The organism is Nitrosomonas sp. ANs5 (genome assembly GCF_050584665.1).
Taxonomy (GTDB): domain Bacteria; phylum Pseudomonadota; class Gammaproteobacteria; order Burkholderiales; family Nitrosomonadaceae; genus Nitrosomonas.
On record NZ_JBEUDO010000013.1, the window covers coordinates 1 to 57,339 of the forward strand.

49 protein-coding genes and 1 pseudogene are annotated in these 57,339 nt (G+C 51.7%); 38 read left to right on the forward strand and 12 right to left on the reverse strand.

The annotated features are described in order from the left end of the window. Nucleotides 1-243 precede the first annotated feature (243 nt). From miaB to ABTW62_RS04960, 18 genes are all read left to right on the forward strand, one after another. Nucleotides 244-1,572: a tRNA (N6-isopentenyl adenosine(37)-C2)-methylthiotransferase MiaB gene (gene miaB, locus ABTW62_RS04875; protein WP_430903463.1), complete on the forward strand. Its 1,329-nt coding sequence runs from the start codon at nt 244-246 to the stop codon at nt 1,570-1,572. Nucleotides 1,573-1,797: 225 nt separating this feature from the next. Further along, nucleotides 1,798-2,787, forward strand: coding sequence for a PhoH family protein (locus tag ABTW62_RS04880; RefSeq protein WP_430903464.1), 990 nt, complete (start codon nt 1,798-1,800; stop codon nt 2,785-2,787). Then, nucleotides 2,762-3,238 carry an rRNA maturation RNase YbeY gene (gene ybeY / locus ABTW62_RS04885; protein WP_430903465.1) on the forward strand — a complete coding sequence of 159 codons (477 nt, stop codon included), beginning with the start codon at nt 2,762-2,764 and terminating at the stop codon, nt 3,236-3,238. The genes ABTW62_RS04880 and ybeY overlap by 26 nt, the downstream gene beginning before the upstream one ends. A 116-nt stretch (nt 3,239-3,354) precedes the next feature. Next, nucleotides 3,355-4,212 (forward strand): HlyC/CorC family transporter, encoded by an 858-nt coding sequence (locus ABTW62_RS04890; protein WP_430903466.1) that lies wholly within the window; start codon nt 3,355-3,357, stop codon nt 4,210-4,212. Between the two features lie 741 nt (nt 4,213-4,953). After that, nucleotides 4,954-5,556: an RNA polymerase sigma factor RpoE gene (rpoE, locus tag ABTW62_RS04895; protein ID WP_090412178.1), complete on the forward strand. Its 603-nt coding sequence runs from the start codon at nt 4,954-4,956 to the stop codon at nt 5,554-5,556. Between the two features lie 14 nt (nt 5,557-5,570). Next, the gene (locus ABTW62_RS04900; protein WP_430903467.1) at nt 5,571-6,140 is read left to right on the forward strand and encodes a sigma-E factor negative regulatory protein; all 570 of its coding nucleotides are present in this window, start codon (nt 5,571-5,573) and stop codon (nt 6,138-6,140) included. 373 nt (nt 6,141-6,513) lie between these two features. Then, on the forward strand, nt 6,514-8,001 hold the full coding sequence (locus ABTW62_RS04905; protein WP_430903468.1) for a DegQ family serine endoprotease: 1,488 nt from the start codon (nt 6,514-6,516) through the stop codon (nt 7,999-8,001). A gap of 21 nt (nt 8,002-8,022) precedes the next feature. Beyond that, nucleotides 8,023-8,286, forward strand: coding sequence for a glutaredoxin family protein (locus ABTW62_RS04910; protein ID WP_430903469.1), 264 nt, complete (start codon nt 8,023-8,025; stop codon nt 8,284-8,286). Between the two features lie 232 nt (nt 8,287-8,518). Then, a complete protein-coding gene (gene lepA / locus ABTW62_RS04915) occupies nt 8,519-10,315 on the forward strand; it encodes a translation elongation factor 4 (protein ID WP_430903470.1) in 1,797 nt (598 codons plus the stop codon). A gap of 72 nt (nt 10,316-10,387) precedes the next feature. Further along, nucleotides 10,388-11,191 (forward strand): signal peptidase I, encoded by an 804-nt coding sequence (gene lepB, locus ABTW62_RS04920; RefSeq protein ID WP_430903471.1) that lies wholly within the window; start codon nt 10,388-10,390, stop codon nt 11,189-11,191. Continuing rightward, nucleotides 11,191-11,331 (forward strand): hypothetical protein, encoded by a 141-nt coding sequence (locus ABTW62_RS04925; RefSeq protein ID WP_430903472.1) that lies wholly within the window; start codon nt 11,191-11,193, stop codon nt 11,329-11,331. Before lepB ends, ABTW62_RS04925 begins: the two co-directional genes overlap by 1 nt. A 78-nt stretch (nt 11,332-11,409) precedes the next feature. Beyond that, nucleotides 11,410-12,132, forward strand: a complete 723-nt coding sequence (gene rnc / locus ABTW62_RS04930; RefSeq protein WP_430903473.1) for a ribonuclease III — start codon at nt 11,410-11,412, stop codon at nt 12,130-12,132. Nucleotides 12,133-12,221: 89 nt separating this feature from the next. Then, nucleotides 12,222-13,112, forward strand: a complete 891-nt coding sequence (gene era, locus ABTW62_RS04935) for a GTPase Era (protein ID WP_430903474.1) — start codon at nt 12,222-12,224, stop codon at nt 13,110-13,112. A 152-nt stretch (nt 13,113-13,264) separates the two neighbouring features. Beyond that, nucleotides 13,265-13,990 carry a pyridoxine 5'-phosphate synthase gene (gene pdxJ, locus ABTW62_RS04940; protein WP_430903475.1) on the forward strand — a complete coding sequence of 242 codons (726 nt, stop codon included), beginning with the start codon at nt 13,265-13,267 and terminating at the stop codon, nt 13,988-13,990. Further along, a complete protein-coding gene (gene acpS / locus ABTW62_RS04945; RefSeq protein WP_430903476.1) occupies nt 13,987-14,364 on the forward strand; it encodes a holo-ACP synthase in 378 nt (125 codons plus the stop codon). Before pdxJ ends, acpS begins: the two co-directional genes overlap by 4 nt. A gap of 2 nt (nt 14,365-14,366) precedes the next feature. Then, the gene (gene nagZ, locus ABTW62_RS04950) at nt 14,367-15,392 is read left to right on the forward strand and encodes a beta-N-acetylhexosaminidase (RefSeq protein ID WP_430903477.1); all 1,026 of its coding nucleotides are present in this window, start codon (nt 14,367-14,369) and stop codon (nt 15,390-15,392) included. 347 nt (nt 15,393-15,739) lie between these two features. Then, nucleotides 15,740-17,200: a dihydrolipoyl dehydrogenase gene (lpdA, locus tag ABTW62_RS04955; protein WP_430903478.1), complete on the forward strand. Its 1,461-nt coding sequence runs from the start codon at nt 15,740-15,742 to the stop codon at nt 17,198-17,200. Between the two features lie 54 nt (nt 17,201-17,254). Then, nucleotides 17,255-17,665 (forward strand): hypothetical protein, encoded by a 411-nt coding sequence (locus ABTW62_RS04960; protein WP_430903479.1) that lies wholly within the window; start codon nt 17,255-17,257, stop codon nt 17,663-17,665. A gap of 36 nt (nt 17,666-17,701) precedes the next feature. Here ABTW62_RS04960 and ampD read toward each other — a convergent pair whose 3' ends face one another. Then, nucleotides 17,702-18,313, reverse strand: a complete 612-nt coding sequence (gene ampD, locus ABTW62_RS04965; protein WP_430903480.1) for a 1,6-anhydro-N-acetylmuramyl-L-alanine amidase AmpD — start codon at nt 18,311-18,313, stop codon at nt 17,702-17,704. A 91-nt stretch (nt 18,314-18,404) separates the two neighbouring features. Here ampD and tmk point away from each other — a divergent pair, with 91 nt between their 5' ends. Next, nucleotides 18,405-19,046 (forward strand): dTMP kinase, encoded by a 642-nt coding sequence (gene tmk, locus ABTW62_RS04970; RefSeq protein WP_430903481.1) that lies wholly within the window; start codon nt 18,405-18,407, stop codon nt 19,044-19,046. Continuing rightward, nucleotides 19,043-20,101, forward strand: coding sequence for a DNA polymerase III subunit delta' C-terminal domain-containing protein (locus ABTW62_RS04975; protein WP_430903482.1), 1,059 nt, complete (start codon nt 19,043-19,045; stop codon nt 20,099-20,101). Before tmk ends, ABTW62_RS04975 begins: the two co-directional genes overlap by 4 nt. Before the next feature lie 8 nt (nt 20,102-20,109). Here ABTW62_RS04975 and ABTW62_RS04980 read toward each other — a convergent pair whose 3' ends face one another. Beyond that, nucleotides 20,110-20,589: a hypothetical protein gene (locus ABTW62_RS04980; protein WP_430903483.1), complete on the reverse strand. Its 480-nt coding sequence runs from the start codon at nt 20,587-20,589 to the stop codon at nt 20,110-20,112. Nucleotides 20,590-20,695: 106 nt separating this feature from the next. Here ABTW62_RS04980 and ABTW62_RS04985 point away from each other — a divergent pair, with 106 nt between their 5' ends. Together ABTW62_RS04985 and ABTW62_RS04990 are read left to right on the forward strand one after the other, a co-directional pair. Then, entirely contained in the window at nt 20,696-23,443 is a 2,748-nt protein-coding gene (locus ABTW62_RS04985) for a PD-(D/E)XK nuclease family protein (protein WP_430903484.1), read from the forward strand. 267 nt (nt 23,444-23,710) lie between these two features. Continuing rightward, entirely contained in the window at nt 23,711-27,142 is a 3,432-nt protein-coding gene (locus ABTW62_RS04990) for a UvrD-helicase domain-containing protein (RefSeq protein WP_430903485.1), read from the forward strand. Nucleotides 27,143-27,322: 180 nt separating this feature from the next. On the opposite strand, the gene ABTW62_RS04995 is transcribed toward ABTW62_RS04990, so the two are convergent. Further along, entirely contained in the window at nt 27,323-27,505 is a 183-nt protein-coding gene (locus tag ABTW62_RS04995; protein ID WP_430903509.1) for a Trm112 family protein, read from the reverse strand. Between the two features lie 24 nt (nt 27,506-27,529). After that, a pseudogene (gene lpxK, locus ABTW62_RS05000) lies at nt 27,530-28,513 on the reverse strand (tetraacyldisaccharide 4'-kinase); the annotation flags it as partial. Nucleotides 28,514-28,893: 380 nt separating this feature from the next. Between lpxK and ABTW62_RS05005 the strand changes: the two are divergent. Genes ABTW62_RS05005 through ABTW62_RS05025 form a run of 5 tightly spaced genes read left to right on the forward strand, consistent with a single transcriptional unit; the run spans nt 28,894 to nt 32,813 of the window. Then, nucleotides 28,894-29,145, forward strand: a complete 252-nt coding sequence (locus tag ABTW62_RS05005; RefSeq protein WP_430903486.1) for an acyl carrier protein — start codon at nt 28,894-28,896, stop codon at nt 29,143-29,145. Between the two features lie 11 nt (nt 29,146-29,156). Next, entirely contained in the window at nt 29,157-29,996 is an 840-nt protein-coding gene (locus ABTW62_RS05010) for a hydrolase 2, exosortase A system-associated (RefSeq protein ID WP_430903487.1), read from the forward strand. A 17-nt stretch (nt 29,997-30,013) separates the two neighbouring features. Continuing rightward, the gene (locus ABTW62_RS05015; protein ID WP_430903488.1) at nt 30,014-30,862 is read left to right on the forward strand and encodes a hydrolase 1, exosortase A system-associated; all 849 of its coding nucleotides are present in this window, start codon (nt 30,014-30,016) and stop codon (nt 30,860-30,862) included. Beyond that, the gene (locus ABTW62_RS05020) at nt 30,856-32,112 is read left to right on the forward strand and encodes a glycosyltransferase (RefSeq protein WP_430903489.1); all 1,257 of its coding nucleotides are present in this window, start codon (nt 30,856-30,858) and stop codon (nt 32,110-32,112) included. Before ABTW62_RS05015 ends, ABTW62_RS05020 begins: the two co-directional genes overlap by 7 nt. Nucleotides 32,113-32,147: 35 nt before the next feature. After that, nucleotides 32,148-32,813: a tetratricopeptide repeat protein gene (locus ABTW62_RS05025; protein WP_430903490.1), complete on the forward strand. Its 666-nt coding sequence runs from the start codon at nt 32,148-32,150 to the stop codon at nt 32,811-32,813. Here ABTW62_RS05025 and ABTW62_RS05030 read toward each other — a convergent pair. The 4 genes from ABTW62_RS05030 to ABTW62_RS05045 are packed head-to-tail and all read right to left on the reverse strand — an operon-like array spanning nt 32,804 to nt 37,400. Continuing rightward, on the reverse strand, nt 32,804-34,309 hold the full coding sequence (locus tag ABTW62_RS05030) for a Ni/Fe hydrogenase subunit alpha (RefSeq protein WP_430903491.1): 1,506 nt from the start codon (nt 34,307-34,309) through the stop codon (nt 32,804-32,806). The two genes, ABTW62_RS05025 and ABTW62_RS05030, sit on opposite strands and share 10 nt — an antisense overlap. Beyond that, nucleotides 34,302-34,847, reverse strand: coding sequence for an NADP oxidoreductase (locus ABTW62_RS05035; RefSeq protein ID WP_430903492.1), 546 nt, complete (start codon nt 34,845-34,847; stop codon nt 34,302-34,304). Before ABTW62_RS05035 ends, ABTW62_RS05030 begins: the two co-directional genes overlap by 8 nt. Continuing rightward, a complete protein-coding gene (locus tag ABTW62_RS05040) occupies nt 34,840-35,586 on the reverse strand; it encodes a 2Fe-2S iron-sulfur cluster-binding protein (RefSeq protein ID WP_430903493.1) in 747 nt (248 codons plus the stop codon). The genes ABTW62_RS05035 and ABTW62_RS05040 overlap by 8 nt, the downstream gene beginning before the upstream one ends. 50 nt (nt 35,587-35,636) lie before the next feature. Continuing rightward, nucleotides 35,637-37,400 carry an NADH-ubiquinone oxidoreductase-F iron-sulfur binding region domain-containing protein gene (locus ABTW62_RS05045; protein ID WP_430903494.1) on the reverse strand — a complete coding sequence of 588 codons (1,764 nt, stop codon included), beginning with the start codon at nt 37,398-37,400 and terminating at the stop codon, nt 35,637-35,639. A gap of 247 nt (nt 37,401-37,647) precedes the next feature. Between ABTW62_RS05045 and ABTW62_RS05050 the strand changes: the two genes are divergently transcribed. Both ABTW62_RS05050 and lpdA (ABTW62_RS05055) read left to right on the forward strand, forming a co-directional pair. Beyond that, entirely contained in the window at nt 37,648-38,913 is a 1,266-nt protein-coding gene (locus tag ABTW62_RS05050; protein ID WP_430903495.1) for a glutamate-5-semialdehyde dehydrogenase, read from the forward strand. A gap of 4 nt (nt 38,914-38,917) precedes the next feature. After that, the gene (lpdA, locus tag ABTW62_RS05055) at nt 38,918-40,696 is read left to right on the forward strand and encodes a dihydrolipoyl dehydrogenase (protein WP_430903496.1); all 1,779 of its coding nucleotides are present in this window, start codon (nt 38,918-38,920) and stop codon (nt 40,694-40,696) included. A 126-nt stretch (nt 40,697-40,822) separates the two neighbouring features. Here the strand turns inward: lpdA (ABTW62_RS05055) and ABTW62_RS05060 are convergent, their stop codons facing one another. Next, entirely contained in the window at nt 40,823-41,242 is a 420-nt protein-coding gene (locus ABTW62_RS05060; RefSeq protein WP_090412232.1) for a surface-adhesin E family protein, read from the reverse strand. 334 nt (nt 41,243-41,576) lie between these two features. Here ABTW62_RS05060 and ABTW62_RS05065 point away from each other — a divergent pair, with 334 nt between their 5' ends. The 7 genes from ABTW62_RS05065 (at nt 41,577) to treZ (ending at nt 52,192) form a co-directional block, all read left to right on the forward strand. Next, entirely contained in the window at nt 41,577-42,416 is an 840-nt protein-coding gene (locus tag ABTW62_RS05065) for a motility protein A (RefSeq protein WP_430903497.1), read from the forward strand. After that, nucleotides 42,409-43,125 carry an OmpA/MotB family protein gene (locus ABTW62_RS05070; RefSeq protein WP_430903498.1) on the forward strand — a complete coding sequence of 239 codons (717 nt, stop codon included), beginning with the start codon at nt 42,409-42,411 and terminating at the stop codon, nt 43,123-43,125. The genes ABTW62_RS05065 and ABTW62_RS05070 overlap by 8 nt, the downstream gene beginning before the upstream one ends. A gap of 261 nt (nt 43,126-43,386) precedes the next feature. Further along, on the forward strand, nt 43,387-45,495 hold the full coding sequence (glgX, locus tag ABTW62_RS05075; RefSeq protein ID WP_430903499.1) for a glycogen debranching protein GlgX: 2,109 nt from the start codon (nt 43,387-43,389) through the stop codon (nt 45,493-45,495). Further along, on the forward strand, nt 45,485-48,154 hold the full coding sequence (treY, locus tag ABTW62_RS05080) for a malto-oligosyltrehalose synthase (protein ID WP_430903500.1): 2,670 nt from the start codon (nt 45,485-45,487) through the stop codon (nt 48,152-48,154). The genes glgX and treY overlap by 11 nt, the downstream gene beginning before the upstream one ends. Before the next feature lie 343 nt (nt 48,155-48,497). Further along, nucleotides 48,498-49,172 carry a DUF5752 family protein gene (locus tag ABTW62_RS05085; protein WP_430903501.1) on the forward strand — a complete coding sequence of 225 codons (675 nt, stop codon included), beginning with the start codon at nt 48,498-48,500 and terminating at the stop codon, nt 49,170-49,172. Continuing rightward, nucleotides 49,169-50,410, forward strand: a complete 1,242-nt coding sequence (locus ABTW62_RS05090; protein ID WP_430903502.1) for a glycosyltransferase — start codon at nt 49,169-49,171, stop codon at nt 50,408-50,410. Before ABTW62_RS05085 ends, ABTW62_RS05090 begins: the two co-directional genes overlap by 4 nt. A gap of 45 nt (nt 50,411-50,455) precedes the next feature. Beyond that, a complete protein-coding gene (treZ, locus tag ABTW62_RS05095; RefSeq protein WP_430903503.1) occupies nt 50,456-52,192 on the forward strand; it encodes a malto-oligosyltrehalose trehalohydrolase in 1,737 nt (578 codons plus the stop codon). Between the two features lie 387 nt (nt 52,193-52,579). Here treZ and ABTW62_RS05100 read toward each other — a convergent pair whose 3' ends face one another. From ABTW62_RS05100 to ABTW62_RS05110, 3 genes are all read right to left on the reverse strand, one after another. Beyond that, nucleotides 52,580-52,705 (reverse strand): hypothetical protein, encoded by a 126-nt coding sequence (locus ABTW62_RS05100; RefSeq protein ID WP_430903504.1) that lies wholly within the window; start codon nt 52,703-52,705, stop codon nt 52,580-52,582. 195 nt (nt 52,706-52,900) lie between these two features. Further along, nucleotides 52,901-54,772 (reverse strand): cytochrome P450, encoded by a 1,872-nt coding sequence (locus ABTW62_RS05105; RefSeq protein ID WP_430903505.1) that lies wholly within the window; start codon nt 54,770-54,772, stop codon nt 52,901-52,903. 343 nt (nt 54,773-55,115) lie between these two features. Next, nucleotides 55,116-55,613 carry a hypothetical protein gene (locus ABTW62_RS05110; RefSeq protein WP_430903506.1) on the reverse strand — a complete coding sequence of 166 codons (498 nt, stop codon included), beginning with the start codon at nt 55,611-55,613 and terminating at the stop codon, nt 55,116-55,118. A gap of 600 nt (nt 55,614-56,213) precedes the next feature. Between ABTW62_RS05110 and ABTW62_RS05115 the strand changes: the two genes are divergently transcribed. Further along, complete coding sequence (locus ABTW62_RS05115) at nt 56,214-56,729, forward strand: DUF3617 domain-containing protein (protein WP_430903507.1); 516 nt, start codon at nt 56,214-56,216, stop codon at nt 56,727-56,729. A gap of 62 nt (nt 56,730-56,791) precedes the next feature. Next, nucleotides 56,792-57,232 carry a universal stress protein gene (locus ABTW62_RS05120; protein WP_430903508.1) on the forward strand — a complete coding sequence of 147 codons (441 nt, stop codon included), beginning with the start codon at nt 56,792-56,794 and terminating at the stop codon, nt 57,230-57,232. The last annotated feature ends 107 nt before the right edge of the window (nt 57,233-57,339 follow it).

Sequence of the window (57,339 nt, forward strand, 5' to 3'; positions counted from 1 at the left end):
GGAAGATGAGGGCGACAGCGATGCCGCCGCAACCGAGTCCGCTAGCGACGACGAGTCTGATGATGAGGACGACGACGAGTAAATCTTAGTCGAGTCTTTTTGCCTGCAATGTGATTGCAGGAAACGGCGAGCTACACGATCAGGGCAGACCGGCTTCGGTTTGACTGACTTGTAGCTCGCCGTGTTTTGAAATGTAAAGATCTTTGTTGTTCAATGCTGGGTGTATCGTTTTAGAGAGTGATGATGAGCAGTAAACTTTATATCAGGACTTTTGGTTGTCAGATGAATGAGTATGATTCCGATAAGATGGTGTCGATATTGCTTTCTGAAAAAGGGATGGAGCTGACTGAAACACCTGAAGACGCTGACTTGATTCTGTTCAATACTTGCTCCGTCCGGGAGAAAGCGCAAGAAAAGGTTTTTCATGATCTTGGCCGCGTGCGTCATCTTAAACACACTAATCCTGGCCTGTTGATTGGGGTAGGGGGCTGTGTAGCCAGTCAGGAGGGTGCGGAAATCATTAAACGTGCGCCGTTTGTGGATTTGGTATTTGGCCCACAAACGCTGCATCGATTGCCTGATTTGATCGATGCCCGCAAACATACGGGTCATCCTCAGGTCGATATTTCGTTTCCTGAAATAGAAAAATTTGATCACTTGCCCCCTGCGCGTACCGAAGGTGTGACGGCTTTTGTTTCTATCATGGAAGGTTGCAGTAAATATTGCAGTTTCTGTGTTGTGCCTTATACGCGCGGAGAAGAGGTTTCGCGGCCGTTTGAAGATGTGTTGACTGAGATCGCCGAGTTGGCGTTGCAGGGAGTCAAAGAGGTTACATTGCTTGGGCAGAATGTAAACGCTTACCGCGGTAAGATGAGTGATGGTAACATTGCCGATTTTGCGCTGTTACTGGATTTTGTCCACGATATCCCGGGTATCGAGCGCATTCGATTTACGACCTCCCACCCCAGAGAATTTACCGCTCGTCTCATTGATGTATATCGAAGATTGCCCAAAGTGGTCAATCATGTGCACTTGCCGGTGCAGTCCGGTTCGGATAGTGTCCTGGCTGCCATGAAGCGTGGCTATACCACAATCGAGTATAAATCCATTATTCGCAAGTTGCGTGCTGTGCGACCTGATATTTCGATTTCATCTGATTTCATTATAGGGTTCCCCGGAGAGACTGAATCTGATTTTGCTGCAACCATGAAACTGATTGAAGAGGTGAATTTTGATGAGTCATTTAGTTTTATTTACAGTCCTCGCCCAGGTACACCAGCAACTGATTTGCCTGATGAAACGCCCCAACAAACAAAACTGACGAGATTGTACCGTCTTCAAGAAAGGATCCAACTTAACGCACAGGCGATCAGTCAAGCTATGCTCAACACTGATCAGCGTGTCTTGGTGGAGGGCCCGTCCAAAAAGAATTCCAGTGAATATTGCGGGAGAACCGATAACAATCGCATTGTTAATTTTGCCGGTAGCGCTGACTGGGTGGGTCATTTCGTGGACGTGAAAATCACGGCGGCACTTGCCCATACGCTACGAGGCGAAATCATCAGGCGTTAGCAAATAAATACAGGCCATCTCTAAAAATTCAGCGTTTTAAACAAGACGAGGCGAGAACAAGAAATGTTGACGCAGCATATGATGGATATGTCAGGAGACATTTTTTGTGAGCAACGACGTATTGTGACGAAATATGGATTTTTAGAGGTGCCCTACAATATATTGCTTGCATTTCTATGTGAGCGCTGCCAGAATCAATGTGTGTAATAAAGTTTTATACTAGAATTGAAGCCTAAACCTGTTGAACTGACATTTTCTCCCACAGATAATCAGCGCTTGGCAAATCTTTGCGGGGCGTTAGATGAAAATCTCAAGCAGATCGAGAATGCTCTTGATGTGGTTATCACCCGTCGAGGCGAGCGTTTTAGCCTCAGCGGCCCCGCAAGCCAAACCAAATTGGCGGCCCAGGCGCTCAGGAATTTTTATCACCAATCTCACCAGCATTTAAGTGTCGAGCAGATACAGCTGGGTCTGATTGAGATCAAGAGTATCCCCTCGACCACTGCAGTCAATTCCGATCATATCATCAATACAGACGCAGTTTCTTCGCAGCTTATTACCCGTCGCGGCAATATCCAGGGGCGCAACCTCCGGCAGACACGTTACCTTCAGCAGATGCAGGCGCATGACATTACGTTTGGCATTGGGCCGGCGGGGACAGGTAAGACCTATCTCGCAGTGGCATGCGCCGTGGATGCATTGGAGCGCGAGACTGTCGGACGGATCATCCTAGTGCGCCCGGCAGTGGAGGCGGGAGAACGGCTCGGTTTCCTGCCCGGCGACATGGTGCAGAAAGTCGATCCTTATTTGCGGCCACTTTATGATGCACTATATGATTTGATGGGGTTTGACAAGGCCAGCAAACAGTTCGAGCGTGGCATTATCGAGATCGCTCCGTTGGCTTTCATGCGTGGCCGCACCCTCAATCAATCATTTATCATTCTTGATGAAGCGCAAAATACAACGCCGGAACAGATGAAAATGTTTTTGACGCGTATTGGTTTTGGCTCCAAGGCGGTGATTACAGGTGACGTGACCCAAATCGACTTGCCCAAGCATCAGAAAAGCGGCTTGATTGAGGCAGAGCAGGTGCTCAAATCGATAAGAGGAATCGCTTTTACACGTTTTAGATCGGATGACGTGGTACGACACCCCCTTGTCCAGCGTATTGTGGATGCCTACGAGAAACATGCCACCGACCAAGAAACCCTGTGAGCCCGCGAATTACAAACAGAAATTGAGATTGGCGGTGCAATACGCCGTGAAAGATAGATCTGGCATACCGGATCGGCTGCTGTTCCGCAAGTGGGTCAATGCCGCATTGATGAAATCAGCAGAAATTGTCATTCGTATTGTGGATTTGCCAGAAGGTGAAGCGCTCAATCGCGATTTTCGTGGCAAACCATCCGCGACCAATGTATTGACGTTTGTTTATGGTGACCTGCCATGTGCGGGTGACATCGTGCTGTGTGCGTCAATCGTTTCCCGCGAGGCACAGCAGCAGCATAAGAGTTTGGTCGCGCATTATGCACATCTTACCGTGCATGGCGTTCTGCATCTGCAAGGTTATGATCATATTGACGAAGAGGACGCCGTTGTCATGGAGTCTCTCGAGACTGAAATCATCACCCGGCTTGGTTATGCAGATCCCTATAGTGTTCTATAACCCCGGGCTGGGTTATAGCGCCTCTCCCAACAAGCAGGTAGTGGCGGTTTTCGCCGAATTTTTACATAGCTCATCCTTGATCATAAATATTTATACATCCAATGCAAAAATACCTCATGAATGATAACTCTCCCAAAATCAGTTGGTTTGAGCATATCAGTGCCTTGCTTTCGCGTAAGCCGGAAGATCGCGAACAATTGCTCGCGTTGCTCCACTCCGCTTATGAGCGCGACCTGCTCGATGCGGATGCGTTGACCATGATTGAAGGTGTGATGCATGTTTCAGAAATGCAGGTGCGCGATATTATGGTGCCGCGCTCGCAGATGGATACGATTGATATCAGCGAGAAACCCGATGAATTTATACCATTTGTGATTGAGACGGCGCATTCACGTTTTCCGGTTACGGATGGTAGCAAAGACCGGATTATCGGTATTCTGCTGGCCAAGGATTTACTGCGCTATTATGCCGGCAAAGAAGATTTTAACGTGCGCGATATGCTGCGTCCGGTCGTATACATTCCAGAATCTAAACGATTGAATATTCTCCTCAAGGATTTTCGAAGCAACCGGAACCATATCGCTATCGTGGTCGATGAATATGGGGGCGTCGCCGGCCTAGTCACAATTGAAGATGTGTTGGAGCAGATTGTCGGAGAAATCGAGGATGAATACGATTTTGATGAAGATGATGCCTATATCGTTGCCGATACGGGAGGGCATTATCGGGTCAAAGCGCTTGCCGAGATTGCCAGTTTTAATGAGACGTTGGGTGCGACATTTGGTGACAAGGATTTCGATACGATAGGTGGTCTCGTCATCAACAACTTCGGGCGGCTGCCCAAGAATGGTGAGTCGATCATCATTGATGATTTCAGTTTTACCGTATTGAGAGCCGATAGCCGCCGCCTGCATTTGCTGAAAGTTGAGCGCATCAAGCCCGGATTGTGCGATACATCAGACTTGCCCCATTAGTCATGCTCTGAAAGGTTGGCCGTATGCGGTATCATGAATATCAATAATTCATGATACCGGCATTTCGAACATGTGTCTGACTGGAGCCGGAATGATCGGCCAACGGCTGTTTTACCAAGGTGGCAGCGCTTGTTTTGGTGACATCAAAGAGAATACTCCCCTGGGCGCATACCGCAGAACTGTTACCATCACCCTATCTGGCCAAGGGGCCTGATGAGGTAAACCGGGAAATGTCTGTTATTGTGGGTGTGTATATTTTGCCAAAATGTTATTAAGATTGGCTAAAGCCGCTTTTATGACGCAGTGAAGAAAGATTTTTCCAGGATAATTAAACCGGTGCTCTGTGAGCGGCCTTTCGCTGTAAAACGCCAGAAAAAATAGTTTTATCAGGAGGGTCAGAACTGTTGGTAATCTGGCGTGGCCGCGAGAGTGCTATGATTTACCTGGTGCGAGGATCTTGAACAAGATGGTAAACTTTATGCCATGCTTTTTGGAATGACTGGCCGATCTGCATGAGGTTGGAAGTATCTTTTTGCATGCAATGAACTGGATAAACTGGCGTTAGCTTGATTTCGGACCTTGTGAGTAAAGTAATACGGCGACTTTGCCTGATCAGGCAAACAATATCTGTCGGAAATTTAAATGCGGACTGAAATCAGAGAGTTGAAAAAAAAGTGTCAGAGATTAAATCATTTTCACCACAATTAATTTATATGTTTCCATCTTCCGGAAGTACATGGCATGAGTGATCGTGAAATCGATCAGCAATTAGTCGAGCGGGTGCAAAGAGGGGATAAGCACGCTTTTGATTTGTTGGTGATCAAATATCAGCGAAGACTTACCCGTCTATTGTCACAATTTGTCCGTGATTCTGCTGAGGTGGAAGATATCGCCCAGGAAACCTTTATCAAAGCATACCGAGCGCTGCCATCATTTCGTGGCGACAGTGCTTTTTATACATGGTTGTACCGTATTGGGATCAATACCGCCAAGAATTTCCTGGTATCGCAAGGGCGTAAGGCGCCAACCACTATTGAAGGATTTGACAACGAGGATGCGGAGAATTTTGAAGGTGCGGATCAACTTCGTGAAATGAATACACCAGAGAGTGAACTAATGGGAAAACAAGTTGCTCAAACCGTTAATCAATCGTTGGATGCATTACCGGAGGAATTGCGCACTGCAATTATTCTCAGGGAAATTGAAGGGCTTAGCTACGAAGAGATTGCCGGCATAATGGATTGTCCAATTGGCACGGTACGATCTCGGATATTTCGGGCGCGCGAGGCAGTCGCTGAAAAGCTGCGTCCATTGTTAGGCACAGACAAAAACAAGAGATGGTGATAAGAGGTGAAAATGTGAAAAGCAAAGTATCGGAATTAATGGATGGTGAGCTCGATGGCGCGAGCGCAGCTGAAGTGATTGACGCCATTGAGAATGGTGATAATTTACTTTCTGACTGGCATGTCTATCACATGATTGGGGATGCATTACGCCAACCGATTGTGAGTGTGGATGTCTCGGAGCAAGTGCGAAAACAACTGGCCGATGAACCGATATTATTAGTGCCGCATTTACTTAAGCCCCACAGGTCTCATAAACAAAAACTGGTGGGGCTTTCTGTTGCGGCATCGGTTATGGCACTTGCTGTGGGATGGCTGATATCTCAGTCGATTGAGCAGCAGCAAGTGCTTCAGGAAGTTTATATGGCTGAGAATACAGACGAGAAAACACCGGTTTCAGATAGGCAAACGGTTACTTTCCAACCTGGGTCAATTTATATGTTACCCCCGGCTTCTGTGCATGGTGGTGATAGCTATCCTCTGGTTTATAGAGGGTTTACCCATGGCGGTATGATGTATCACCCGCAGACGGGGATATATCAAGTTGAAGAACAGCAGGATAATTCAGTCATGCCGGGAAAGTAACTTTCCCGGTATTTTTCCAGATTGTCAGTCGTACCATTCCATCACTAGCTTAGTTAGCTTCTCTCAAATAAATTCTAGATTCATGTCGAATCGGATTTGTACTTTTCCCGCCTTGCAAGAAGTAAAGAGTTATTATTCCGGGTAGTGTGTGTTAACGGAAATACTGAAACATCGAAATTTCGTTGATAGATTGCGTGCAAGTACGCAGCGGGATAGCTATGCATTCATATCCAAGTGTTGCACAACGTGATGATTCGCTGATGTCAGTGATAAGTCGGTTTTTTCGTTATGCCTGACTCTATGTTTTGTAATCTTGTCAAATCTCACTGCCTGATTCATTCGAGGTAAACGGGACAAATAATATATGTTGATTATGGATACTCAAACTCAATTACATTCAAGATCGCGATCAGATTCGGTTGCGGCTGCGGCTGTTGCATTCGAACGCACGCGTTGGTGCGGTACACTTTTTTTGTGTCTGTTATTGCTGGTGTCTTTGTTGCCTGCCCAACTGCGGGCGCAGGGCCTGCCAGATTTTACCGGGTTGGTAGAGAAGCATGGACAGGCTGTTGTGAATATCAGTACTGTACAGACGCAACAAATTGGCGCCAGCCAGTTCTTTCCAGAGATGCCTAATATTCCTGAGGATTCGCCTTTCTACGAATTTTTCCGCAGGTATATGCAACCTTTTTCGCCGCCCAGGAAATATGAGTCTCGCTCGCTGGGATCAGGTTTTATCATCAGTCAGGACGGTTATATTTTGACCAATGCGCATGTTGTCGAGTCTGCTGATGAAATTACTGTTAAATTGACGGATAAGCGTGAATTTAGTGCCCAAGTGATCGGTGCTGATCGCCAAACTGATATCGCGCTCATCAAAATCGAGGCGCATGACTTGCCTACCGTGACGCAGGGCAATCCCGATCAACTCAAAGTGGGCGAGTGGGTGATTGCGATCGGTTCGCCTTTTGGTTTTGAAAGCACAGTTACGGCCGGGATCGTGAGCGCAAAAGGGCGTTCACTCGCGCAGGAAAGTTATGTCCCTTTCATCCAGACCGATGTGGCAATCAATCCAGGCAACTCTGGCGGCCCCTTGTTTAATATGCGGGGTGAGGTAGTAGGCATCAATTCCCAGATTTACAGCCGGACAGGGGGCTTCATGGGATTGTCCTTCGCGATTCCAATTGATGTGGCTGCCGAAATCGCGAATCAGCTCAAGCTTCATGGCAGGGTATCGCGCGGCAGAATCGGTGTCATGATACAAGAAATGACCGATGAGTTGGCTGAGTCTTTTAATTTGGATAGATCTCGTGGGGCGTTGGTCGTCTCAGTAGAGAAAAATGGCCCGGCTGACGAAGCAGGCATCAAGGTTAGAGATGTTATTATGAAATTCGATGGCCAGGACATTGCTGTTTCCAGTGACTTGCCCCGTATCGTTGGCAACACCAAGCCGGGCTCCAAGGTATCCGTTTCGGTATGGCGCAATGGATCGACCAAGAAGCTGACGGTTAAGGTCGGTGAAATGTCTGCAGACGATGGAGAGGCTGCCCGTCAAATACAGGGTAAATCGGGTGATGCGAGTAGTAGTCGCCTTGGCCTTGCTTTGCGAGAACTCACCGCCAACCAGAAAAAACAGCTGGGCATAGAGTATGGGCTACTGGTTGAAGAAGTCTATGATGGTCTTGCGAGCGGCGCAGGCATACGCCGTGGCGATATCCTTCTTGGATTCAATAACCAGGATATCAAATCCATCCAGCAATTTAATAAACTATTGGACGATGCCAAGAAAGGACGTAATATAGCTTTGCTGGTAAAAAGGGGTGATGTGACGACCTTTATTACCATAAGAATCGATAATTAAAATGCACTTGACAGCTTGTTCATGAATAATTTAGTCCAATCCAAGAAACTGATTGTATATGCGAGGGAAGGGTGCCATCTCTGCGAGGTGATGATCTCTTCCCTGGGTGTGCTGCAGACAAAAAACAAATTTAAATTCGAGGTTGTCGATATCGATAACGATGCGCATCTGGTTGGTTTATATAACGAGCGTGTGCCTGTTTTGTTCGACGCAATCGCCAAAAAGGAGTTGTGTCACTATTTCCTGGATCAAGCGGTGTTTGATGCCTATCTTGCCGCAGACTAGCTCACTTGTGGATCCCCCTTCCTGGTATCGGTTCTGTGAATGGTTTGACATTTATGCAGCATGCATGCCTGTTGTCGCAGCGCCATTTCGGCGTGGACTGGCTGTATGAAAGTGCATCAAGCAAGTTTAAAGAACTCCGACAGTAAGCTAAAGCTACTCTCCGCCGATTGATTTGTATACAATCCTCTCTTTTGTTTTTGCCGTTGTGAATTCAGCTTACTGAGTACCCATATTGATGCAACATATCCGTAATTTTTCCATCATTGCCCATATTGATCACGGTAAATCTACTCTGGCCGATCGGATTATCCAGCTTTGTGGCGGCTTGTCCGAGCGCGAAATGGCCCAGCAAGTACTCGATTCCATGGATTTGGAGCGCGAGCGCGGCATTACTATCAAGGCGCAGACGGTGGCTCTGCGCTATCAGGCAAGGGATGGCGAGCATTATTTGCTGAATTTGATTGATACACCGGGGCATGTCGACTTTTCTTATGAGGTTTCTCGCTCGTTGTCTGCCTGCGAAGGTGCATTGCTGGTTGTCGATGCTTCCCAGGGGGTTGAAGCCCAGACCGTTGCGAATTGTTATACCGCGATCGAGCAGGGGATTGATGTCATTCCGGTACTGAACAAAATTGATTTGCCAGCGGCTGATCCCGACCGGGTGATAGCTGAAATTGAGGATATTATCGGCATCGAGGCTAAAGATGCCTTGCGCATTAGCGCCAAAACTGGAGAAGGGATCGAAGCTGTGCTGGAAATGGTGGTGGCACAGATCCCGCCCCCCAAGGGGGATATTCATGCACCTCTAACAGCGTTGATTATCGATTCATGGTTTGATAGTTACGTGGGGGTTGTCATGCTGGTGCGAGTGATGGATGGGATGCTGAAGCCGGGGAATAAGCTGTTGTTCATGGCGAGCCAGACCACACACCTGTGTGAGCAAGTAGGTGTCTTTCAGCCGAAAGCTGTGCACCAAGAGTCCTTGAGCGCGGGTGAAGTCGGTTTTGTCATTTCGGGTATCAAAGATTTGAAATCTGCCAAAGTGGGTGACACGGTGACGCTGGCGGACCGCCCAGCCAGCGTGCCTTTGGCGGGATTCAAAGAAATCAAGCCGCAGGTCTTTGCTGGGCTTTATCCGGTCGAATCCAATCAGTATGATGCGCTTCGCGCAGCGCTAGAGAAACTGCAATTGAATGATTCTTCGTTGCACTTCGAGCCCGAAACCTCACAGGCGCTCGGCTTTGGATTCCGGTGTGGATTTCTTGGGCTGTTGCATCTGGATATCGTGCAGGAGCGTCTGGAACGGGAATATGATATGGATCTGATTACCACTGCACCGACAGTGGTTTATCAGGTTGCTATGCGGGATGGCGCCGTCACGGAGATCGAAAACCCATCCAGATTGCCTGATGTCTCAGCTATCGAGGAGATACGAGAACCGATTATTACGGTCACTATTTTGGTGCCGGAAGATTACGTCGGAGCTGTGATGACATTGTGTACGGGTAAGCGCGGCATTCAGAAGAATATGCAGTATATGGGCAGACAGGTCATGCTCGTCTACGAAATGCCCCTCAATGAAGTGGTCATGGATTTCTTCGATAAGTTAAAATCCGTCAGCCGTGGCTACGCTTCACTGGATTATGAATTCAAGGAATTCAGGGCGGCTGATCTGGTTAAGCTCGATATTCTGATCAATGGCGAAAAGGTGGATGCCCTTTCCCTGATCGTGCATCGTGCCAGCAGCCAACAGCGTGGGCGAGAGCTGGCGCAGAAAATGCGTGAACTCATACCGCGCCAGATGTTTGATATTGCGGTGCAGGCAGCGATAGGCGCGCATATCATCGCCAGAGAGAATGTCAAGGCGTTACGTAAGAATGTATTGGCAAAATGTTATGGCGGGGATATCACGCGCAAGCGTAAATTGCTGGAGAAGCAGAAGGCGGGTAAAAAACGGATGAAGCGGGTTGGGAATGTAGAGATTCCCCAGGCAGCGTTTCTTGCCATCTTGCAGGTGGATAGCAAGTAGTAACGGGTTGGTGGGTGCGATGCATGCGATCGGTCAGCATGTCTTTTCAGGGTAATCAAGTATTGAAATATTATGAATTTTCCTTTGGTATTGCTCATTTTGCTGGTGACTACGGGTGGCGTCTGGTTGCTCGATCATTTTTTTCTGAAGCACCGGCGCGCGGCAGGAAGCGACGAGCCATGGTGGATCGAGTATCCTAAAAGTTTTTTTCCCATCATTCTGATTGTATTCTGCCTGCGGTCATTTTTGGTGGAGCCCTTCAAAATACCCTCTGGCTCGATGATTCCTACTTTGCTGGTGGGCGATTTCATATTGGTCAACAAGTACGCCTACGGAATCAGGCTGCCGGTGGCGAATCTTAAAGTCATCGACATTAATGAGCCTCAGCGTGGTGAAGTCATGGTATTCCGTTTTCCGGAAGATCCGTCGATCGATTACATCAAGCGGGTCGTGGGTGTGCCGGGTGATATGGTCACCTATCGTAATAAGCAGCTGAGTGTCAATGGTGTGCCTATTCAGTCTGAGCCTAACGGGGATTATAAGTACATAGAATCCGGATTGGCTTACATTTATACAGAGCGGTACAGGGAAAATATGGATGGCAATGAATACAGTGTTCTCATAAATCATGAGATGCCAAATATTCAGTTGTCTGCGGTTCATAACTTTCCCAAGCGGGATCACTGTACATTTGACTACTCTGGTTTTATTTGTAAGATTCCGGAAGGCAACTATTTCACCTTGGGAGACAATCGTGATGGCAGTAGTGACAGCCGCTACTGGGGGTTCGTCCCAGAAAGTCATATTATCGGCAAGGCTTTCCTGATCTGGTGGAATTTCAACGATTTAAGCAGAATAGGCACCAAGATCCAATAATGAACTGGACAACAGTGCCTGTATTCATTAAAAGTATCATTGCCAGCCAGTACGTGATGGTCGCGATTGAGGATTCTGGCGTAACAGAGCGCTGCAGGTTGGTCTACAAGGTGGTGGATGCGAATGCTGCATACCGGTAGGCATGGGCAGACGGTTCTGGTTATTGGTTATTCCATTGAAAATTCTTTGTTGATTGATTTTGATACGGACGGCAATCGATGAGTGGCCGTAAATCTCCTTCACAAGGGATCAGAGAACTGAAAAAACAGCATTACGATATTCTTTTCCATAAGATCGGTTATGTCTTCAAACAGCCGGAGTTGCTTAGGGAATCCTTGACGCATCGTAGTTTTGGCGTACCTAACAATGAACGTCTCGAATTTTTAGGTGATAGCATCTTAAATTGTGCCGTGTCTATCATGCTGTATAGATGCTTTCCAGCACTGCCAGAAGGCGACTTGACCAGGCTGCGCGCCAATTTTGTTAACCAGCAGGCATTATATGCACTGGCAACCGGTCTTGACCTCGGCGATCTGATTCTGCTGGGAGACGGCGAGCGTAAAAGTGGCGGGCATCGCCGCCCATCGATTTTAGCGGATGCGCTGGAGGCGGTGATTGGAGCAATCTATCTTGAAAGCGGATTCAAGGAGGTTGAGCAGAGAGTCGCTCAACTGTATCAACCACTGATAGAAAATCTCGATCCAGAGACACTGGGCAAGGATCCCAAAACCTTGTTGCAGGAATACCTGCAGGGCCGCAAAATGGCATTGCCAGAATACACGGTATTGTCTACCAGTGGAGATGCCCATTCGCAGATATTCCGCGTGGCATGCAAGATTGCCCAGTTCAAGATTCACACAACGGGAGAAGGTACCAGTCGCCGTCGTGCCGAGCAGGAAGCGGCGCGGCAGGCCTATGAGTTGGCGACCATACGCCGTTAAGCAGGTTGCCATGCAATAATAAGCCTGCGCACATCGCAAATATTGCAGTCCAATCGACAAGCAGTTCAAACCAAAACGTTTCTTCTCTTATGAGCGTGTCCAGCTTTAAAACAGGTTATATTTCCATTGTGGGACGGCCCAATGTCGGTAAATCCACTTTGTTGAATCATTTGATCAAACAAAAAATCAGTATTACATCGAGAAAGGCCCAGACCACCCGTCACCGGATTCAGGGAATTCTTACCGATGCACAATCACAATTTATTTTTGTAGATACTCCCGGTTTTCAAACGCGCTATCGCAATCTGCTCAACCAGGCGATGAATCGAGTCGTCATGCAAAGCGTGCAGGATGTCGATGTGATCGTGTTCGTGATCGAGGCCGGGCGATTTGATCTGCAGGATGAACTGGTGCTCAAGAGGCTACCTTCCGATCGCCCTGTCATTTTAGTCATCAATAAAATCGATTTATTGCAAGAAAAGCTGCAATTGTTGCCGTTTATTCAGAAAGTGGCAAAATTGTTTGATTTTGCTGATATTGTTCCTGTCAGTGCTTTGCATGAAAAGCAATTATCCGAATTGATAGAAGCAATCCGGAGTCATTTGCCTGAGAATCCACCCTTTTTTGCCGAAGATGAAATCACCGACCGAAGCGAACGTTTCCTAGCTGCAGAATTGTTGCGTGAGAAAGTTTTTCGGCAAATAGGGGAAGAAGTACCCTACTCTGTCAGCGTCATTATTGAACAATTTGTGGTGGAAGGCGCCTTGCGTCGTATCCATGCCTGCATCCTGGTTGAAAGACCCAACCAGAAAGCGATTATTATCGGCAAACAGGGGAAGAAACTGAAGGACATGGCTAGCCAGGCGCGCAAGGATATGGAGGCGTTGTTCGGTGGCAAGGTTTATCTTGAAGTATGGGTCAAGGTAAAAACAGGTTGGGCAGATGATGTGAGTGTGCTCAAAAGCCTGGGCTATGAGTGAGAGGTGCCGAATTCATTCGGTTTCGGGGTGACTGGAATGGATACATTTTGGCGGGTCTGTGGTTTCTGTCGCATCAGCGCGCATCGGGATGTTAAATCGTTTTTTTGCAAATGCTTGTGGATGTCAAAGAGTAATCAATTGAGGACGTTAGTATGATAGCTTTGGGTGTGAATATCGATCACGTGGCGACATTGCGGCAAGCACGAGGAACTATTTACCCCAGTCCAGTCGAGGCGGCGCTGATCGCCGAACAGGCAGGCGCAGATGCGATTACCCTGCATCTGCGTGAGGATCGACGCCATATCCAGGACCGGGATGTGGAGATTTTGCGTGAGCGACTGACAACCCGCATGAATCTGGAAAGTGCGGTAACCGATGAAATGATTGCCTTTGCCTGCCGGATCAAGCCGCATGATGTGTGTCTGGTGCCTGAGCGACGCGAGGAATTGACGACCGAGGGTGGGTTGGATGTCATCCGGCATTTTGGGCAGATCAAGCCTGCTTGCGCATGTCTGGCGCAGGCCGGGGTTCGTGTTTCATTATTCATCGATGCGTTGCCCGAGCAAATCGATGCTGCAGTCAAGGCCGGTGCACCGGTGATCGAGTTGCACACCGGCCGCTATGCAGATGCCCAAAACGCTGATGAGCAGCAAGCTGAATTGGAAAAAATCGAGGCAATGGTCGCTTACGGCCTAAGTCAAGGATTGCAAGTGAATGCCGGGCATGGATTGCATTATCAGAATACCAAGCCGATTGCGATGATATCAGGCGTATCGGAACTGAATATCGGTCACGCTATTGTTGCGCATGCCCTGTTTGTCGGGTTTGCCAAGGCCGTGCACGAAATGAAAATACTCATTCAGGAAGCCGGTGCATGATCTATGGTATCGGGACCGATTTGGTTGATCCGGCACGTATAGGACGTTCTCTCGAACGTCACGGCGAACGGTTTGCCAAGCGTGTGTTGGCCGAGCCTGAATGGTCCGATTATACAGAAAACACCAAGCCGGCCCTTTTTCTGGCGAAGCGCTTCGCTGCCAAAGAGGCTTTTTCCAAGGCGGCTGGCACGGGGCTGCGTGCACCGGTCATGTTTGAGAATATCATCGTTTTGCATGATGCGCTGGGAAAGCCTTATTTTGAGTTTTGTCGTGAATTGACCGATTGGATCGAACAGCGTGGCATCATTGGCCATCATCTTTCCATCAGTGATGAATTGACCTTGGCCAGCGCTTTCGTCATTTTGGAGAAATGACCATGTCACTGGGCCCGGTCATGCTCGATATCGCGGGGATGGAACTGTCGGTGAATGACCGGGCCCGATTGTCGCATCCGCTGGTGGGGGGAGTGATTCTCTTCGCCCGCAATTATGCATCACCCGCGCAATTGGTCGAATTAACTGCGGCAATCCATGCCCTGCGCATCCCACCCTTGCTGATTGCAGTGGATCAGGAGGGGGGAAGGGTTCAGCGCTTCCGGGAAGGTTTTACGCGTCTGCCTGCTATGCGTGAACTGGGCGCTGCCTGGGACCGGCATCCGCATCAGGCGCGCCAACTTGCCTGGCAAACTGGATATGTATCAGCTTCGGAATTAAAGGCATGCGGGGTTGATCTGAGCTTTGCTCCGGTACTTGATCTGGATTACGGACAGAGTTGTGTGATTGGCGATCGGGCGTTTCACCGCAAGCCGCAGGCGGTGGCTGAACTGACTCATGATTTAATGCGCGGCATGAAGGCGGCGGGCATGATGGCGGTAGGCAAGCATTTTCCGGGGCATGGCGCAATTCAAGCGGACACACATGTCGAGACCGCCGTCGACCGGCGTCCATACGTGGACATCAAAATGGCGGATTTGATCCCCTTTCGCCAGATGATTGGATATGGGTTGCATGGCATCATGGCTGCCCATGTCATTTATCCTCAGGTCGACACTTACCCTGCCGGCTTTTCCAGAGTATGGTTGCAAGACGTTCTGCGCCAAACACTTTGTTTTGAGGGCTGTATTTTCAGCGATGACCTAAGCATGCAGGCAACTCACAGCTATGGCAGCATTGAGCAGCGTGCCAGGCAGGCGCTGCAAGCCGGTTGTGATATGGTGCTGGTCTGTAATGATACCGAGGCCTCGGACCAGTTGCTCAATTCGCTGCCATGGGAATTATCCGCCACCAGTATGGCACGGCTGGCCCGCATACGAGGGGAGCGTGCCAAATATGCTTGGTCCCGGCTGCATGAAAGCGAACAATTTATCCGGGCAGTCAAGGCAATCAGCGCTATCGCAGCCTAGTACCCCGTTCCGCCAAACCGCTTACATGAAATCGCGCCTTCGCCTGTCATGCGTTGTTGCAAATCCTCCCCATAGCTACGGCTATGACTGCGGTTTGCGCCTAGCCTGGCGGGCGAATCCATCGATTTCATTTGTAAGCTAATTGACGGAACGGAGTACTAGACAAACAGGACGTTGCCCTTGTAAACATACGGATTTCTTAGCAGTGGCTGAGAATCCAGGGAAATGTTGAATCAGGCAGAGCCCGAACCATTCCGAATATCGCGCTGTTATGCACCTTGCGATGGATAGAATGATGCCGTGTTTCCCAAAAACTTATTTTAATTAACTTGAATATTCAATAGATCATGGATAAAACATTTGATGTGGCGGTCATTGGTGCGGGTCCAGGCGGCTATGTGGCGGCTATCCGTTGTGCGCAACTGGGTCTTGATACCGTGTGTATAGATGATTGGAAAAACGAACAGGGCAAGCCGACTCTGGGCGGCACCTGTCTCAACGTGGGTTGCATTCCTTCCAAGGCACTGCTCGAGTCTTCTGAGAACTATGCGCGTGCTGGGCACAAATTCGCTGAACATGGTATCAAATTGAATGCGCTTTCAGTAGATGTGCCGACCATGATTGCGCGCAAGGATAAAATTGTCAAAGCCTTTACTGGCGGCATCACAATGCTGTTCAAAAAAAACAAGGTGACTTCGTTGCATGGCCGGGGTAAATTACTGAAACGTGATGATGGCGGGAACGCCTGGACAATTCAGGTTAATAACGACGGAAAAGAATCTTCGATTCTAGCCAAGCATGTCATCATTGCGACGGGTTCTTCACCTCGTGAGTTATCAGTTGCGCCTGTCGACAATGTCAAAATTTTTGACAGCGCCGGTGCACTGGCCTTGCAAGAAATACCGCAACGGCTTGCTATCATTGGCGCCGGTGTCATTGGTCTGGAGCTGGGGAGTGTCTGGCGCAGACTCGGTGCAGAAGTAACATTGCTGGAGGCGCAATCCGAATTCCTGCCGGCGGTAGATGAACAGGTCGCCAAGGAGGCACTGAAAAGCCTGACTCGCGAGACCGGACTGGTCATTCAAACCGGTGCCGAAATTCAGTCGGTTACAGCCAGTCAAGACAGTGTTGACATTGAGTATACTGATCGCGAGAAGAATGCCCAGAAATTGGCGGTGGATAAGCTGATCGTGGCCGTGGGGCGCGTGCCCAATACCGATGGTCTGGGTGTGAATGAGGCTGGATTGAAGCACGATGAGCGCGGTTATATTGCGGTCGATGAATATTGCCGTACCAATCTGCCAGATGTTTATGCAGTAGGCGATGTCGTCAGGGGGCCCATGCTGGCACACAAGGCTTCCGAGGAGGGGGTGGCGGTTGCAGAATGGATTGCGTCCAAACGGGATGGCTCCCCTGATGCGACGGCCAAGGTCGATCTTGGCATCATACCGTGGGTGATTTATACCGCACCGGAGATTGCCTGGGTAGGCAAGACCGAACAGGCGCTCAAGGCAGAAGGTATTGCCTATAAGGCTGGCCAGTTTCCATTTATGGCCAATGGCCGGGCGCGTGCGCTTGGAGAAACAACCGGATTTGTTAAAGTGCTGGCGGATGCTGAAACTGACCGTATTCTGGGGGTGCATATGATTGGTCCCTATGTTTCGGAAATGATTGCCGAAGCTGTGGTTGCCATGGGATTTGCCGCCAGTAGTGAAGACTTGGCGCATATTGTGCATGCACATCCTTCTCTGTCGGAGGTGCTGCATGAAGCTGCCCTGGGCGTGGCCAAGCGAGCACTTCATATTTGAGTGATCGGCTGTTCGAGGTGGCCCAGCTTTTACATTGAATATCAGGGGATAGGCATGAAATCGATCCTTATTGGCTTGTTATGGGTGTCTTTTTCGGTATTGGCGGCCCCGCCCGAGATGGAAAAGCAAATTTATGAACTGGAGGCGGCTGTGATGCGTCTGCAGCAAGAACAACAAACATTGTTTCAGCAATTCCAGATGTTGCGAGAGCTGCGTCAGCATGAAGTGTTGCGAGAGGATGAGGCGATTATGCACCAGGGCGGGGTGGTCGCAGGAGGAGAGTTCCCCAAGCACGAGGATATGGTCAAGCGTCAAAAAGAACGTTACGATCAGATACAGCGCTATACCATTGATTTAAAAGAATTCTACGCGCGTTATCAGGAGCTTGAGAGCGAAAGGCGGTTGCTGATCGAGCAATTGAATGAGCTCAGGTTGGGTGCAGAGCTTCCGGTCGAGGTGGAGTGACTGTTCCTGTTCCATTGCCTTGTGCTTCAGCTGCAGTTAAGCACGATGATATGGAACATCCCTGGCTTGCATCTGGATGCCGGAGGATCCCATTTTCAGGCAGGGATGCGTTTGGATCAGCGCTTGTTGATAGCCTTGCCAATCAAAATGGGGACCGGGATCAGTCTTTCGCTGTGGCGCAATGTCGGCATGCCCAACGATATGGTCGATAGGGTAGGCTGACAGCAATGTCCGAGTGACTCTGGCCAGTTGCGTATACTGGTTCGGCGTGAACGGTATGTTGCCACTTCCTTCCAATTCGATCCCGATCGAGAAATCATTACAGTGGGTCAGTCCTTGCCAGCAGGAAGCGCCAGCATGCCAAGCGCGCATTGCGCATGACACGAATTGAATGATTTCGCCATCACGACGAATGAAGAAATGACTGGAAACTTTGAGGTCTTTCAGTGACTGGTAATAAGGGTGGACCAGCGGATCGAGCTGGTTGGTGAACAATTCGATGACACCATTGCCATTGAATTCGTCCGGCGGCAGGCTAATGTAATGAATGACCAGCAAACTGATCACACTCCCGGTCGGGCGCGTATCGCAATTAGGTGAAGAGATGCAGTTTGCAGGTTCGAGATAACCGGCTGCGTTGATTTGCATGTTTGTTTCCCAGTTTCAGCTAGCAGATTCCATGGAATGCCCTCAAAGGGGCAGGCTGATTTTATCAATAAACTCTAATTGAGCGGTTATTTTGCAGAGCGGAAAATTTATTACCCTGGAAGGTATCGATGGGGCGGGCAAAAGCACGCATCTGGCCTGGCTGGAAGACTACTTGTGCGGTAAAGGGGTGAAGGTGGTCGTGACGCGTGAGCCGGGTGGAACGGCAGTGGGCGAGCAATTGCGTGAACTGCTACTGGACCAGCGCCATACGATGCACGCCGAGACCGAGGCATTGTTGATGTTTGCTGCGAGGCGTGAGCATCTGGATAAAATCATCCTGCCCGCCATCCAGCGGGGTGACTGGGTGATTTCAGATCGTTTCAGCGATGCGAGTTTTGCTTATCAGGGGTGCGGTAGGGGTGTTGTCTGGGAAAAACTGGTGTTGCTCGAGCAGTGGGTGCAAGAGGATTTTTATCCAGACCTGACCGTCTATATCGACGTGCCGGTAATGCTGGGCCGTGAACGGGTCAATTTAGTCAAGGCCGCTGATCGCTTCGAAAGCGAGACCGATGCTTTTTTTGACCGAGTCCGGGCAGGCTATCTTGAGCGCGTGCGGCAATTTCCCCAGCGCATGCAGATCCTGGATGGCAGCCTGCCGCTGGTCGAGGTTAGGGCAGCGCTCGCTGGCATCATGGAGAATTTCTGGTTGAATCAGGCACTGCACGAGAAGTGAGAACTGCGGCGATCTATCCCTGGCAACAAACACTCTGGCAGCAGATTAGGCGACAAGGTGTTCTCAGAGCGCATGCACTCTTGTTGACGGGGCGGGCAGGTATCGGCAAGCTGGCCTGGGCGCTCAGTCTGGCTAAGGCCATGTTGTGCGAGCAGGTCGATCAAGCGGGTAGGGCGTGTGGACATTGTCCTGGTTGTCACTGGTTCGAGCTGGGGCAGCATCCTAATTTCCGTTTACTGGAACCAGAAGCATCGTCACTATCAGTGGGCGAAGCGGATAATGAAGGCAGGGCAAGCAAGCCGGATGCGACGGATACCAAATCCAGGAAAAAGCCAAGTCAGCAGATCGGCATCGCACAAATTCGCGTATTGGATGATTTTATCTACCTGAGTGGCCATCAGGATCGTTTCAAGCTGGTGTTGATATCCCCAGCCGAAGCGATGAATGCGGCTGCCGCCAATGCATTGCTGAAGAAATTGGAGGAACCGCCGCCGAATGTACTGTTTATTCTGGTCACGCATCGCGGACTGACCATTCCTGCCACAATTCGGAGCCGCTGTCAGCAGATTGCAATGCCACAGCCAGCGCGCGGGTTGGCGCGCGATTGGTTGGTTCAACAAGGCGCGAAGCACCCCGATTACCGTCTTGCCATGTCAGGCTATGCGCCATTATTGGCGTTACAGTATGACGAAGATTATTGGGTGCAGCATGCGGATTTTGTGCGGCATGTTGCCAAGCCCAACGAACTCGATCCCATTGAGCTGGCAGAGAAATTACACAAATTGGATTTATCCAGCGTTGTCAGCTGGTTGCAAAAATGGTGCTACGATCTGATGAGCTGTCGTATGACGGGAAGCATTCGTTATCATCTCGCACAAGAAGCGACCATCAAGAGACTGGCAGCGGCCATCAATCCCATAGATATTGCATTCTTATGGCGCGACCTGATTGCCTTGCAGCAACTGGCGCGCCACTCGCTCAACGCTAAACTGTTTGTTGAGGAGATGTTGCTTACCTACATCAATTCAGTTGTCCCCAAGGGTATCCAACCCTAAGTGGCGTTTTACCATTCGACGCACTGGCTTCTGTCATGGTCGACACTGCAGGACCATAACGTTCTGTGAATGCCTCCTGCGCGATTGAACAGGTGATCTGCTTTTTGTGCTTTTAGCTGTTCTGCCGTGGGGGTAAGTTTTTCGGGTATGAAATATTCCTGAATCCAGAAGCGTATCCTGCAAAATTCGGGTTCCTTGGAGCATAGTTTATTGATGGCTGCACTGTAGATGGTCTTATCCATTTGTCTGTCCTTGTCGACCAGAACCATGTGGACAAATTTGCCGGATTTGCCCATTTCCAGGCTACGCACGAGCCGCCAGCCAATGCCACTTGGCAGCTGTTTCTCGTCGGCCGTTTCGGTTGCGGATGTTGTTTGTGATAAAGCCTCATCGGATGATTCCTGCTCCTCGGTTTGCCCAGAATAAACCAAGCCTGACCAAGATATTGCCATGGCAACGAGCAGCCCATTCCAAACTGTTTTGTTCATTGATTCTCCTGATAATGACTATTTATTGTATTGAAGTACATCATTTTACATCGTCACGTATTTGCTGTTAGTCTGTGGATGCGCGCCGGCCAGATTGTCGATCACCATGAAAAATTCAGCCGTAATCACCCATCTACTTAATCCTCAACAGAGCAACGTTGCAGATATTATCCAGAGATTGGAGCATAGTGCAACGATTGTGACGGGAAACCAGCGCCTTTCACGCAATCTTCGCCGGATTTTTGATCAGGTGAAAATTTCGTCGGGGCATCAAGCTTGGCCTGCCCCGGATATTTTACCGTGGAACGCTTGGTTGCAGAGACTATGGCAGGAAGCGCTAGTAAACGGGAAAACCTTGGTTAGCGGATATTTGCTTGCCGCGCATCAGGAACGCCATGTCTGGCAAGAGATTCTCGTAGAATGCGCACCAGATTTCTCGTCACATGCTGTCGATCAAGTGGTTGCGCGCCTCATGGATGCCTGGCAGATGATGCGGGCCTGGTGCCTGCCATTGGGGGCTGAAAGTTTCGATTACAACGCCGATAGCCAGCTGTTCCGGAAAGCGCTAACAGGCTTTCGGGCAAGATGTCGAGAAAACGCTTGGCTGACCTTCGCGGAAGTGCCCGAAATGCTACAAGAAAGTTTCCGATGTGGCGTCATGCAGTTGCCGAATGAGTTGGTGCTGATTGGTTTCGATGAGCTGACACCGCAACAATCATCGTTTTTGCAAGTGATCGAACAGGCGGGGTGTCCGTCTCGATGGTTGCGATTGTCGGGACAAATGGCGCAGGTGACAAAGATTGGCTGTGCGGACGATCGCAGCGAGGCCCGGCTTGCTGCATGCTGGATTCGCCAGTGTCTGGAAGCCCATCCGGCAGCAAGCATCGCACTGGTTGTGCCAGAGCTGACTGCGCAGCGTGAAATGGTGTGCCAGGCGCTGGATGAAATCCTGCTGCCGCAGGCTTTGCAGCCGGGCAATCATGCGCTCGAACGTCCCTATAACCTATCGCTGGGTAAGCCGCTTGGCCACTTTCCGCCTGTCAGCATGGCACTCGATATACTTGGCCTTTCTGATTCGGTTATCGAGTGTGCGCAGATCAGCCGGTTATTGCGTTCGTCGTTCATCGCAGGCTGGGAGCAGGAACAGAGTGCACGTGCCTTACTGGATGCGCGCTTGCGTGAAACGGGCGAGTGGGGCGCCACTCTGCAGACGCTATTGGCGCATGCATCCTGTGCCGGTCAGCCATATGTCTGTCCTTCGCTGGCGCATCACTTGGCGGCGCTGCTAGGATTGATTCAGGCGCGCCCGCTTTCGGCCAGTCCAGGAAGATGGGCGCAATGGTTTGAACAGTATTTAAAGGTGGCTGGTTGGCCGGGTAGTCGCACATTATCCAGTGGCGAGTATCAGGTGGTTCAGGCATGGCGGACGCTAGTGAGTCAATTCGCAATGCTGGATTGGGTGGCCCCGGCCATGAGTTGGGAGACAGCGTTCGGCCGACTGAAACACATGGCAGTCAGTACGGTTTTTCAGCCTGAGTCCAAGCCCGCATCGGTGCAGGTGCTCGGGTTGCTTGAAACCAATGGGTTGCAGTTTGACTATTTGTGGGTCATGGGGCTCCATGCTGGTGCATTGCCCATGGCCCCCCGGCCAAATCCGTTTATTCCTTTACCTTTGCAACGATCGGCCGGCTTGCCGCATTCGAGCGCGCAGCGTGAATTGCAGGTGGCTGAAGCGGTATTGGGGCGGATTGCCGAGAGTGCCGGCACCATCATGCTCAGTTACCCGCAGCGGAACGGGGATGAAGTGTTGAGCCCCAGTCCATTGATTGAAACTGTTCCAGAGCTGACAGGCGAAACGCACGCGATGCAGCGGATACCGGCTTGGCGGGAAATCGTGCATCAGAGTGGGCGCCTGGTTAAATTCGAAATTGATCCAGCACCCCCTCTTGACAAAATTGATATCGCGGGTGGTAGCCGGGCATTTAAGTTGCAGGCAGCATGCCCTTTCCTAGCCTTCGCCGAGTTGAGGCTGGGTGCCCGTCCACTGGGCAAGATGCAGATCGGCTTGAATGCGATGGTACGTGGAAACCTTTTGCATCGGGTGATGGAAATGGTATGGGGTGAGTTGGTAGCATGGGAAGCCTTGAATGCCGCGTCACAAGCACAGCTGGAAAAGTTGGTGGCTAGCAAAGTGAATGCCGCTATCAGCGAGATCGCACCGTCTTTTCCGCAAACCTTTAGTAAGCGATTGCGAAGGCTTGAGGTAGACCGGTTGAGTCACCTGACGCGAGACTGGCTTGAACTGGAGAAAAGTCGCTCGCCTTTTCATGTGCTGGCCCAGGAGAAAGAAGCCGAGTTGACCCTGGGAGGGGTAAATGTTCGTCTTAGAATTGATCGCATCGATCAGCTGGAAGGCGGTGATAAACTGCTTATCGATTATAAGACTGGCCCGGTCAAGCCAGGGCAATGGTTCGGTGAGCGTCCCGATGAGCCTCAATTGCCCCTATATAGCCTGGTTTATGCCGATGGGCTGGCAGGCATTGCATTTGCCCAAATCAGAATTGGCGATCTTGCTTTCAAGGGGATCGCTCAGGAACAGGACTGCGTGCCAGGTGTCAGCGCTTTCAAGCAGCTGGAACCGACGCGCGATTGTACGAACTGGGCTGAGGTGGTGGCCAATTGGCGTCAGATATTGGAAAAGCTTGGGCAGGATTTTTGTGCTGGCAGGGCTGAGGTGGCACCGAAACTAAAATCGATCACATGCGCCCATTGCGCACTCAAACCCTTATGCAGGATCGATGATTTATCCGGGTTCTCCAATACTGACAACGATATGACATGGGATGAGTGCTGAACAAATATCGATTGATTTTCTGCGTTAACAAGCATTGTGTGCAGTGACGCCACGGATTGTATGTCTTGCCGAGCGCGTCACTCAACCTGTATCGGCAAACCTGATGCAAATCACATTGCTGACTCCAGTCATTCACGCAGGTGGTGTGGATGCAAGCACAAATGACAACTTTTCAGTTTGGATCCAGAAGTATGAGAAAAATAGCTAGATTCCGGCATTCCTGCAGGCTTTTGCTGCAATGCTCGGGCAGGTTGTTTGATGTGCGCCATGGTTGTTGACCAAGAGGCGCGTCTGCAGGCGCTTGATCCATCTTGTTCTTTTATCGTTCAGGCGCCGGCCGGATCGGGAAAAACAGGCTTGTTGACGCAGCGTTTTCTGGTGTTGCTCGCCACGGTTGATGAACCCGAGGAAATAACTGCCATTACCTTTACGCGCAAGGCTGCCAGCGAGATGCGTCAGAGAATTACCCAGGCATTACGGGATGCGAGTTGTATGCCAGCGCCTGAAGATGCCTATGCACAGCAGACCTGGCAGCTGGCCAGATCTGCTCTGGTGCGTGATCAGGCACTGGATTGGCAATTGTTGCGCAATCCCTCCCGCTTGCGTATTCAGACCATAGATGCCTTGTGTGCGCAGCTTGTGAATCAGATGCCGGTGCATTCTAAGCAAGGCGGGGTGCCTGCGGTCGCGGAGGATGCGGATATGCTGTATCTGGAAGCTGCCCGGCTGACGGTTCTTGCTCTGGAGGGAGATGGTGAGTGGTCGGCTGCCGTCGCCCATTTGATTCAGTATTTAGACAACCGTCTGGACAAATTGCAGCGGTTGATTGCAGATATGCTGGCGCGGCGGGATCAATGGTTGCACCATTTGGCTGGCATCACAAATACCGATGCAATCCGTAAGCACCTGGAATCAGCGTTAACCGACCAGATCACGGCCGCGATGCGGACGCTGGCCGAGAATGCGCCTGTCGAATACCGGATGGAATTGGTTGATTTGGCGCGTTTTGCCGCAAACCAACTCGCGTCTGATGCAAGCCAGAACAAAATCGTTCATTGCGAATCCATGCAGGAATGGCCGGGCTGGTGTATTGAGGACCGTCTGCATTGGGAAGGACTTGCAGCGTTGTTGCTCACCCAGGCCGGGGCATGGCGCAAGCAAGTCACCAAAAATGAAGGTTTTCCGGCGGCGACATCGGTGCGTGCCATTGAAGTGAAAAAACAGTTTGATGAGATGAAGCGGCGGATGCGTGCTGTGCTGGCCGGACTGCAGGATCATGAATCGTTCCGTCAGCAACTGCTGTCACTCAGGCGGCTGCCGCCTGAGCAATACACCGATAGTGAATGGGAAACCCTGCAGGCGTTGTTCAGATTGCTGAAAGTGGCCGCAGGTTATTTGACGCTGGTATTTCAGGAACACGGACAAGTCGATTTTTCAGAAATTACCATGGCTGCCATTCATGCATTAGGGGAGCCGGATGCGCCGACGGATCTGGCTCTGGCACTCGATTACCGGATGCGTCATGTGCTGGTTGATGAATTTCAGGACACCTCTTTCAACCAATCGGAATTACTTGCCCGGCTGACTGCCGGCTGGCAATCTGGAGATGGCCGGACGCTATTTCTGGTCGGTGATCCCATGCAATCGATTTACCGTTTCCGGCAGGCGGAAGTCGGTTTGTTTCTCGATATCCGAGATCGTGGTTTTTTTGGCCAGATTCCGGTCAAATTTCTTCGGCTCTCGGTCAACTTTCGTTCTCAACCTGGAATTGTTGATTGGGTTAATCAGTATTTTCCGAGGATATTGCCGTACCTGGACGATGTCAGCACCGGTGCGGTCTCCTATACGCCTGCCAAAGCTTCTCATCCGCTCTTTCATGATAAGGCGGTGACGGTATACCCTTATTTGCAGAGGGACGATGTAGCTGAAGCAGAACAGGTTGTAACCATTGTGCAGCAAGCGAAGAAAATGCAGCCAGATGGCAAAATTGCCATACTTGTGCGTAATCGTTCACATCTGGCCAGTATCGTGCCGCGACTCAGGCAGGTGGGCCTGCGCTTTCAGGCAGTCGAGATCGAGCACCTGGCAGAACGGCCGGTAATTCAGGATTTGGCTGCGCTCACGCGCGCACTATTGCACCCGGGTGATCGTATTGCCTGGCTTGCGGTGCTGCGTGCGCCCTACTGTGGACTGTCCTTGCAGGACATGTATTTAATTGTTGGTGGCAAGGAGGTAGGGTATACAGTAATCGATTCGCTGCATGATTCTCAACGTTTGGCCGAGCTCAGTGCAGACGGTTGTCAACGCTTGCAGCGGGTGCTCCCGGTTCTGGATTGTGCGCTGGCTACGCGTGATCAAACATCGCTCAGGAGAAGTGTGGAAGGGGCCTGGATGCAATTGGGTGGGCCAGCGTGTGTGCTGGATGAAACCGACCTTGCCGATGCGGAGGTCTATTTCCAGTTGCTCGAAAAATTGGACGAAACGGGTTATCGGCCTGATGTGCAGGAACTGGATGAGCAGCTTGCGAAGTTATACGCGCTGCCGGATGTTGCTGCCAATGACAGATTGCAAGTCATGACCTTGCACAAGGCCAAGGGGCTGGAATTCGATACGGTCGTTCTTCCTGGTTTGGGCAGACAGCCCCGACGTGACCAGGAAAAATTGCTCAACTGGCTGGAACGCCGTACACGATCGGGGGCCATTGACCTGTTGTGCGGACCGATCAGCGCGCCAGGAAGTGACAAGAATCCAATCTCGGCCTATCTCTTGTCCATTGAAAAGCATAAGGCGGCTTTGGAGGATGCCCGACTGTTGTATGTGGCTGTGACGCGGGCGAAACATCATTTGCATCTGCTTGGACACATACCAGCCAAGGCCGATTCACAGGATGAAGCCATGCTTGTGCCATCGGCCGATACGCTGCTTGCAAAATTGTGGCCGGCAGTCGCGACGCATTTCCAAGCGCAGCTGAATACTGAAACAACGGCTCGAGCTACGGAGCAGTCATGCATCGAATCGCAGCCAGGTTTTAATGGACGTGTGTGTCTGGCCGCTGACTGGCGTCCTCCTGGCGTACCGCCTGCCATACAGCTGCCTGTTGCGCAGCAGCCGACGAATCTGGCTGTTGAATCGATTGATTTCAATTGGGCCGGAGAGCCTGCCAGGCTGGTGGGATTGGTGGTTCATCGCCTGCTTCAGCGTATCGGAACGACTGGGATCGAGGCGTTGGATCAGCATGATTTGTCCCGTTTGGAACATGCCGGGCGATCCTTGCTAAGGCAATTAGCTATCGAGCCGCAATATCTCGATGCGGCAGCGCAGCAGGTCGCTGTGGCGCTCAAGGCGATATGTGTGGACGATCCGGTGGGTCGATGGATTCTAAGTGGCCGGCATGAGGACATGCATTGTGAGTGGGCATTATCTGTATCGGGAAATGGAGCAGAGGCATTCCTGAACACTATCGATCGATCGTTTGTCGATGCGGCAGGAACGCGTTGGATTATCGACTATAAAACCGGCACCCACACTGGGAGCGGGATCGAAGAATTTATTGACCGGGAGCAATTGCGTTATCGTTCGCAGTTGGAGCGTTACGCGGAGATACTGTCTCAAATGGAGGATCGCCCTATCCGGCTGGGTATCTATTTTCCGTTGTTGAGCAAATGGCGGGAATGGACTTACCCACCGCATTCAACCTAGGAGGCTGTCCGAGAATAGCGATCGTAGCGAGGGCGAGGCTGGTTGAGTTGGATTTTTCGATCATTTGAGGCGAATAGTCGTTCTATTTAACGAAAAGGATTGTAAAATCCGGCCAAACAAGCTTGTCCGCAGTAGATCAGTCGTTCTCGGACAGCCTCCTAGTATCCCCAGTTGCAGCATTTATTCAACTTTTTCTTCAGGGGATAGTTGCCTGGCTTCATCTTCCAGCATGATGGGAATGCCATCCTTGATGGGATAGGCTAGTCGATCTGGCTTGCAGATCAGCTCCTGTTTGTCTTTTTTGTAAATCAAGGGTCCCTTGCATAAAGGGCAGACAAGAATATCCAGAAGTTTTGGATCCATAAATTTTTCTCTCAATTTTTCTAATATCACGTCACGTAGTCCAAGATCAACGCTATTATCTTGTTGCAGAATCCAGATACGTTCATCATGCATGCCCAGGCATTTTACTGCATCCTCTTCCGGCATCAGGATTATTTCAGCATCACCGAGCTCAAAATTCTCCTTGACGAACTGATGTCCACTTGGGAAGGTATGGGGGGTGATTGTCAATCTCAGAAATTTCAGATTGTCCAGGAAAGTTTGTGAATCGGGATCGCTGGTTACCGCATGGATACGCTTGCCGTCAAATCCATCGGCGCGGGATATCCATGCAGGGTGTGCCAGGTTGACAAAATGCTCTTCTGACGGGTTGATTTGGAACAACCTGGTATGTTCACCTAAATCGGGCGCGCGCCTTATGTTTCCTGCCAGTACAACCGCATCTGAATGTTCCAGGCGTGCAAAGCTGTCCTTCAATGGTCCGGCAGGCATGGTCAGCCCGTTTCCGAAATTCAGGGCGTTGGTATCCACTACAACGATTTCGAGGTCGCGTTGCAGGCGGAAATCCTGCAGTCCATCATCGCAGATAATGACATTGCATTCGGGGTGAGCTTTCAGCAGCGCACTGGCTACCGCAATCCGATCATAGCCAATCCATACCGGGCAGGCCCCGTCAATATAATGAGCAAGCAACAGGGATTTGCTGCCGGTCAGATTCACATTGCTATCAATCTTTACCGCTATCGGTGGATGATAATTGTCGGGATAGCCGCGACCAATGATGCCGGGGCGCAAGCCAAATGCTTTCAGGCATTTGACGATCCAGAGAACGAGGTAGGTTTTTGCAGTGCTTCCGGCGGTGAGGCTGTCGATAACGATGACGGGTATGGACAAATTTACGGAGGGCAGTACTGCCCGGCGATACAGAAACCGGCGAATCAGCTGGAATAAAGCAAACAGCAAACTTGCTGGCCATAAAAACAGGTGCAGTGGTGTTATTCGCTGCCAGTATAATTCGGACCAATTCATTATGGTGCGCCTAAATAAAAAACTATCGTGATTGCCTGTGGCAACTGTAGCATTGAACAAACCTGTGGTTCAACGCTACAGAATGAATTTCTGGGTATGCTCGTTCCATTTTCTGCTCTGGATGGTGATTGTTTATTACTGCCTAAGCACTAAACATTCTTCTTCGCGCTGAAGTCACGGCGCTATTTCGGGTGTCTGATGTTTGGATCAGGAGTTGCGTGATAATGTGACCCTCTTTCAGGTTCATCGCTATTCCGCGCAGGATAAATCGGAATGGAAACGGGAAATACCGCCATATGTTCTGGGTTAATGCGCTATGTTTTTTTAGAAACTGGCTTAAAATGCCGCTGTGACAGAATAACAATTTTTATGGAGCTATTATGCAGCATCTTGAAGCAGTTAAGGATATCTTGGGGGATGTTCTGGGCCTCGGCGACAGAAAACAAGCGCTGACGGCAGATTCGGCACTGCTCGGAAACATCCCTGAACTCGACTCGATGGCAGTCGTCAACGTGATTACAGCACTGGAAGAGTATTTTGATTTCTCGGTTGATGACGATGAGATTAGTGCCCAGACCTTTGAGACGCTTGGGAGTCTGACCCGCTTTGTCGAGCAAAAGCTAATACATTAGTTAGAACGCATATGGGACATTTGCCAGCCGAGCCATTTTTTTTAGATGCCTCGCCCGGAAAGCGGTTCTGTCTTTACCATCCGCCTGCACGACAGCTAACTGAAAACGGTGCATTTCTCTATATACATCCTTTCGCAGAGGAGATGAATAAATCCAGGCGTATGGCTGCATTGCAGTGCAGGGCATTTGCGGCAATGGGGTTGGGTGTCCTGCAAATAGATCTGTATGGTTGCGGGGATAGTGAAGGAGATTTCGGTGATGCGGCCTGGGAAATATGGAGGAGCGATATCACATTTGCCAGGCAGTGGTTGATTGACAAAGGTTACGATTCGATTCATCTGTGGGGATTGAGGCTGGGCGCATTGCTTGCATTGGATTGCGCGAGGCATGCGAAAGGGGATTTTGGCAACCTTGTCCTATGGCAGCCGGTGATTTCAGGGCAATCCTTTTTGACACAATTCTTGCGCTTGAAACTCGTCAACGAATTAATGGCAAAAAACGGGAATCAGGGCATGAATGTGCAGGCGCTGCGTGAAATCCTAAAGGCTGGCAAGGCGCTGGAAATAGCCGGCTACACGCTTGCGCCCAGTATGGCAAGCGCCATCGATAATTTGAGAATGCGTGAGTTGATCGTTGATAGCAGTGTTATCAACTGGCTTGAAATCGTTCCGAATGACGGACGCAAGCTTTCGCCAGCAAGTGAATCTGTCTTGGATACCTGGAATCAGTTTGGTCTTAGGCCCAAAATTGAACTTATTGTGGGGCAGCCATTCTGGGCAACTCAGGAAATTAGTGAGTGTCCGGCATTGATCGCAGCCACGACCATGTTATTTTCAGGGACCGGCTCATGAACTTTCAGGAGCAAGCAGTGCGAATTCAGTGTCAGGGTTCATGGCTTTATGGAATTATAAGCAGGCCGCAACAGCCTGCTGCCCGAGGTGTGCTGATTGTGGTTGGCGGGCCGCAGTATCGCGCGGGGAGTCATCGTCAGTTTGTGCTACTGGCTCGTTATCTGGCGGAACAGGGGATAGCGGTGATGCGTTTCGATTTTCGTGGAATGGGGGACAGCGATGGGGAAATGCGGACATTCGAAGACGTCGGGCAAGATCTATCCGCTGCGATCAATTTTTTTACTAAGGAATGCATGTTTCTGAAGGATGTGGTGATATGGGGGTTGTGTGATGCGGCTTCTGCTGCGCTTTTTTATGCGCATCAGGATCAGCGTGTCAGTGGCCTGGTGCTTTTGAACCCATGGGTCAGGACTGAGCAGGGTATTGCCAAAGCATATCTCAAGCATCATTATTCAACGCGCCTGTTTCAGCCGGCGTTCTGGAAAAAGCTGATTTCCGGGAAATATGACCCAATCGCTTCCATTCGTTCACTCTACAAAATGATTAAGAGTTTCTTCATTAGGAAGAAAAGCGTTGCGGTCATAGGAGAGGGTGCTAATGCAACCGATCATGCTATCCCTTTGCCGGCACGTATGCTGAAAGGACTACAATGCTTTGAGGGGAAAAGCCTTGTCATCACGAGCGGCGACGATCTGACTGCGAGCGAATTTCTGGATTTGATTCATTCGTCCAAGGATTGGCAAATAACGCTAGAAGATAGAAAAGTGAAGTTTTTTCATATCCAGGATGCCAATCATACTTTCTCCAGGCGTCAGTGGCGTCATCAAGTAGCTGAATATACAGGGGACTGGCTACGATCATGGTGAAGCGCGTTTTGATGGTTGCTTACCATTTTCCGCCGCTGGGCGGCAGTAGCGGCATTCAACGTACCTTGCGTTTCTCGCAATACTTGCCCGATCATGGCTGGGAGCCGATCATCCTGACTGCTCATCCGCGAGCATATTTGCGAACCGATGAGAGTCAGTTGACGGATATTGCCGGGCGTGTTCGTGTCTGCCGTGTATTCGCACTGGATACGGCAAGGCATCTGGCATTGATGAACCGGTATCCACGTTTATTGGCGCTGCCGGATCGATGGGTAAGCTGGTGGCTGGGTGCGGTGCCTAAAGGACTGTCGCTGATCAAGCGCTACAAGCCGGACATGATTTGGTCAACTTACCCTATCGCGACGGCACACCTGATTGCGCTCACCTTGCATCGCCTGACGGGTGTGCCGTGGATAGCTGATTTCAGAGATCCAATGGTACAACCGGATTATCCTCCCAATCCACTTACCTACCGTTCCTATCAATGGATTGAGCAGAAGGTGATCAAGAATTGTTCGGCCGCTGTCTTTACGACACCCGGCACGTTGCAAGATTACCAGGCCAGGTTTCCGCATATTCCTGCATCGCGATTCCGGTTGATAGAGAATGGTTATGATGAATCAAGTTTTGCCAGTTTAGTGGCGCCGGTTAAATCTGTCCGTGACGCTAAACGGATAGTCCTGCTCCATAGTGGGATTATTTATCCATCTGAACGCGATCCAACCAATTTATTTGAAGCCTTGTCCAGATTGCAGCAACAAGGCGTGATTGGTTCGGATAACTTTAGTCTCATTTTGCGTGCATCACATCATGAGAATTATCTGAATTCGCTGATCGACCGTTATCGGATAGGAACGATTGTTTCGCTGACGCCTCCAATCCCTTACAGGGAAGCGTTACAAGAAATGCTTGAAGTCGATGGGCTGCTGCTTCTGCAGTCTGCGGGCTGTAACAATCAGATTCCCGCTAAACTGTATGAATACCTGCGTGCACAACGTCCCATTCTGGCGTTGACAGATCCGGCCGGTGATACAGCAGCGAAACTCGAAAGTATGGAGGGCGGTGTCGTTGCGCGGCTGGATTCCACCGATGCCATCACAGATGCGCTGAAGCAATTTATTATGTTTTTAGGAGAGAATCGGGCGCCGATTGCGTCATTGGATAAGGTGTTATCTAACTCAAGAGAGTCCACGGCTTTTGCGCTAGCCAGACTGCTGGATATGATTATTGCATCCAATAGAAATAATTAATGTGGATAGTTTGGGATAAGAATTGGAGAGAATTTATGAAGTCTTTGTCAGCTTATATCCTGGTGATGCTTCTTGGAATTCCGTCTGTGGGAGCCGCCGCTGGTAAGAATTATTGTGGCGAGTTGTATGGTGTTAGTTTTGGACCATTTGATTATCTCGAGCGGTTTAATCTTGGAAAGCAACTAAATGTAGTTGAAGCGCATCACTTTACCTCTGATGTGGAGAATTTAGTCAAAGGGCAAAGCAGCTCTCTTGGGGGAGACTTGCATTATACGCTACGCGTCTGGCCCAATCACCATCGCGCACTTGCTGCACTTGCTAGACTCTCGATCAGAGATAAATCCACCCGCTTCCATGGATTAAAGTGGCCGGTAGAATGTTATTTTGACCGGGCAATCCGTTTCAATGCCACCGATGCCAAAGTTCGATCCATTTATGGTGGGTATTTGTTGCATCAGGGTAGAAACAAAGAGGCTGTCGAGCAATTGGAGGTGGCAGTCAACCTTGAGCCAGATAATGTCACGGCACTGTACAACCTGGGGCTGCTGTATTTCAAGCTGAAGAATTACGACAAAGCTAACGATTTTGCCAATCGGGCATATGCACTTGATTTTCCTTTACCTGGTCTTAAAAACAAATTGATCAAGGTGGGTAAATGGCGGGAGTTGTCAGCGTATTCTAAACAGGAATCTCAAGACTGAGTGACCATTTGGCCATGTTGTTTGGTCATATGATTGACCCGCTTACCTTGGTGGTCGATTAATTCCACCTGTAGCGGCATTTTTCCCAGTGCGTGGGTGGCGCAGGAAAGGCAGGGATCATAGGCGCGCACAGCCACTTCGAGGTGATTGAGCAAGGCTTCGGTGATGGTTTTGCCTTCCAGGTAAGTGTCGGCGACCACCCGAACGGATTCATTCATCGCCTGATTGTTGCTGGTGGTGGAAACGATCAGATTGGCCTGGGTGACGAGCCCCTGTGCATCAATCTTATAATGATGAAAAAGCGTACCACGTGGTGCTTCGATGACGCCTATCCCCTCGCGTTGTTTGGCTCCGTGCTCGGCGAGCAGGTCGCAGCCGGTAATCTCCTCGTCCAGCAGTAACGCTTGTATCGATTCGGCGCAATGCAACATCTCGATCATGCGTGTCCAGTGATAGGCCAGCGTATCGTGTACGAATTTTCCTGGTTCAATCGCTTTGAAAGCTTGTCTTGCCGATTCCGCGAGCGGAGTGGTGATGGATTCGCACTGATTGATACGGGCCAGCGGACCTACCCGGTACCAGCCGTTATCTTTGCCCAAGTGACTCAGAAAAGGGAATTTCATATAACTCCAGCGTCGCACTTCTTCCTGCAAAATTCCCCGGTAATCGCGGTAGTCGAAATGATCGAAGATGCATTCGCCAGAGGGTAGGCTTGCACGTAAGCCACCATGGTAAAACTCCAATTCTCCATGTCCGCCTGTCAAGCCCAGAAAAGGGGTGTGGAGCGTGGCAAACTGGCGATGCGCGTGGTACGTCATATGAATCCGTTGATTGAGTGTGACGGCTTCCTGACACCAGGCAACGATATGTTCAATTTCAGCGAGTAATCCATCGCGTTCTGCAGGAGAGAGTGGTTTGTTCATGCCGCCAGCTACGGTGGCTGCACCATGGATACGTTTGCCCGTAATTGCCTGGATAATTTGCTGGCCAAATTTGCGCAACTTGATGCCCTTCATCCCGATGTCCGGGTAATCTGCCAATACGCCAACGATATTACGCCGTTCGGGATCGCCGCCAAAGCCAAATAACAAATCAGGGGAGGAAAGGTGAAAGAAATGGAGTGCGTGAGATTGCAGAATTTGCCCAAAATGTAACAAGCGTCTAAGTTTCAGTGCGGTCGGTGTCAGTTCATCGACGCCGACTAACTGGTCGACTGCCTTGGCCGCAGCAAGCTGATGACTGATCGGGCAAATGCCGCATAAACGTTGTACGATGAAGGGGACTTCCCAGTAGGGTCGGCCCTGGATGAATTTTTCAAACCCGCGAAACTCGACGATATGAAAGCGTGCTTCGCAGATATGACCGGCTTCGTCCATGAGCAGCGTGATTTTGCCATGTCCCTCGACGCGCGTGACAGGATCGATGACGATGCGCCGCGTGCCTGACGGCGTGGGGGGGCGTTGCGCGCCGTTTGGTGTTGCAGGGTATTCAGTCATAATGAAGGGTTTCTCTGGATAATTCAGGCGTCCTGCCTTGGATCAGTGCCTCAAAGAAATGATAGAACGTATCTGCCGAGGGTGGGCAGCCAGGCAGATAATAATCGATTTTTACGATCTCGCCGACCGGATAGACTTTGTCCAGCAATAAGGGCAACTCTATATCATCCGGGATGTGTGGATTGACGACTCCGGCACCATTCAGATATACCTCTTCCAGGCATTCCTGGAGGCTATATTGATTGCGCATTGCGGGCACACCACCATTGATCGCGCAGGCGCCCACTGCGACCAGAATACGGCAATTGGCACGAAATTGCCTTAAGACTTCGGCATTCTCTGCGTTACATACGCCGCCTTCAATCAGGCCGATATCACAGCTCCCAATAGTTTTTTTGTCTGTCAGCGGAGAGCGGTCAAAGCTGACATGCTCGAGCAAAGCTTCCAGGCGTTCATCCATGTCTAGAAAAGACATATGGCAACCGAAACAGCCGGCCAGGGAGGTTGTAGCAAGCTTAAGTTTTTTTGAATTATTCATCGCGAGAAGCAGTAGTATTGTGCGCCAAGATAACCTGTTCCAGGCCAATTTCATCGATTTTGTGCTGATCGAAAATACGCTGGCCGATTGGGGTCTGATAGCCCACTTCTTTAAGCAGAATTGCGCCAACCGGGCATATGCGTGCAGCCAGGTCTTCGGGAGTGAGATCGCTTTCAGCCAGCTTGCCTGATGATGAGTTGACGATAAGCTGAGTATCGAGCCCGCGCCCGGCAATTGCGAACACATGCTTGCCATCGACTTCCTGGCTCGCGCGCACACATAAGCTGCACAGGATACAGCGGTCACGATCCAGCCAGATTTGTGGATGAGAGGCATCCACCTCGCGTTGTGGGAAAAATTGCGGAAAATGATTGTCTTCCATACCCAGGTGATAGGCCATGGCTTGCAAGCTACAATTCCCGGTTTTTTCGCAAGAGGGGCAGATATGATTGCCTTCGATAAAGAGCATTTGTGTGAGTGCTCTGCGGGCATCATTCAATTCCTGGGTTTCGCTTTCGACAACGCTATCTGGTTCGGCCAGGGTCGTGCAGGCTGCCACCTGGCGGGTGCCAATCTTGACTGTGCAAAGCTTGCAGTTGCCTTGTGGCGAGATTCCTGGGAAATGGCATAAATGGGGAATATATTTTGCCGCTGCCAATGCGGCATCCATGATGGTCTGCCCCGGGCTGAACGGGATCTTGCAGTTATCCAGCGTGAATGATTGCTGATCGTTCGACATGGTTCTGGTCTGGTTGATGAAGCGATTTATCCAATACTGAATTTTCCGGATCAATATCCCGGATCCAAGTGTGCCTTGCTGTCGTCGCGCTGTGTCAAGCGCCGTGCCTCACTGAGTGCTGCATCCAAATCGAAATTCGGCGTAAAAGAGCGTGCGACCAGGCGTTTTTCAAAAATTTCCGGAAAAGATTGCAAGCTGTTCAAGATAGGATTGGCTGCGGTATGACCCAATCCGCAATGAGCATAACGTTGGACCAGATTGCTGGTTTCCCTGAGAGCCTGGATATCCAGGTGGGTGCCGTGACCGGTGGCAATTTTTTCCAGATTATGTTTGAGCAGGGTCGTGCCCACCCGGCAGGGGGTGCAAAACCCGCAACTTTCGTGTACAAAAAATTTTGTGAAATTCTGAACCACCGCCATCATGTCGCGTGTTTCGTCAAACACCATGAATGAACCGCCAGTTGATAGATCCTCAAAGCCAAGCTTGCGCCGAAAATCGGCCTGGCCGATCAATGTGCCAGCCGGGCCTCCTATCTGCACGGCTTGTGTGTTAAGCGCGCCGCATTCCTGCAAGATTTGTTGAATGGGGATGCCGAACGGATACTCATAGATGCCAGGTGTGGTGCAGTCGCCGCTGATGCTGAGCAATTTGCTGCCGGTTGATTCGGGCGTGCCCACAGATTTGAACCAATCGGCTCCGTTGATCATGATGCTGGCAGCGGCCCAAAACGTTTCGACATTGTTTACCACAGTCGGCTGGCCGAGGTAACCCTGCGTGACAGGAAATGGCGGACGGTTGCGCGGTATGCCGGGCTTGCCTTCGAGCGATTCGATTAAGGCGGATTCTTCCCCGCAGATATATGCGCCAGCCCCAACCACGATGTCGACGTCAAACTCGAATCCTGGTTTTCCTCCGATATTCTTTCCCAGCAATCCCTGGCGGCGCTGTTGCGCCAGGGTGGCCTGCAAATGAGGAAGCAAGTAGCGGTACTCCCCGCGCAAATAAAGAAAGCCCTGGCGCGCACCGACAATGAAAGCGCATATGGCCATGCCCTCCAGGACTCTTTCCGCCTGTTGTTGCAACAGCCAGCGGTCTTTGAATGTGCCCGGTTCTCCTTCATCTGCATTGCAGACCACATAGTGGGCATCCCCAGCCACTGTCTTGCACAGGCGCCACTTGCGGCCGGTTGCGAAACCGGCGCCACCGCGGCCACGTAATCCGGAGTGGGTAATAATCTCCAATGCGGCGTCTGTGCCCCGTGCCAAGGTGGTGCGTAATCCTGCGCCCGGTACAAAGCTGTCCTCCAACAGCAGGCTTTTCTTGTGCACTGCGCTGTCGGTATGCATCCATGCCTGCGGCCAGTTGTGAAGTGGTGTGGCAGTTTCGATCTGGTTGGCAAGGCGCTCGATTGAGGTGCTTTCCAATCCCGCCAGCGGTTGTCCATTGATGAGCATCGATGCGCCATGATCACACATGCCGATGCAGGAAGTTTCGTGCAGACTGACTCTGCCGTCGGGGCGCGTTTGCCCAATCTGAACATTGAGTTTGTGGGCAAGTATTTGCAGTAAATTCTGCCCGGCTTGCTCGTATCCGCAAGCCGGGCAGTTACTGAAAAACAATTGAAAATCCCCGCAAGGCTCGGTTTGAAAAAAGGCATAGAAGGCGACGACAGCCCTTACCTGGCTGGCGGGCAGGTTGTACTGTGCCGCTATCCGATGGATGGACTCGTCAGTGATGCATCGCTCGCGCTGCTGAATCGCGTGCAGCGTATGCAACAGATGATCTTTCAACGGTATATCGCCATGTTTTTGCATGGGTGTCCTCGCATGAAGGATTGTGCCCGCAGGCGCAGTCCATGACCTGTCCCGAAGGTGGCCCGAGCAGGCCGATTTTTCGATCGCTGCGTCAGCTGAATGGATTCATTCTACGAAAGTTTAATCGTTTTGTCGCGGCTGACTCATTTTTCTGGCATTTCAGGGAAAAAGTCGTGGAGAGGGCAGATGTCATTGTAGAATAAAGCGCAGTGACCTCTTGCCATTAAATAACTGAAAATCGCTCTACATGGACAACACAAACATTCATTCCATTATGCAGACTTTGGGGCGAGCGGCTCGCGAAGCTTCGCGAGTGATCGCCAAAGCAAGCGCTGCAACCAAGAATCAGGCGCTCCTGGCCATGGCCGAGGCGATCCGCCGTGAGGAGCAAGCGCTGCTGGCAGCCAATGCCAATGATGTCGCGCTCGCCCAAACTAAAGGTCTGGAGTCCGCCATGGTCGATCGGCTGACACTGACCTCGAAAGGTGTTGCAAGCATGGCTGCCGGTTTGGAACAAATAGCCGCCTTACCTGATCCGGTGGGGGCTGTTACCGATCTGAGTTATCGTCCCTCGGGTATTCAAGTGGGCAGAATGCGGGTGCCGCTGGGCGTGATTGGCATCATCTACGAAGCGCGCCCGAATGTGACGGCCGATGCGGCCGGCCTATGCCTGAAAGCCGGCAATGCCGCAATTTTGCGCGGCGGATCGGAAGCGATGCAGAGTAATCAGGCTATTGCCACTTGCGTTCAGGAAGGGCTCAAAGTGGCTGGGCTGCCGGAAAATGTCGTGCAGGTCGTGGATACCACTGATCGTGCCGCTGTAGGTGAGTTAATCACCATGCAGGAGTATGTGGATGTCATTATTCCTCGTGGCGGCAAGGGGCTGATCGAGCGCATTGCAAACGAGGCGCGTGTGCCCGTCATCAAGCATTTGGATGGTGTCTGTCATGTTTTTATCGACGTGCGCGCCGATCTGGAAAAAGCCATAAGCATCGCTGATAACGCCAAGACGCAACGCTACGGTACTTGCAACACGATGGAAACTTTGCTGGTGCATGCGGGCATTGCACAGCAGTTTCTGCCAGCAGTGAGCAGGATCTTTCTGGAGAAAGCGGTCGAGTTGCGGGGCGATGCCGCAGCCTGCGCGCTGGTACCCGAAATGAAACCGGCCTCGGAAGAGGACTGGCAGGCGGAATATCTGGCGCCAATTCTCAGCGTGCGCATCGTGGCCGATATCGATCAGGCCATTACGCATATTGCCACTTACGGCTCACAACATACGGATACCATTGTGACCGAGGATTATGCACGTGCCCGGCAATTTCTGCGTGAAGTCGATTCCAGCTCGGTGATGGTGAATGCTTCCACCCGTTTTGCTGACGGGTTTGAATATGGTTTAGGTGCGGAAATCGGTATTTCCACCGATAAGTTGCATGCGCGCGGACCGGTCGGACTGGAAGGGCTGACGAGTCAGAAGTTTATCGTATTGGGCGATGGACACATTAGAGAATGAAGGCATGACACAACTCGTTAAAGTAGCATTACCCGATATCGGTGATTTTAAGGATGTACCGATCGTCGAAATTTTAGTGAAGCCCGGGGATGAAGTGGCGCAGGAAGCCCCGTTAATGGTGCTTGAAACCGATAAAGCCACGATGGAAGTACCGGCTCCCGAGCCTGGCGTGGTGAAGCAGGTGCATGTCAAAGTCGGTGACAAAATATCACAAGGTTCGCTGATCGTTACTCTGGAAGCATCCAAAGCAAGCAAGCAGGATCATAGGCCGGAATCTGTGTCCAGTGACGTGTCTTCCAATCAGCAAACAGTCGAGCCAGGGGAGCAGGCGCCCGCCCAATCAGCCGCTGCTGTCAGTCGGGAAAGCCGAGCCGATGTGCATGCCGAAGTTGTTGTGCTGGGTGCTGGGCCGGGTGGTTATACGGCCGCATTCCGGGCAGCCGATTTGGGTAAGCAAGTGATCCTGATTGAACGCTACGCCGCCCTGGGTGGCGTTTGTCTGAATGTCGGCTGTATTCCATCGAAAGCACTTCTGCATGCAGCCAAGCTACTGACGGATGCAGATGAAGCGCGTCAACTTGGTCTGGATTTTGGCAAACCAAAGATCGATCTTGGCAAACTGCGTGCCTGGAAAGATTCGGTGGTGGGCAAGTTGACAAAAGGCCTGACAGGGCTCGCCAAGCAACGGAAAGTGACTGTCATGCAAGGGGCTGGGAAATTTATTGGTCCGCATTTGATCGAGATCGCCACCCCGGACGGACACCAAACCGTTTCTTTTGAGCATTGTGTGATTGCAGCTGGTTCCAGTGCAGCGCACATCCCGGGGTTTCCGGATGACGAACGGATCATGGACTCGACCGGCGCGCTGACGTTGACGGAGATTCCCAAGCGCATGCTCATCCTGGGGGGCGGCATTATCGGCCTGGAAATGGCAACCGTTTATCATGCATTGGGCGCACAAATCAGTGTAGTCGAACGCGCGGAGCAGTTGATTCCTGGTGTGGACGCCGATTTAATCAAACCGCTGTTCAAAAGATTGCAGGCTGATTATGAGGCTATTTGGCTCAATACCAGCGTGAGCCGCATCGAGGCCGGTAAAAAAGGTCTGAAAGTCTTTTTTGAGGGTGAGAAAGCGCCTGAGCCGCAATGGTATGATTGTGTGCTGGTGGCGGTAGGCCGTTATCCCAATGGGAAACTGATCGGCGCCGAGTCCGCCGGTATCGAAGTGAGTGCGCGTGGATTTATTCCGGTCGATGCGCAAATGCGCACCAATGTCGAACATATCTTTGCCATTGGTGATATTGCAGGAGAGCCGATGCTCGCTCACAAGGCTTCGCATGAAGGCAAGATCGCGGCAGAAGTCATTGCCGGTCATAATAAGGTGGTGTTCGATGCGCAGGCGATTCCATCGGTCGCCTACACTGATCCGGAGATTGCCTGGATGGGGTTGACCGAGACGGAAGCCAAGAAACAAGGCATCGCTTATGAAAAGGCGGTATTCCCATGGGCGGCAAGTGGCCGCGCTATCGCCATGGCGCGAGACGAAGGAATGACCAAGTTTTTGTTCGATAAAACTTCCCGCCGGATTCTCGGCGCGGGCATGGTTGGATCCCATGCGGGAGAGTTGATCTCAGAGGCAGTGCTGGCGCTGGAAATGGGAGCGGATATGCAGGATATTGCGCTCTCCATCCATCCGCATCCGACACTGTCGGAAACCCTCCTCTTCGCTGCGGAACTGGCAGAAGGCACGATTACCGACCTGTATCTGCCAAAGAAACAGTGAGGCCTGGAAATATACTGGAATGGATGAATTCTGCTTGGCTCCATCGCCATCAGAGGATGGACTGAGATGGAGCCAATCTTGCGATTTTGTTCCTGAACGAGTCAGGCGCATCGGTGAATAGGGAAGTTACTTGCCACAGGCAATTTTCCATGCGTCTTCAATCGTTGAGCCATCGAGAATGGGTTGCATTCTTCCCGGTGCCGTATCGTCGTAGATCAAATCCCCTTTTGCCTGGTGACGCGAATACCAGTAATAAGCCAGCGTCCGGTACTTTTTGTTTTCGCAGTCGTATTCATCCAATGACTTGGTCGACAATTGTCTTTTGCCACCTACCATCAGTGGGCTTTCATAATCGGTTAGAGTGTACATCGTCGCTCTGGTCCCTTCCTTCGTGATGCTGTTTTTATCAATGAAGACTTTTGTTCCGCGCCCGGCAACGGTGCCTGGCGCTTCAGTTCGGACGGTGTCGGACGCCAGAAGCGTCCATTCAGCCGCTACACTTCCGCAGAAAAATGCTAGCACAAACGATAATATAATACGCTGCATGATCTTCTCCTCATTTGGTGTGATTTATTGCTGTTTCTGGATGGCAGGGCAATAGATCTTTATCGTGACCTTCAGAATGACAGCGTCATCTGTTGTTGCCATCCGAAGAAAGCCGAGTGCTTATCTAAATGTCCTGCGGCTCTAATCTACTGGAAGTGGCGTTATATAAAAATACGTGCTGGCACGTAGAGATTATGGCTGGCACCCCATAATCCCATAAATGGCGTATGCAGCGTCTGGTTGCACAGATTACCGGATCGTTGATGAGCGCGTTTGACACTCACTAGGATTCTCGGTATGTTAGGAGCAATCAAAAATCGACTTCTTGGAGCCAATGAACCCCTCTACCCTGATTGGCATGATTGGTGGCATTGCAATGCTGGCGGCGCTGCTGATATTCGCTGCGGAGGATCCTGCTTTATTTATAAATCTGCCAGGGCTTGCGATTGTGCTGGGAGGAACGCTTGCGGCAACCTTTATCAGTTATCCATTGCGCGAGGTGGTTCGAGTATTCGGGCTGCTCATGACCGTTCTGCGCAACGAGCGGTTATACATCCAGCGCGACATGGAAGAATTGATCCGGATTTCGCGGCTATGGATGCAAAACGATGTGCGTGCGGTGGAAGAGGAGTTGGCGCGGGTGAGAAACCCGTTTCTGCGTACCGGCGTGCAATTAGTGATCGATCTTACGCCTGAACAGGAAATCCTCGACTTGCTGCGCTGGCGTATTTCGCGTCTGCGTGCACGCGAACATGCAGAAGCCAAGCTGTTTCGCGTAATGGCCAGCTTTGCGCCGGCCTTCGGCATGATTGGCACCTTGGTCGGATTGATCAACCTGATGTTCATCCTCGAGCTCGGAAATCTGGAGATTATTGGGCGGCATATGGCGATCGCCCTGATGACCACTTTTTACGGTATTCTGCTGGCCAATCTCATATTCAAACCGGTTGCGGTCAAGCTCGAGCGCCGTACCGAGCAGCGCATCGTGCTAATGAACATGGTGCTGCAGGGGATTTCGATGATGTGCGAGAAACGCAGCCCGGCGCTGATGCGCGAGACGCTGGGGTCGTTCATGGCGCACTATGAAGATGAAATCGACGAGGCGCAATTGCCTGCCATGCCTGCCGGCGTGCCTTCCGATGATGCAGGCGGAGCAGGCAAGCATCGTGGCTGATGACGATAGCTTTCATGTCGGGAAAGAGAGGGGGCGTTATGCGCACTGGAATTTCGATCCACCGGCCGATACGGATGAAGACAGCTGGTTGATTGTGTATCTGGATGTCATGACGTTGCTGCTGGTCATGCTGGTGGTGTTGCTGGCCTTTTCCGATCGTATCCTTGCGCCACATGCTGCAGCGCAGCATGTCTCTGCCGACCGGTCAGATACACCATATTCCGATACTGCGCAGAAGGCGGCCACCAGTGCAGTGACTCTCAAGCATGCTGCAGAGGGAAACCCCTTGGCTGGCCTGCCGCTCGATACACTCGGGGATGATGTCGAAATATTGATACAGGAAGGCGCGATCAGTTTCCGGATTAGTAACGAGATATTGTTTCCATCCGGCCAGTCCATGCTTACTGTTCCCGGGGTCGCCTTGCTCGATCGATTGACCAAGGTTCTGAATGCGACCGAGCACAAGATTTCGGTGGAGGGTCATACCGACAATGTGCCCATCCAGACTGCGCGTTTTCCGTCCAACTGGGAATTGTCGACTGGTCGGGCGACCAGCGTCGTTCGCCATCTCGAGCGCAGCGGCGTTGCGTCGAGACGTCTGCGTGCCACGGGTTATGCAGATACCCGTCCAATCGCACTCAATGGCACACCAGAGGGTCGTGCAACCAATCGACGGGTTGAACTTATCCTGGAGACGCGCCCGCACTAGGAGGCTGTCCGAGAATAGCGATCGTAGCGAGGGTGAAGCTGGTTGAGTTGGATTTTTCGATCATTTGAGGCGAATAGTCGTTCTATTTAACGAAAAGGATCATAAAATCCGGCCAATCAGGCTCGTCCGCAGTAGATCAGTCTATTCTCGGACAGCCTCCTAGACAGGTGCGCCGGGTTGGCGCGACGGAAATTGTGGCTGGATCCAGACACTAGAAACTAGCCAAGGCACGAGTGTCTGGCAAGAATCAGGAGGGAGCTTATGACTGATGTCAAAGTCTGGTTGTGTAAGCCGTATCCGCTCGGCGCGAGCTTCGATGGCCAAGGTACGAGTTTCTCGTTGTTCTCGGAAGTGGCAGAGCGGGTCGAATTATGTCTGTTTGATGAACAGGGTCGAGAGACCCGCGTCGATCTGCCAGAGACGACCGCCTACTGCTGGCATGGTTACTTGCCGGATGTCAAACCCGGACAACGCTATGGCTACCGTGTGCATGGGCCCTGGGCACCGGACCGGGGGCAACTCTGCAATCCGGCCAAACTGCTGCTCGATCCCTATGCCAAGGCTATCGATGGACAGGTGCAATGGGATGAGGCCGTCTATCCCTGCCGTATCAATGAACCAGACATCCGTGATGAACGCGATAGTGCACCCTTTGTGCCGCGTTCGGTGGTCATCGATCCCCGCTTTGACTGGGGAGACGATCAGCATCCCGACACCCCCTGGCACGAGTCCATTATCTATGAATTGCATGTCAAGGGTTTCACCAAGCGACACCCCGGAATTCCGGATTCGCTGCGCGGCACTTATGCAGGCCTTGCACATCCGGCAGCGATTGAACACCTCAAGGCGCTTGGAATCACTGCCGTCGAACTGATGCCGGTGCATCAATTCATACACTATGCCCATCTGACAGAAAAGAATCTGCGCAACTACTGGGGCTACAGTACCATCGGCTATTTCGCGCCGCATAACGAGTATGCTGCTGTAGACGGACCCGGCCAGCAGATTGCCGAATTCAAACAAATGGTCAAGGCATTGCATGCGGCCGGTATCGAGGTGATCCTGGATGTGGTCTACAATCACACTTCGGAAGGTAATCATCTCGGGCCGATGCTTGTTTTCAAGGGGATCGACAACGCTGCTTACTACCGGCTCATGCCCGATGATCCGCGTCACTACATGGACTACACAGGTACCGGTAACAGCCTGAACATGCGCCATCCGCATGTATTGCAACTCATCATGGACAGTTTGCGTTACTGGGTATTGGAAATGCACGTGGATGGCTTTCGCTTCGATCTGGCGGCGACACTGGCGCGCGAGTTGCATGAGGTGGATCGGCTGTCGGCCTTTTTCGATCTTGTGCAGCAGGATCCGGTGATCAGTCAGGTCAAGCTCATCGCTGAACCTTGGGATCTCGGGGAAGGCGGCTATCAGGTGGGTAATTTTCCCCCATTGTGGTCGGAATGGAACGGTAAATTCCGTGATTGTGTGCGCGACTACTGGCGAGGACAGGACCGTATGCTTGCCGAGTTTGCACAGCGTTTGACTGGTAGTTCAGATCTGTACGAGAGCAACGGGCGGCGTCCCTACGCCGGTATCAATTTTATAACTGCTCATGACGGATTCACCTTGCATGACCTTGTCTCCTATAACGATCAACACAACGCAGCCAATGGCGAGGACAACCGCGATGGCACAGATGACAATCGATCATGGAACTGTGGTGCCGAGGGACCCACTGATGACCCCGAAATCAATCAACTTCGCCAACGTCAACGACGCAATTTCCTTGCCACCTTGTTCCTCTCGCAGGGCGTCCCTATGCTGCTGGGAGGGGATGAGATCGGGCGTACCCAGTCTGGTAACAATAATGCCTACTGTCAGGATAATGAAGTTTCCTGGTTAGATTGGAAGCATGCCGATCATGAGTTGCTCGCATTTACGCAACGCCTCAGTGATTTTTACCGCAAACATCCGGTTTTTCATCGCCGCCGTTGGTTCCAGGGACGGCCGATCTATGGCGAAGAGATTTCGGATATTGCCTGGTTTGCTCATACTGGAGAGGAAATAGAGGAGTCGCATTGGGGAGAAGATTATGCCAAGTCGTTTGCGGTATTCCTGAATGGCGAGGCACTTGCCAGCACCGGTTTATGCGGTGAGCAGATCATTGATGACCGCTTCTACCTGATTTTTAACGCCCATTATGAGCCGCTGAATTTCAAACTTCCCGGTCCGGAATGGGGGGCGCAGTGGCTGCTGGAATTCGATACCGTGCGTGGCTGGCTGGATAAAGAGAAGATTCTCGCGGCGGGCTGCGAGCTGCAGGCCGAAGCTCGCAGCCTGATGGTGCTACGTTATGCAACTTAAACCGATTGCAACCTACCGTCTGCAATTATGCCCGGAATTTGGCCTTGATGACGCGGCTGGAATCATTCCCTATTTGGCCCGCCTGGGCGTGAGTCATCTTTACACTTCGCCTTATCTGCAAGCCGCCAGTGGCAGCAGCCATGGGTATGACGTAGTCGATCCGACCCGAGTCAATGAAGCGTTGGGCGGCGAGTGCGCGCGCAAGCGTTTGTGTGCTGTCATGCAACAAGCGAATCTGGGACAGATGCTGGATATTGTCCCCAATCATATGGCCATCATCGGGAACCAGAATCCCTGGTGGTGGGATGTACTCGAGAATGGACCTTCCAGTCGTTTTGCCATGTATTTCGACGTTGACTGGGACGCCTCCGAGGAACGATGGCCGAACAAGGTGCTGCTGCCGGTGTTAGCGGACCATTATGGACGCATTCTGGAGTCCTGTGAGTTGCAGCTGAAACATGCGGGCGGGGACTTCACGCTGCATTATGGCGAGCAGAGTTTCCCGCTTGATCCTTCCAGCCTAGGAAAATTGCTGGCTGAAGCAGCGTGTGATGCGCATTCGGAGCTATTGGGCTTTCTGGCCGAGTCATGCATGCGGTTGCCCCGTCCGACGGTCACAGACCGTCGGCTGGTCGAGCTTCGGCACCGCGACAAGGATGTCATCCAGCATTTGCTTACCCGCCTGAGTCACGATGAACCGGACACCGTCATCGCAATCGATGCTGTGGTGACCCGCCTGAATGCTGATCCTGACGAGTTAGATGGCCTTGTCGACCGGCAAAACTATCGGCTGGCCTTATGGCGCACTGCCGGGCGAGACCTGGGCTACCGGCGATTCTTTGATATCAATAACCTTGCTGGTCTGCGGGTAGAGGAGGAGGAAGTATTTCATGCAACGCATCAATTGCCGCTTGCGTGGGTGCGGGAAGGTTCGGTGCATGGACTGCGTATCGACCATGCGGATGGGTTGCGTGATCCCGCGCAGTACTTTGCCAGATTGCGTCAGGCGTGCCCGGATACTTGGATCGTGGCAGAAAAAATCCTGGAGCATCATGAGCGGTTGCCAACGGACTGGCCGATTGCCGGTACCACCGGATATGATTTCCTCAATCTTGTCGGAGGACTTTTTATTGATCCGGTCGGCATGACATCCCTTGCCTCTGTGCTGGAGGCATTTACCGGGGAAACGGTTGATTTTGCCGGGCTGGTTTACGAAAGTAAGCGCCAGGTGCTCAAAGAGCTGCTGGGCAGTGAATTGAACCGCCTTGCATCATTGTTTGTGGATATTTGTGAACAGCATCGTTGCCATCGTGACTATACCCGCTATGAGCTTTATCTGGCATTGCTTGAGACAGCAGCCAGCTTTCCCGTTTATCGAACTTATGTCAGAGCGGCAACAGAGCGCGTTACTGAGACAGATATCCGGTATGTGTCCGAGGCCATAACCTTAGCCAAGGAACGAAGAACGGAACTGGATCCGCAGCTCTTCCAGTTTCTGGAAAATTTGCTGCTGCTGCGCTGTAAGGGCAGGCTGGAAGGGGAGCTGGCCATGCGCTTCCAGCAGCTGACCGGGCCAGCGATGGCCAAGGGAGTGGAAGATACAACCTTTTATCGCTTTCACTGCTTGGTAAGCCTGAACGAGGTAGGAGGGAACCCCGCGAAACCGGATGTTTCAATTGCAGCGTTTCATCAGGCCTGTAATCTGATCCAGACTGATTATCCCCAAACCTTGCTGACAACCGCTAGCCATGATACCAAGCGTGGCGAAGATGTGCGTGCCCGGTTGGCGCTGTTGTCGGAAATCCCGGAGCATTGGGGCAGAACGGTGCAAGACTGGATGCAATATAACCAGCAGCATCGTTGTCATGATCTCCCCGACCGCAATACCGAGTATCTGCTCTACCAAACCTTGGTGGGGGCCTGGCCAATCAATACGCAGCGCCTGAGTGATTACATGCAAAAGGCGATTCGCGAAGCCAAGACCCACACATCATGGACCCAGCCGCAACCTGATTACGAGCAAGCCATTCAACAATTCGTCCAGGCCGTGCTGGCTGATGGCAAATTTCGTCACCAGCTGGAGGCATTTGTGCAGCCACTGATCGCTCCGGGGCGCATCAACAGTCTTGCGCAAACGCTGCTCAAGCTGACGGCCCCAGGTGTGCCGGATATCTACCAGGGCACTGAGTTATGGGATCTGAATCTCGTGGATCCGGACAATCGCCGGCCGGTTGATTATCACGAACGCGCCCAGCTGTTGGCAGAAATTGCGGGCTTGACTATTGAGCAGATACTTGCACGCTCGGATGAGGGGCTGCCTAAATTGTGGGTGATTCGACAAGCTTTGCATCTGCGGCAGCAATATGCGGAATATTTCGGTCCGGCAGGCAGCTATCAGCCTCTCATGGTGAGCGGAAGCAAGGCAGTGCACGCCGTGGCATTCATGCGTGGGCAGACTGTAGCTGTCGTAACACCCCGCTTGCTGCTGGGGTTGAAAGAGGATTGGCAGGATACTGCTGTCGAACTGCCAACGGGTGCCTGGTACAACCTGTTGACAGGAGACAGGCTGGAGGGCGGATTGGCTTCGGTCAAAGTAATACTCGACCGTTTCCCAGTCGGATTATTGAGCCGGGAGCGGTGTGGTTTTTCTGAGAACTAGTACTCCGTTCCGTCAATTAGCTTACAAATGAAATCGATGGATTCGCCTGCCAGGCTAGGCGCAAACCGCAGTCATAGCCGTAGCTATGGGGAGGATTTGCAACAACGCATGACAGGCGAAGGCGCGATTTCATGTAAGCGGTTTGGCGGAACGGAGTACTAGACCGGCTTCCTTGCGAAGGGGATCCAGAGCCTGATACGTGATTTACCAGGGTTCACTGGTTCTGAGTGGGATTGGTTGCGATTGACAGGTTTGACATTGCAGAAGATTGCCGATACATTTTCAAGCGACACGATCGTTTCAGGACTGCTCGCGGTTTGTTTTAAATAGGAGAGGTGTAGCCATGTCCGTATCTCCAAAAAAAGACAGCGGATTCATTCTCAAGGACTGCGCGCTGATTGCTATTGCGACCGGCCAGCGTGCAATCACTCTGAAAGAGTTCCGCGGTTTGCTCGCGACAATCACACCCAGTAGTATCGATTACCACTTCTGGGCAGGGATGCTGCAACCCCGCTTCGAAGAACGCGAGTTCAACAATGATTTTGCTTCCTGGGCGCGTCACAGCCTGCATGATGGGATATTGGCCGAGCGCCTCGCCATGATCGATCCCGCTGATTATCAGGATATGGAGTCATTGCGTCTGGAATTGCTCGAACAGATTGAACAGCGTTTGGATGAGAGCGAATATCTGCATTGGGCGCATGCGCTGTACCCCTTCGAGTTCATTCGTGCCAAGATCGTGGTATTCGATACCCGCCATCGGCTCAAGGCGCCCCATCGCCTGGCCAGCATGTTGCCACGCATGTCCACCAGCAGCGTGTTCTACCATTTCATCGATGCGCGTCGCCGCCTGGGCGGTAAAGACGATTTCCGCCAGTGGCTGGAGAGCTATGGGGACAGCTATCTTCCACTGTGCGAGGAGCTGGCCGCCATTGATCCTTCATTTGCACCGCTGACTGAATTGCGACAGCGGCTGGCTGATACTTTCTCCCGTCATTTCAAGGGCGCACGATCATGAGCCATCTATTGCAAAACTACGGTCAGGTGGCAGGGGAAGACGTCATTCGTCACCTGCAAAAACTGGCATTGCCGCTTCGTGGTCTGAAAATGGTGCATGTCAACTCCACGCGTGTCGGTGGAGGGGTGGCGGAAATACTGGAAAAACTGGTGCCACTGACGCAGGAACTCGGTATCGATGTGCGCTGGGAAGTGATGAGTGGTTCCGCCGATTTCTATCAGTGCACCAAAAGCATGCACAATGCTTTGCAGGGGAATAACGTACCTATTCCCCGCACACAACTGGATGCCTATGAGCGTACCAATGCCGCCAACGCTGAGCACCTGCGCCCGCTGCTCGAGGAGGCTGACCTGGTGTTTATCCACGATCCACAGCCGGCACCTCTTCTGGCTTTATGCCCCAATCGGCGCGGCAAGTGGATCTGGCGTTGCCATATCGATATTTCCCATCCCTATCGCCCGGTCTGGAAATACCTGCGCGATTATGTGGCAGGTTACGATGCCAGCGTGTTTTCTTTGCCGACTTTTGCCCAGGCATTGCCGCATTGCGAATTCATTATTCCGCCCAGCATCGATCCGCTGTCGGACAAAAATATCGAGTTACCGGAGGAGGAAATCTCCGATGTGCTCAGCCAGTTCAAGATCGATCCGGCGCGCCCGCTGGTCGTGCAAGTGTCACGTTTCGATCGATTCAAGGATCCCGTCGGTGTGATTAATGCCTATCGCCTGGCAAAACGCTACCTGCCGCATTTGCAGTTGGCACTGGCTGGAGGCGGCGCCAGTGATGATCCCGAAGGGGAGATCGTACTCAATGAAGTGCGCATGGCTGCAGAAAACGATGCTGATATCCACATATTAATGTTGCCACCCGATGCCCATCGCATGATCAATGCCCTGCAACGGGCGGCGGCCATAGTCTTGCAAAAATCTACCCGTGAAGGCTTTGGTCTGACTGTTACCGAGGCCCTATGGAAAGGAAAGCCAGTGATCGGTGGCAATACCGGCGGTATTCGGCTGCAGGTCATCGATCATCACACGGGTTTTCTGGTGAATACCCCCGAAGGTGCCGCCTTGCGTTTGCGTTACCTGCTGCGCCAGCCAAAGAAAATCCAGTCGATGGGTTACAAGGCCCAAGCGTTCGTGCGGGAAAATTTTTTGCTGACGCGGCAATTGCGCGAATATTTGACGCTATGCGTTGATTTATTGCATGGTGTGGGGGACCGTATCGAACTGAGCTAGATTCCCCGTTTGTGGCGAGGAAAAACCTCCATCTAGGATGCTGGCATGACCGAGATTCGAGTTTGGGCACCGTATGCAGAGGATGTTGAGCTGGAAAGTGAGGATTTATGCGTGCCCATGACCTCTATCGGGCAGGGCTGGTGGCAGCTGGATGTGCCGTGGCTGGTACATGGGGTGGCTTATGCATTCAGGCTGGACGGGCAGGGGCCTTTTCCCGATCCCCGTTCGGCCTGGCAGCCTGCCGGTGTGCATGGCTGCTCATGCTGGCTCGAGCATGAGCGCTTCCAATGGACGGATGGTGCATGGCGCCCCCCGCCATTGGCGTCGGGCGTGATCGAGGAAATCCATATCGGGACTTTTACCTCTGAAGGCACCTTTGATGCGGCGATTGCTCGCCTCGATCATTTGTGCGAGCTCGGCATTACTCATGTGGAACTCATGCCGGTGGCAGAATTTCCGGGTCGTCATGGCTGGGGTTATGATGGTGTGGCGCTGTATGCACCACATAATGCTTATGGCGGACCCGAAGGACTCAAGCGCCTGGTCAATGCCTGCCATCACAAGGGGCTGGCGGTATTGCTTGACGTTGTCTACAACCACTTGGGGCCGGACGGCAATTACCTGAATCATTTTGGCCCTTACTTCACCGCTGCCTATTCCACGCCCTGGGGCCAAGCGGTCAATCTCGATCAGGCCCAAAGTGATGCAGTGCGCCGTTTCCTTATCGACAATGCCCTGATGTGGCTGCGCGACTACCATTTCGACGGGTTGCGCATCGATGCGGTGCATGCGCTGTTCGACAGTTCTGCTACACATTTTCTCGAAGAGCTGGCGGAAGCGGTTGGCCGGCTCGAGGCGCGTCTGGGACGCCATCTGGTTCTGATTGCTGAAAGCGATCTCAACGATCCGCGGCTGGTGCGATCCCCGGAAGCCGGTGGCTTGGGGCTGAATGCAATGTGGAGCGAAGATTTTCATCACGCACTGCACGCGCTACTGACTCATGAGGCAAATGGCTATTACCAGGATTTCGGCCGATTATCCGATCTGAAAAAGGTGCTGACCAAGGGGCTGGTCTATGACGGCAGCTATTCTGCCTACCGCAAGCGCCGGCATGGCCGGTCAACTGCCGGTTTGCCAGGACGCCGTTTCATAGGCTGCCTGCAGAACCACGATCAGATTGGTAACCGGGCCAGGGGGGAGCGTATCAGCCAATTGCTTGCTACCGGCTTGCTCAAAATCGGTGTGGCGCTGGTATTAACTTCGCCATTCGTGCCGATGTTATTCCAGGGAGAGGAGTGGGGGGCGAGTACGTCTTTTTTGTACTTTACCGATCATTCGAATCCAGATCTGGCTGAAGCCATTAGACAGGGTAGAAGGCGGGAATTCGCTGCTTTTGTCTGGGATGCCGAAAGCATACCGGACCCGCAGGCGATCGAGACCTTTCGGCATTCGCAGCTGATCTGGGAAGAGTTGAATCGGGGGCCGCATGCCGAGTTATTCGATTGGTATAAAGCATTGATTCGTTTGCGCCGGACGCTGCCCGCGCTGGTTGATGACCGTTTGGAGCAGATCGACGTGCATTACGACGAGGCAGCCAGGTGGTTGCTTGTTGCCAGAGGGACGGTGGTGATCGCCAGTAATCTGAGCGAAGCGGCGCAGCGCATTGCTTGTCCCGGGCTTCAGACTAAGTGTCTGCTGCTGGCATCCACACCGGCAATCACTCTCGAGCCTGATGCCATCCTGTTGCCCGGTCAGTCTGTGGCCATTCTTGGAGGAAGCTGAAAGCTGAAATCAGCAAGCTTGTTGTGTGCCGGGTAAGCAGCCTTGCAATGTCTGCATCAGCCTCCTGAAGTTTGGGTCTTCGCTGAGCAGCTTGCGGCCAATGGCTCGCAGACGATCGATGGTCGAATGTGGCAATTCAAGACTGGTGGGCAGATTCTTGAACCAGTTGCGCTCCTATCGAGATTAGTCAGTACATCGAACAGCAGCTGACGCCGCACTGATTGCGCAAAGGACGCCTGCGGCGTCCGCGCTCTCCTTCCCTGGCCTGAAGGCTGAGGCTTGCCGCGCACCTGATCAACGCCCCTCAAGTGAAATCAATTGCCCGTTCCAGGTGAGAGGAATTGTGCTTCGGCGCTACGGCTTTCCTGGCTGAATCAGTCAAATTGGCTAGTACTCCGTTCCGTCAATTAGCTTGCAAATGAAATCGATGGATTCGCCTGCCAGGCTAGGAGGTTGTCCGAGAATAGCGATCGTAGCGAGGGCGAGGCTGGTTGAGTTGGATTTTTCGATCATTTGAGGCGAATAGCCGTTCTATTTAACGAAAAAGGATCGTAAAATCCGGCCAATCAGGCTCGTCCGCGGTAGATCAGTCTCGGACAGCCTCCTAGGCGCAAACCGCAGTCATAGCCGTAGCTATGGCGAGGATTTGCAACAACGCATGACAGGCGAAGGCGCGATTTCATGTAAGCGGTTTGGTGGAACGGGGTACTAGGAATTGAAACCCACCCGTAAGCTGACGGCATAAAGATTTTGTGCATCCATTTGCAGCGCGCTGCGTCGTTCCAGATCACCCAGCCGCAGCAAGGCCCGCAGTGATTCCTGCATGGTGATTTCCGAAGCATAGCGACCCAGGCATTTATGCCGCCCATAGCCATGCTGCAGGTAAAGGCGGCTTTGTGGCGCTTCCTTGGCTCTTGTCCCATTATGTTGATAGGGAACGGCATCTTCATTTCGCGTAAAATCAAAGGCAAGCGGATTGGGTGTGGCCTCCGGATCCCGCATCGCTGCGGCATAGGCGACGAACACCGTAGTGCCACGCTGGATCAGAACGCCATCGAGTTCGGTATTGTCCTGAACGCATCGTCTCGGCAGTACCTCCCCTTGTGGTTCCAGACGCAATCCTTCCAGGGCGTATTGACGCACAATCTTCAGACTCTCGGCTGCCTGCGGACTGTCTACCGGAACCTTGGCCATCGCTTGCAGGTGTTGATAGCTCGAGCCGTTTATTCCCTCGTACTTGCCTTCCTTAAGCGATAGGATCGAGTCAACAATCCGTGCGCTGGCTTCTTCCGGATTAACGACCGCTCCCACGGCTGTACCAAAGACATTGGTGCGGATATAGGCATCGGACAGTCGTCTGCCAAGTTCTCCTGCAGGTAATGGCCTTCCCAATACCGCTGCAAATTCCTGCTCCAGTGCTGCGGCCTGTTGCGTATCCGCCAAGCTCAGCTGTAGCCGCACCAGGCGAGTCAGCATGGTGTCAGGTACGTTTTCGCCTTGCTCGAGCTGTGCTTTGAAATGTTTGACCAGCTCGTGGATATAGGCAGTCAAATACTCGGTTGCTTCCAGCCCTTGTTGGCGAAACTGGGTGAATAGCGGATCGGCGGGATTAGAGTTATTGAAAATATTGCGAAAGGCGTCTTTTACCCAATTGTAGAGATCATCAGCAGTCGGTACCTTGCCGGCTTGTATCCGCTGAAAGGTAAAAACCTGTTTTAATGCGTCATCCAAAGGGAACGACTCTCCACCTCGCAAATCAGGCAGGCAAGCCGGCTGGCCGGTGGCGTAGAAGGGAACGCCCAGATAATCGCTTACGATGCGCAGGGGGACAAAACGGGCAATGGTCGGCACGAAATCGAATTCTCCTTCTCCTTTTTCTTTTGCCTGCTGTGTCCAGTATTCGGCTTCCTGTCTTGCCAGGGCTGCCAGGATTTTCTCATCCTGGCGTGAGACGAAGCGTCGCAAGAGAATATCATCGGGGAGATACCATTCTTCTTTATCCGTACCCAGCATGAAAGGTGGAGACTGTTCGGGATTTCTGGCTTGATCGTCGTTGGCTCGGGCCATTTCCGGGGCGTAGGGATCTACGGTGAACAAATCCGTGCGTTCCAGGCATTTGATCACATGCGCATGCCGTACCACTACGGCTGGCCCGACAATCGGCTTGAATACGGGCATGGCCTCTCTTGGCTGCTCCAGTAACTCCTGCAGCATTTCGAGGGGCTGGGTTCTCAGGCAGGTGGCGACTACCTGAGCGACAGCGGCGCCGCGTGCCTGGAGCGCGGTTTCATACGCTTTTTTCTCGGTCTCGTAGGTCGCGCGATTATTTGCGTAACGGGGGTCATTGGGATCGGGCGCAGCGACCAGTGGAGTTTGTTGTTCTGCCAAAGCCACCCTGGCCAGAAAACTCTGGGCTGGAATTGTTTCTAATTGATCGACTGATTCGGCAGGGGGTGCTGGTTTGTTCCCAGGATTGATCCATTGATGGATTTGTCTCAGGAAGCGAACAATTGTACTGGTTATCTGGTGCAGCCATGCAAATCGACGATTCTTGGGGGTACTCCAATTCGATTGAGCCATTAAATTCTCCCGTTTTAGTTGGCTTAAAGTGCTGAGCGGAAATAGGGAATGCCGCTGTCAGAGCAGGCCGCTTCAGCCAGGCCTTGATCGCCTGGCTGGTCAGTAACGACTTTTACCCATACATCCCAAAATCATTTTAGGCTGGCTTTCTTGCCGCAGCCACTGCTTCCGCTGAGCTTCCTCGGAGGCTGTCCGAGAATAGCGATCGTAGCGAGGGCGAGGCTGGTTGAGTTGGATTTTTCGATCATTTGAGGCGAATAGTCGTTCTATTTAACGAAAAGGATCGTAAAATCCGGCCAATCAGGCTCGTCCGCAGTAGGTCAGTCTATTCTCGGACAGCCTCCTAGAGCGTTTTCATATATTCAATGACAGCCCGCACCTGGTCATCCGACCATTGCTGACCATGGGTATGTCCTTGATTGGCATTTCCTCGCAGCCGGGTGTCATATTCTGCAGCGTGCACGCTATCTCCAGGACCGTATTCATCCAGGGGGGGTGCTTTATCCCAGACAAAACCAACCCATGATGCATCATATTTGATGTTGCAACGGATGAAAGTAGTAGGCCGCTGCTCTGGTCGCAACAGGTGCCAGAGGGTCGGTACCGAGCCGTTATGCAGATACGGTACCTGAGCCCAGATGCCATGCAATACGTTAGCCTTGTAGCCGGCTTTATCCGCACGTGGTGTAATGAAATAAGCTTCATTGTCCGCTGTGCGGTTGCCCCGTTTGGGTTGACGCCAATCGCTTCCCCCTTGCTCCATATATCGTTCGCATGTTTCGCGGGTGAGTTCCAGCAATCCGAGACGGGCGGTTGGAGAAATTTGCCGCACCCGATTCATATCGGTTCCGGTGTCATAGACTTTAGGGTTCTGAGCGAAATGGCATGCCGAGGCGCATGCTCGCTCGAAAAGCGGTTTGCCCTGCTGCCAGCGCCAGATCTACGGAAAAGGGGTGCGGATGGCAGATCGTCAATAAAAGGATGCATGGCTTCATGTATCGGAACATTGACTTTGAACGGGTCCCGACAGCAGAGGCGCCGGAGGCGATAACCCGCATTTCGGCGGACTGGTGTAATTGGCATCCCCTGAAGAAAGATGATCCAGTCCTTCAAAGAAGCAGCTTGCCATCTGTTCCCATCGCTGTTGCCCCCCTGTTCACTTATGGAGAGTGAATGCAGTCATTTCGTCTGAACCAATGTGAAAAAACATTTACTCTTCATGTAGTATTTTGTCAATAATTATCTGTCATTAATGTAGAAACCTGAGGCTGGAATTCCTAGCTTGGGTGATATGCTATGCTGATCGCAGTCAGGATGGCATTGTCTCGTTGGTAACTGTGTCAAAGCGATGATATGACTGATCAAGTCAGGTTCTGCAAGACGGCCAAAGAGTCTTTTTCAGGTTGTTTGAAATGCGTGGCATATAAGGAAAGGAGTTTTCGTGCACAAATATTTTATCTTGTTATTGGGTGTGGTATCCAGCGTCGCTTGGGCTGACAACACTATTCGCGCGGGATTGTGGGAAGTCACCACGAAATCTGATCTGTTGGCGCTGGTGCCTCATATTCCAACCGAGCACATGCAACAGATAACCAATCTTGCCAGGCAGTATGGACTGGAAATGCCGGAAATTCGTAATGGGGCAGCGACCTCGATGATCTGTATCACCCAGGATATGTCCGAGCAAGAGATACCTGTCGATCTTTTTGAAAATCAGTTTGGGTGCGACGTCAAGCATGCCAGTAAAGTGAGAAATCGCTATCAGGTGGATTTAGTCTGTGATAACGCCCAATTCAAGGGCAATGGTACGGCAGAAGTGGTGTTTACCAATCCGGAAAGCTTTACCGGTCAGGCGGAATTCGAAAGCGTCGTACAGGGTAATCCGGTTTATACGCGCGCGGAAAGCAGAGGACGGTGGATTGGACCGGATTGTACGCTCGCCCAACCTTTGCAATAACCCATCTTGCCCAATCAAGCGGCTGCACAATCTTTACACCATTAACCTATCTGGAGACAAGTATGTATCAGAAAATCCTGGTTCCAGTGGATGGAAGCGCCACTGCTCGCAGCGCGCTCCAGGAAGCTGTCAAATTGGCCAAGCTGATCAATGCCCAGCTTGAGCTGGTGCATGTATTCGAAGACATGCTCTACTGGCTGGATGAAGGGTATGTCAACTATGCCGAGCTGCAAGAGTCATTCAAGAAAAGTGGCGAGAAGATGCTGGCCGAGGCAAAAAGCATCGTCCAACAGGCTGGAGTAACTGCCGAAATCAAATCGCTGGAAGCAAAAGATGGACAGATTGCTCCTGCCATCGTGGCGGAAGCGGAGCACTGGCAGGCGGAACTGATCGTGATCGGCACACATGGCCGGTCCGGTTTCAGCCGTCTGCTATTGGGAAGCGTTGCCGAAGGCGTGGTGCGTGCTGCACCCATGCCGGTTTTGCTGGTTCGAGGTGGCTAATGCAGGTCGGTATGATGGGGCAAGTTTGAATTTTGGTTCATTTCAGGTGGCCTAGGAGGCTGTCCGAGAATAGACTGATCTACTGCGGACGAGCCTGATTGGCCGGA

Coding starts and splice junctions, on each gene's coding strand:
- ABTW62_RS05020 (WP_430903489.1), top strand. CDS start 30,856: ATGGTGAAGCGCGTTTTGATGGTTGCTTACCATTTTCCGCCGCTGGGC.
- ampD (WP_430903480.1), bottom strand. CDS start 18,313: ATGCAAATCAACGCAGCCGGTTATCTCGAACCTGCAAACTGCATCTCT.
- ABTW62_RS05105 (WP_430903505.1), bottom strand. CDS start 54,772: ATGGCTCAATCGAATTGGAGTACCCCCAAGAATCGTCGATTTGCATGG.
- ABTW62_RS05085 (WP_430903501.1), top strand. CDS start 48,498: ATGTCCGTATCTCCAAAAAAAGACAGCGGATTCATTCTCAAGGACTGC.
- ABTW62_RS05025 (WP_430903490.1), top strand. CDS start 32,148: ATGAAGTCTTTGTCAGCTTATATCCTGGTGATGCTTCTTGGAATTCCG.
- ABTW62_RS04995 (WP_430903509.1), bottom strand. CDS start 27,505: ATGGATCCAAAACTTCTGGATATTCTTGTCTGCCCTTTATGCAAGGGA.
- ABTW62_RS04890 (WP_430903466.1), top strand. CDS start 3,355: ATGAATGATAACTCTCCCAAAATCAGTTGGTTTGAGCATATCAGTGCC.
- nagZ (WP_430903477.1), top strand. CDS start 14,367: ATGTCACTGGGCCCGGTCATGCTCGATATCGCGGGGATGGAACTGTCG.
- ABTW62_RS04960 (WP_430903479.1), top strand. CDS start 17,255: ATGAAATCGATCCTTATTGGCTTGTTATGGGTGTCTTTTTCGGTATTG.
- ABTW62_RS04910 (WP_430903469.1), top strand. CDS start 8,023: ATGAATAATTTAGTCCAATCCAAGAAACTGATTGTATATGCGAGGGAA.
- ABTW62_RS05090 (WP_430903502.1), top strand. CDS start 49,169: ATGAGCCATCTATTGCAAAACTACGGTCAGGTGGCAGGGGAAGACGTC.
- ABTW62_RS05040 (WP_430903493.1), bottom strand. CDS start 35,586: ATGTCGAACGATCAGCAATCATTCACGCTGGATAACTGCAAGATCCCG.
- ABTW62_RS04980 (WP_430903483.1), bottom strand. CDS start 20,589: ATGAACAAAACAGTTTGGAATGGGCTGCTCGTTGCCATGGCAATATCT.
- ABTW62_RS05065 (WP_430903497.1), top strand. CDS start 41,577: ATGAACCCCTCTACCCTGATTGGCATGATTGGTGGCATTGCAATGCTG.
- acpS (WP_430903476.1), top strand. CDS start 13,987: ATGATCTATGGTATCGGGACCGATTTGGTTGATCCGGCACGTATAGGA.
- miaB (WP_430903463.1), top strand. CDS start 244: ATGAGCAGTAAACTTTATATCAGGACTTTTGGTTGTCAGATGAATGAG.
- ABTW62_RS05050 (WP_430903495.1), top strand. CDS start 37,648: ATGGACAACACAAACATTCATTCCATTATGCAGACTTTGGGGCGAGCG.
- ABTW62_RS05010 (WP_430903487.1), top strand. CDS start 29,157: ATGGGACATTTGCCAGCCGAGCCATTTTTTTTAGATGCCTCGCCCGGA.
- glgX (WP_430903499.1), top strand. CDS start 43,387: ATGACTGATGTCAAAGTCTGGTTGTGTAAGCCGTATCCGCTCGGCGCG.
- ABTW62_RS05005 (WP_430903486.1), top strand. CDS start 28,894: ATGCAGCATCTTGAAGCAGTTAAGGATATCTTGGGGGATGTTCTGGGC.
- ABTW62_RS04990 (WP_430903485.1), top strand. CDS start 23,711: ATGGTTGTTGACCAAGAGGCGCGTCTGCAGGCGCTTGATCCATCTTGT.
- ABTW62_RS05110 (WP_430903506.1), bottom strand. CDS start 55,613: ATGAATCGGGTGCGGCAAATTTCTCCAACCGCCCGTCTCGGATTGCTG.
- treY (WP_430903500.1), top strand. CDS start 45,485: ATGCAACTTAAACCGATTGCAACCTACCGTCTGCAATTATGCCCGGAA.
- era (WP_430903474.1), top strand. CDS start 12,222: ATGAGCGTGTCCAGCTTTAAAACAGGTTATATTTCCATTGTGGGACGG.
- ABTW62_RS04985 (WP_430903484.1), top strand. CDS start 20,696: ATGAAAAATTCAGCCGTAATCACCCATCTACTTAATCCTCAACAGAGC.
- ABTW62_RS04925 (WP_430903472.1), top strand. CDS start 11,191: ATGAACTGGACAACAGTGCCTGTATTCATTAAAAGTATCATTGCCAGC.
- lpdA (WP_430903478.1), top strand. CDS start 15,740: ATGGATAAAACATTTGATGTGGCGGTCATTGGTGCGGGTCCAGGCGGC.
- ABTW62_RS04905 (WP_430903468.1), top strand. CDS start 6,514: ATGGATACTCAAACTCAATTACATTCAAGATCGCGATCAGATTCGGTT.
- ABTW62_RS05100 (WP_430903504.1), bottom strand. CDS start 52,705: ATGATCGAAAAATCCAACTCAACCAGCCTCGCCCTCGCTACGATCGCT.
- ABTW62_RS05120 (WP_430903508.1), top strand. CDS start 56,792: ATGTATCAGAAAATCCTGGTTCCAGTGGATGGAAGCGCCACTGCTCGC.
- rnc (WP_430903473.1), top strand. CDS start 11,410: ATGAGTGGCCGTAAATCTCCTTCACAAGGGATCAGAGAACTGAAAAAA.
- ABTW62_RS05045 (WP_430903494.1), bottom strand. CDS start 37,400: ATGCAAAAACATGGCGATATACCGTTGAAAGATCATCTGTTGCATACG.
- ybeY (WP_430903465.1), top strand. CDS start 2,762: ATGCCACCGACCAAGAAACCCTGTGAGCCCGCGAATTACAAACAGAAA.
- pdxJ (WP_430903475.1), top strand. CDS start 13,265: ATGATAGCTTTGGGTGTGAATATCGATCACGTGGCGACATTGCGGCAA.
- lepB (WP_430903471.1), top strand. CDS start 10,388: ATGAATTTTCCTTTGGTATTGCTCATTTTGCTGGTGACTACGGGTGGC.
- rpoE (WP_090412178.1), top strand. CDS start 4,954: ATGAGTGATCGTGAAATCGATCAGCAATTAGTCGAGCGGGTGCAAAGA.
- lpdA (WP_430903496.1), top strand. CDS start 38,918: ATGACACAACTCGTTAAAGTAGCATTACCCGATATCGGTGATTTTAAG.
- ABTW62_RS05060 (WP_090412232.1), bottom strand. CDS start 41,242: ATGCAGCGTATTATATTATCGTTTGTGCTAGCATTTTTCTGCGGAAGT.
- ABTW62_RS05035 (WP_430903492.1), bottom strand. CDS start 34,847: ATGAATAATTCAAAAAAACTTAAGCTTGCTACAACCTCCCTGGCCGGC.
- ABTW62_RS05030 (WP_430903491.1), bottom strand. CDS start 34,309: ATGACTGAATACCCTGCAACACCAAACGGCGCGCAACGCCCCCCCACG.
- treZ (WP_430903503.1), top strand. CDS start 50,456: ATGACCGAGATTCGAGTTTGGGCACCGTATGCAGAGGATGTTGAGCTG.